This window comes from Siccirubricoccus sp. G192 (assembly GCF_019084075.1).
Classification (GTDB): domain Bacteria; phylum Pseudomonadota; class Alphaproteobacteria; order Acetobacterales; family Acetobacteraceae; genus G192.
This window is the reverse complement of the sequence record NZ_JAHREN010000001.1, coordinates 3035946-3090979: the sequence shown is the minus strand read 5'-3', so window position 1 is coordinate 3090979 and position 55034 is coordinate 3035946. Positions and strand designations below refer to the sequence as shown.

Annotated in this window: 53 protein-coding genes and 3 pseudogenes (1 of these 56 only partly in view); 25 read left to right on the top strand and 31 right to left on the bottom strand. The window is 70.5% G+C overall.

Features of this window, described 5'->3' with window-relative positions:
- Positions 1 to 21: 21 nt before the first annotated feature.
- Complete coding sequence (locus KSF81_RS14810; RefSeq protein WP_309139566.1) at positions 22 to 618, top strand: uracil-DNA glycosylase; 597 nt, start codon at positions 22 to 24, stop codon at positions 616 to 618.
- Here KSF81_RS14810 and KSF81_RS14805 read toward each other — a convergent pair.
- From KSF81_RS14805 to dapA, 3 genes are read right to left on the bottom strand one after another with little or no spacing between them, the layout of a single operon-like run.
- Positions 615 to 1286: a sulfite oxidase-like oxidoreductase gene (locus tag KSF81_RS14805; protein ID WP_217379651.1), complete on the bottom strand. Its 672-nt coding sequence runs from the start codon at positions 1284 to 1286 to the stop codon at positions 615 to 617. The genes KSF81_RS14810 and KSF81_RS14805 overlap by 4 nt on opposite strands.
- A gap of 41 nt (positions 1287 to 1327) precedes the next feature.
- Complete coding sequence (smpB, locus tag KSF81_RS14800) at positions 1328 to 1813, bottom strand: SsrA-binding protein SmpB (RefSeq protein ID WP_217379650.1); 486 nt, start codon at positions 1811 to 1813, stop codon at positions 1328 to 1330.
- A 4-nt stretch (positions 1814 to 1817) separates the two neighbouring features.
- Positions 1818 to 2696, bottom strand: a complete 879-nt coding sequence (dapA, locus tag KSF81_RS14795; RefSeq protein ID WP_217379649.1) for a 4-hydroxy-tetrahydrodipicolinate synthase — start codon at positions 2694 to 2696, stop codon at positions 1818 to 1820.
- A gap of 180 nt (positions 2697 to 2876) precedes the next feature.
- Between dapA and KSF81_RS14790 the strand changes: the two genes are divergently transcribed.
- The 5 genes from KSF81_RS14790 to KSF81_RS14770 all read left to right on the top strand — a co-directional run bounded on the left by KSF81_RS14790 (position 2877) and on the right by KSF81_RS14770 (position 7962).
- Positions 2877 to 4901, top strand: a complete 2025-nt coding sequence (locus tag KSF81_RS14790; protein WP_217379648.1) for a lytic transglycosylase domain-containing protein — start codon at positions 2877 to 2879, stop codon at positions 4899 to 4901.
- A gap of 3 nt (positions 4902 to 4904) precedes the next feature.
- Positions 4905 to 5708: an alpha/beta fold hydrolase gene (locus KSF81_RS32160; RefSeq protein WP_217379647.1), complete on the top strand. Its 804-nt coding sequence runs from the start codon at positions 4905 to 4907 to the stop codon at positions 5706 to 5708.
- 49 nt (positions 5709 to 5757) lie between these two features.
- The gene (locus tag KSF81_RS14780) at positions 5758 to 6210 is read left to right on the top strand and encodes a phosphatidylglycerophosphatase A (protein ID WP_217379646.1); all 453 of its coding nucleotides are present in this window, start codon (positions 5758 to 5760) and stop codon (positions 6208 to 6210) included.
- On the top strand, positions 6210 to 6716 hold the full coding sequence (locus KSF81_RS14775) for a CinA family protein (RefSeq protein ID WP_217379645.1): 507 nt from the start codon (positions 6210 to 6212) through the stop codon (positions 6714 to 6716). Before KSF81_RS14780 ends, KSF81_RS14775 begins: the two co-directional genes overlap by 1 nt.
- Positions 6717 to 6849: 133 nt before the next feature.
- Positions 6850 to 7962, top strand: a complete 1113-nt coding sequence (locus KSF81_RS14770; protein ID WP_217379644.1) for a DUF2252 family protein — start codon at positions 6850 to 6852, stop codon at positions 7960 to 7962.
- A 29-nt stretch (positions 7963 to 7991) separates the two neighbouring features.
- On the opposite strand, the gene KSF81_RS14765 is transcribed toward KSF81_RS14770, so the two are convergent.
- From KSF81_RS14765 to KSF81_RS14755, 3 genes are all read right to left on the bottom strand, one after another.
- Positions 7992 to 9596 carry a lipopolysaccharide assembly protein LapB gene (locus KSF81_RS14765; RefSeq protein ID WP_217379643.1) on the bottom strand — a complete coding sequence of 535 codons (1605 nt, stop codon included), beginning with the start codon at positions 9594 to 9596 and terminating at the stop codon, positions 7992 to 7994.
- A 127-nt stretch (positions 9597 to 9723) separates the two neighbouring features.
- A complete protein-coding gene (locus KSF81_RS14760; protein WP_309139565.1) occupies positions 9724 to 10065 on the bottom strand; it encodes a YraN family protein in 342 nt (113 codons plus the stop codon).
- A 53-nt stretch (positions 10066 to 10118) separates the two neighbouring features.
- A complete protein-coding gene (locus KSF81_RS14755; RefSeq protein WP_217379642.1) occupies positions 10119 to 11186 on the bottom strand; it encodes a low specificity L-threonine aldolase in 1068 nt (355 codons plus the stop codon).
- 237 nt (positions 11187 to 11423) lie between these two features.
- On the opposite strand from KSF81_RS14755, the gene KSF81_RS14750 reads away from it, so the two are divergent.
- From KSF81_RS14750 to KSF81_RS14740, 3 genes are all read left to right on the top strand, one after another.
- A complete protein-coding gene (locus tag KSF81_RS14750) occupies positions 11424 to 11783 on the top strand; it encodes a hypothetical protein (RefSeq protein ID WP_217379641.1) in 360 nt (119 codons plus the stop codon).
- A 92-nt stretch (positions 11784 to 11875) separates the two neighbouring features.
- Complete coding sequence (locus KSF81_RS14745) at positions 11876 to 12439, top strand: DUF4337 family protein (RefSeq protein ID WP_217379640.1); 564 nt, start codon at positions 11876 to 11878, stop codon at positions 12437 to 12439.
- A 22-nt stretch (positions 12440 to 12461) separates the two neighbouring features.
- On the top strand, positions 12462 to 13010 hold the full coding sequence (locus KSF81_RS14740) for an amino acid synthesis family protein (protein ID WP_217379639.1): 549 nt from the start codon (positions 12462 to 12464) through the stop codon (positions 13008 to 13010).
- An 18-nt stretch (positions 13011 to 13028) separates the two neighbouring features.
- Here KSF81_RS14740 and KSF81_RS14735 read toward each other — a convergent pair whose 3' ends face one another.
- From KSF81_RS14735 to KSF81_RS14650, 18 genes are all read right to left on the bottom strand, one after another.
- A complete protein-coding gene (locus KSF81_RS14735; protein WP_217379638.1) occupies positions 13029 to 13670 on the bottom strand; it encodes a glutathione S-transferase family protein in 642 nt (213 codons plus the stop codon).
- Between the two features lie 12 nt (positions 13671 to 13682).
- On the bottom strand, positions 13683 to 14159 hold the full coding sequence (locus tag KSF81_RS14730; RefSeq protein WP_217379637.1) for a type II toxin-antitoxin system RatA family toxin: 477 nt from the start codon (positions 14157 to 14159) through the stop codon (positions 13683 to 13685).
- A 4-nt stretch (positions 14160 to 14163) separates the two neighbouring features.
- Positions 14164 to 15156, bottom strand: coding sequence for a lipoyl synthase (gene lipA / locus KSF81_RS14725; protein ID WP_217379636.1), 993 nt, complete (start codon positions 15154 to 15156; stop codon positions 14164 to 14166).
- Between the two features lie 128 nt (positions 15157 to 15284).
- A complete protein-coding gene (gene lpdA / locus KSF81_RS14720; protein ID WP_217379635.1) occupies positions 15285 to 16688 on the bottom strand; it encodes a dihydrolipoyl dehydrogenase in 1404 nt (467 codons plus the stop codon).
- Between the two features lie 3 nt (positions 16689 to 16691).
- A complete protein-coding gene (locus tag KSF81_RS14715) occupies positions 16692 to 17189 on the bottom strand; it encodes a GNAT family N-acetyltransferase (protein WP_309139564.1) in 498 nt (165 codons plus the stop codon).
- The gene (locus KSF81_RS14710; RefSeq protein WP_217379634.1) at positions 17186 to 18565 is read right to left on the bottom strand and encodes a pyruvate dehydrogenase complex dihydrolipoamide acetyltransferase; all 1380 of its coding nucleotides are present in this window, start codon (positions 18563 to 18565) and stop codon (positions 17186 to 17188) included. Before KSF81_RS14710 ends, KSF81_RS14715 begins: the two co-directional genes overlap by 4 nt.
- Before the next feature lie 12 nt (positions 18566 to 18577).
- Complete coding sequence (locus KSF81_RS14705; protein WP_217379633.1) at positions 18578 to 20008, bottom strand: pyruvate dehydrogenase complex E1 component subunit beta; 1431 nt, start codon at positions 20006 to 20008, stop codon at positions 18578 to 18580.
- Between the two features lie 2 nt (positions 20009 to 20010).
- A complete protein-coding gene (gene pdhA, locus KSF81_RS14700) occupies positions 20011 to 20991 on the bottom strand; it encodes a pyruvate dehydrogenase (acetyl-transferring) E1 component subunit alpha (protein ID WP_217379632.1) in 981 nt (326 codons plus the stop codon).
- A gap of 346 nt (positions 20992 to 21337) precedes the next feature.
- Entirely contained in the window at positions 21338 to 21682 is a 345-nt protein-coding gene (locus tag KSF81_RS14695) for a septum formation initiator family protein (protein WP_217379631.1), read from the bottom strand.
- An 85-nt stretch (positions 21683 to 21767) separates the two neighbouring features.
- Positions 21768 to 23045: a phosphopyruvate hydratase gene (gene eno, locus KSF81_RS14690; RefSeq protein WP_217379630.1), complete on the bottom strand. Its 1278-nt coding sequence runs from the start codon at positions 23043 to 23045 to the stop codon at positions 21768 to 21770.
- 92 nt (positions 23046 to 23137) lie between these two features.
- Positions 23138 to 24088 carry a hypothetical protein gene (locus KSF81_RS14685; protein WP_217379629.1) on the bottom strand — a complete coding sequence of 317 codons (951 nt, stop codon included), beginning with the start codon at positions 24086 to 24088 and terminating at the stop codon, positions 23138 to 23140.
- 65 nt (positions 24089 to 24153) lie between these two features.
- On the bottom strand, positions 24154 to 24981 hold the full coding sequence (gene kdsA / locus KSF81_RS14680; RefSeq protein ID WP_217379628.1) for a 3-deoxy-8-phosphooctulonate synthase: 828 nt from the start codon (positions 24979 to 24981) through the stop codon (positions 24154 to 24156).
- The gene (locus tag KSF81_RS14675; RefSeq protein ID WP_217379627.1) at positions 24981 to 26615 is read right to left on the bottom strand and encodes a CTP synthase; all 1635 of its coding nucleotides are present in this window, start codon (positions 26613 to 26615) and stop codon (positions 24981 to 24983) included. The genes kdsA and KSF81_RS14675 overlap by 1 nt, the downstream gene beginning before the upstream one ends.
- Before the next feature lie 226 nt (positions 26616 to 26841).
- The gene (gene secG, locus KSF81_RS14670; RefSeq protein ID WP_217379626.1) at positions 26842 to 27162 is read right to left on the bottom strand and encodes a preprotein translocase subunit SecG; all 321 of its coding nucleotides are present in this window, start codon (positions 27160 to 27162) and stop codon (positions 26842 to 26844) included.
- Between the two features lie 393 nt (positions 27163 to 27555).
- A complete protein-coding gene (locus tag KSF81_RS14665) occupies positions 27556 to 28872 on the bottom strand; it encodes an NAD(P)H-dependent oxidoreductase (RefSeq protein WP_217379625.1) in 1317 nt (438 codons plus the stop codon).
- A 38-nt stretch (positions 28873 to 28910) separates the two neighbouring features.
- Positions 28911 to 29477, bottom strand: a complete 567-nt coding sequence (gene rfbC, locus KSF81_RS14660) for a dTDP-4-dehydrorhamnose 3,5-epimerase (protein ID WP_217379624.1) — start codon at positions 29475 to 29477, stop codon at positions 28911 to 28913.
- A gap of 174 nt (positions 29478 to 29651) precedes the next feature.
- Complete coding sequence (locus tag KSF81_RS14655; protein ID WP_217379623.1) at positions 29652 to 30065, bottom strand: Rieske (2Fe-2S) protein; 414 nt, start codon at positions 30063 to 30065, stop codon at positions 29652 to 29654.
- 3 nt (positions 30066 to 30068) lie between these two features.
- Complete coding sequence (locus KSF81_RS14650) at positions 30069 to 30803, bottom strand: amidohydrolase family protein (RefSeq protein WP_217379622.1); 735 nt, start codon at positions 30801 to 30803, stop codon at positions 30069 to 30071.
- Here KSF81_RS14650 and KSF81_RS14645 point away from each other — a divergent pair.
- A complete protein-coding gene (locus tag KSF81_RS14645; RefSeq protein ID WP_217379621.1) occupies positions 30802 to 31122 on the top strand; it encodes a hypothetical protein in 321 nt (106 codons plus the stop codon). The genes KSF81_RS14650 and KSF81_RS14645 overlap by 2 nt on opposite strands.
- A 56-nt stretch (positions 31123 to 31178) precedes the next feature.
- Here the strand turns inward: KSF81_RS14645 and KSF81_RS14640 are convergent, their stop codons facing one another.
- A complete protein-coding gene (locus KSF81_RS14640; RefSeq protein ID WP_217379620.1) occupies positions 31179 to 32246 on the bottom strand; it encodes an amidohydrolase family protein in 1068 nt (355 codons plus the stop codon).
- Between the two features lie 196 nt (positions 32247 to 32442).
- Here KSF81_RS14640 and KSF81_RS14635 point away from each other — a divergent pair, with 196 nt between their 5' ends.
- The 12 genes and pseudogenes from KSF81_RS14635 (at position 32443) to rpmG (ending at position 45430) form a co-directional block, all read left to right on the top strand.
- On the top strand, positions 32443 to 32802 hold the full coding sequence (locus KSF81_RS14635) for a hypothetical protein (RefSeq protein WP_217379619.1): 360 nt from the start codon (positions 32443 to 32445) through the stop codon (positions 32800 to 32802).
- Positions 32803 to 32828: 26 nt separating this feature from the next.
- On the top strand, positions 32829 to 34067 hold the full coding sequence (locus tag KSF81_RS14630; RefSeq protein ID WP_254453535.1) for an ABC transporter substrate-binding protein: 1239 nt from the start codon (positions 32829 to 32831) through the stop codon (positions 34065 to 34067).
- An 87-nt stretch (positions 34068 to 34154) separates the two neighbouring features.
- Positions 34155 to 35105: an aspartate carbamoyltransferase catalytic subunit gene (locus KSF81_RS14625; protein ID WP_217379617.1), complete on the top strand. Its 951-nt coding sequence runs from the start codon at positions 34155 to 34157 to the stop codon at positions 35103 to 35105.
- A 41-nt stretch (positions 35106 to 35146) separates the two neighbouring features.
- Positions 35147 to 35557: an N-acetyltransferase gene (locus tag KSF81_RS14620; RefSeq protein WP_254453534.1), complete on the top strand. Its 411-nt coding sequence runs from the start codon at positions 35147 to 35149 to the stop codon at positions 35555 to 35557.
- Positions 35558 to 35604: 47 nt separating this feature from the next.
- Positions 35605 to 36831, top strand: coding sequence for a dihydroorotase family protein (locus tag KSF81_RS14615; RefSeq protein ID WP_217381702.1), 1227 nt, complete (start codon positions 35605 to 35607; stop codon positions 36829 to 36831).
- Positions 36828 to 37414: pseudogene (plsY, locus tag KSF81_RS14610) on the top strand (glycerol-3-phosphate 1-O-acyltransferase PlsY). Before KSF81_RS14615 ends, plsY begins: the two are co-directional and overlap by 4 nt.
- Positions 37411 to 38535, top strand: coding sequence for a DNA-processing protein DprA (gene dprA / locus KSF81_RS14605; protein ID WP_217379615.1), 1125 nt, complete (start codon positions 37411 to 37413; stop codon positions 38533 to 38535). Before plsY ends, dprA begins: the two are co-directional and overlap by 4 nt.
- A 110-nt stretch (positions 38536 to 38645) precedes the next feature.
- Positions 38646 to 41403 (top strand): annotated as a pseudogene (gene topA, locus KSF81_RS14600) (type I DNA topoisomerase).
- A 1-nt stretch (position 41404) separates the two neighbouring features.
- Positions 41405 to 43621 carry a ribonuclease R gene (rnr, locus tag KSF81_RS14595; RefSeq protein WP_217379614.1) on the top strand — a complete coding sequence of 739 codons (2217 nt, stop codon included), beginning with the start codon at positions 41405 to 41407 and terminating at the stop codon, positions 43619 to 43621.
- 68 nt (positions 43622 to 43689) lie between these two features.
- Positions 43690 to 44298: a S41 family peptidase gene (locus tag KSF81_RS31490; protein ID WP_217379613.1), complete on the top strand. Its 609-nt coding sequence runs from the start codon at positions 43690 to 43692 to the stop codon at positions 44296 to 44298.
- Position 44299: 1 nt separating this feature from the next.
- The gene (locus KSF81_RS14585) at positions 44300 to 45121 is read left to right on the top strand and encodes a S41 family peptidase (protein ID WP_217379612.1); all 822 of its coding nucleotides are present in this window, start codon (positions 44300 to 44302) and stop codon (positions 45119 to 45121) included.
- Positions 45122 to 45262: 141 nt separating this feature from the next.
- On the top strand, positions 45263 to 45430 hold the full coding sequence (gene rpmG / locus KSF81_RS14580; RefSeq protein WP_217379611.1) for a 50S ribosomal protein L33: 168 nt from the start codon (positions 45263 to 45265) through the stop codon (positions 45428 to 45430).
- 41 nt (positions 45431 to 45471) lie between these two features.
- Here rpmG and KSF81_RS29730 read toward each other — a convergent pair whose 3' ends face one another.
- Both KSF81_RS29730 and KSF81_RS29725 read right to left on the bottom strand, forming a co-directional pair.
- Positions 45472 to 45996, bottom strand: coding sequence for a GGDEF domain-containing protein (locus KSF81_RS29730; protein ID WP_309139721.1), 525 nt, complete (start codon positions 45994 to 45996; stop codon positions 45472 to 45474).
- An 88-nt stretch (positions 45997 to 46084) separates the two neighbouring features.
- Positions 46085 to 46867, bottom strand: a complete 783-nt coding sequence (locus KSF81_RS29725) for a response regulator (protein ID WP_254453533.1) — start codon at positions 46865 to 46867, stop codon at positions 46085 to 46087.
- Between the two features lie 134 nt (positions 46868 to 47001).
- Between KSF81_RS29725 and KSF81_RS14570 the strand changes: the two genes are divergently transcribed.
- Positions 47002 to 47601, top strand: a complete 600-nt coding sequence (locus KSF81_RS14570; protein ID WP_217379610.1) for a class I SAM-dependent methyltransferase — start codon at positions 47002 to 47004, stop codon at positions 47599 to 47601.
- Positions 47602 to 47781: 180 nt separating this feature from the next.
- Here KSF81_RS14570 and KSF81_RS14565 read toward each other — a convergent pair whose 3' ends face one another.
- The 3 genes and pseudogenes from KSF81_RS14565 to KSF81_RS14555 form a co-directional block, all read right to left on the bottom strand.
- A complete protein-coding gene (locus tag KSF81_RS14565; protein WP_217379609.1) occupies positions 47782 to 48420 on the bottom strand; it encodes a VOC family protein in 639 nt (212 codons plus the stop codon).
- A 197-nt stretch (positions 48421 to 48617) separates the two neighbouring features.
- Positions 48618 to 49326, bottom strand: a pseudogene (locus KSF81_RS14560) (glutathione S-transferase family protein).
- Between the two features lie 99 nt (positions 49327 to 49425).
- On the bottom strand, positions 49426 to 50079 hold the full coding sequence (locus KSF81_RS14555; RefSeq protein WP_217379608.1) for a polysaccharide pyruvyl transferase family protein: 654 nt from the start codon (positions 50077 to 50079) through the stop codon (positions 49426 to 49428).
- Between the two features lie 475 nt (positions 50080 to 50554).
- Here KSF81_RS14555 and KSF81_RS14550 point away from each other — a divergent pair, with 475 nt between their 5' ends.
- A complete protein-coding gene (locus KSF81_RS14550) occupies positions 50555 to 51310 on the top strand; it encodes a glycosyltransferase family 25 protein (RefSeq protein ID WP_217379607.1) in 756 nt (251 codons plus the stop codon).
- On the opposite strand, the gene KSF81_RS14545 is transcribed toward KSF81_RS14550, so the two are convergent.
- Positions 51264 to 52520: an alanine--glyoxylate aminotransferase family protein gene (locus KSF81_RS14545; RefSeq protein WP_217379606.1), complete on the bottom strand. Its 1257-nt coding sequence runs from the start codon at positions 52518 to 52520 to the stop codon at positions 51264 to 51266. The genes KSF81_RS14550 and KSF81_RS14545 overlap by 47 nt on opposite strands.
- Positions 52521 to 52690: 170 nt before the next feature.
- Here KSF81_RS14545 and KSF81_RS14540 point away from each other — a divergent pair, with 170 nt between their 5' ends.
- On the top strand, positions 52691 to 55034 hold the 5' portion of the coding sequence (locus KSF81_RS14540) for an FAD-binding and (Fe-S)-binding domain-containing protein (protein ID WP_217379605.1). It continues 596 nt past the right edge of the window; 2344 of the gene's 2940 nt are visible here — the first part of the coding sequence; the start codon lies at positions 52691 to 52693; its stop codon lies off the right edge, out of view.

Genomic DNA, 55034 nt, shown 5'->3' with positions numbered 1-55034 from the left:
TGCCCGCTCTGCCCGCGCCTGGTGGCGCTGCGGCAGGCGAACCGCGCCGCCTTCCCGGACTGGCACAATGCCCCGGTGCCTTCCTGGGGGCCGCCCGATGCGCCGATCCTGGTGCTCGGCATGGCGCCGGGGCAGCGCGGCGCCAACCGCACCGGCCGGCCCTTCACCGGCGACCATGCAGGAAAGCTGCTCTATGCCACCCTGCTGAAATTCGGCCTGGCCCGCGGCACCTATGCGGAGCGGCCGGATGACGGGATGGAGCTGACCGGCTGCCGCGTCTCCAACGCGGTGCGCTGCGTGCCTCCCGCCAACCTGCCGGTGCCGGCGGAGATCAAGACCTGCAACCAGTTCCTGCGGGGCGAACTGATCGCCATGCCACGCCTGCGCCTGGTATTGGCGCTCGGCGTGCTGGCGCATGCGGCGCTGCTGCGCGCCGCCGGCCTGCCCGCCAGCCACCGCCGCTTCACGCATGGCGCGGTGCATGCGCTGCCGGACGGGTTGCTGCTGGCCGACAGCTATCATGTCAGCCGCTACAACACCTCGACGCGCCGCCTGACACCGGAAATGTTCGAGGCGGTGGTGGCCGAGGCGGTACGGCGCGTCGGCGCCCCGGCCTAGCCGTAGCGCTCCTCCGCCCAGGGATCGCCGTTGTTGTGGTAGCCGCGGACCTCCCAGAAGCCGGGGCGGTCGGCGCCCAGCAATTCGATCCGCGTCACCCATTTCGGGCTCTTCCAGAAATAGAGCCGCGGGATCACCACCCGCACCGGCCCGCCATGCTGGCGGGTCAGCGGCAGGCCCTCCCAGCTATGCGCCAGCAGCACCTCCTCGCGGGCGAATTCCTCCATCGGCACATTGGTGGTGTAGCCGTCATAGCTGGTGAAGCCGACGAAGCGCGCCGCCTGCCGGGGCCGTGCCAGGGCCAGCAGATCCACCGCGCGCACCCCTTGCCAGCGGTTGTCGTAGCGGCTCCATTGGGTGACGCAGTGGATGTCGCCCACCGCTTCGGTCTGCGGCAGCGCCATGAAGGCCTCCCAGTCGAGCCGGAGCGGCGCCTCCACCTGGCCTTCCAGCCGCAGCCGCCATTTCTCCCGGGAGACATCGGGTTGCACGCCGAGGTCGAGCACCGGCCAGTCCCGCACCAGGGTCTGGCCGGGCGGCAGGCGATCGCGCGCGGGGTCCAGCCTGGTGCCGGTCAGCAGCCGACCCTTCCGGGCCCAGTCCTGCTTGGCCTCGATCAGCTTGTCCTTCAGCCGCCCGGTCAGGGGCACCGCATCCTCGTCGCCCATGCGCATTTCCTCTCCGGCCCAGGTGCCAGCGGCGCAGGCCCCTACCCCCGGTCCCGCATCAGCCGCGCCTTGTCGCGCTGCCAGTCGCGCGCCGCGATCGCCGCCCGCTTGTCGTGCTTCTTCCGTCCCTCGGCCAGGCCGAGCAGCACCTTGGCGCGGCCGCGGTCGTTGAAGTGGATCTGCAGCGGCACCAGCGTGGTGCCGTCCCGCGCGACGGTGCCGGTGAGCTCCCGCACCTGCTTCCGGTGCAGCAGCAGCTTGCGCGGCCGCAGCGGCTCGAATTTCGCGACCGTGCTGCCGGCCTGCCATTCCGGGATATGCGCGTTGAACAGCCACAACTCGCCGTTCCGCTCGCCGGCCCAGGCCTCGCTCAGGCTGGCGCGGCCGGCGCGGAGCGACTTGACCTCGGGCCCCACCAGCATCAGCCCGGCCTCAATGGTGTCGCCGATCGTGTAGTCGTAGCGGGCCCGGCGGTTCTGCGCCGCGATGCCGTGCGAGATGAGCGTCTTCTTCTTTTTCTCTGCCATGATCTCAGTTCAGGAGGCCGGACGAGACCATCGCGTCCCGCACCCGCGCCTTGGTCGCATCGCTGGCGGGCGCCAGCGGCAGGCGGCAATGCTCGGTGCCCTTGCCGAGCAGAGAGGCGGCGTATTTCACCGGGCCGGGGGAGGTTTCGGCGAAGAGCGCGTCATGCAGCGGCAGCAGCCGGTCCTGGATCTCCATGGCCTCGGCCAGCCGGCCGCCGCGCCAGGCCCGCTGCATATCGGCGCAGAGCCGCGGCGCCACATTGGCCGTCACGCTGATGCAGCCATGCCCGCCCGCGGCATTGAAGGCGAGCGCGGTATGGTCCTCGCCCGACAATTGCGAGAAATCCTCGCCACAGGCACGGCGCGTGTGCAGAGGCCGCGCCAGGTTGGCGGTCGCGTCCTTCACGCCGACGATGTTCGGGTGCTTCGCCAGCCGCGCCATGGTCTCGACGCTCATGTCGATCACGCTGCGGGGCGGGATGTTGTAGATGATGACAGGCAGGTCCACCGCATCGGCGATGGCCTTGAAATGCAGGTACATCCCCTCCTGCGTCGGCTTGTTGTAATAGGGCGTCACCACCAGGCAGGCATCGGCACCCGCCTTGCGGGCATGGCGGGTGAAGTCGATCGCCTCGGCGGTGCTGTTGCTGCCGGTGCCGGCGATGACGGGCACCCGGCCGCGCGCCGCTTCGACGCACATCTCCACCACGCGCTTGTGCTCGGCATGCGTCAGCGTCGGGCTCTCGCCGGTGGTGCCGACCGGGACCAGCCCCTCGGTACCCTCGCCGATCTGCCACTCGACCAGGTCCTGGAATGCTTTCTCGTCCATGGACCCGTCGGCACGCATCGGCGTGATCAGCGCGACCATCGATCCCTTGAACATTGCCTGCGTTCCTCCGGCACCTGGATTGGCTGGCCCGGCGGGACGGATCTGCGCGGAAGGGCGCGGCATGCCAGCGGCCAGGGACCGCCAAGCTAGTGGCCGGAAGGGCCAGCGGCAAGGGTTGCGACAGCCTGAGCGCGGAACGGGACAGGCGGGGGCGGCATCGGCTACAACTCCCGGATGCGCCGCCGCTCCCTGTTCCGCCTTCCCCTGGCCATACTGCCGCCCCTTGGCCTGCTGGCCCCGGCCGCGCGGGCCCAGCCGCGCGCCTCGATGCCGGCCATCCCGACCACCGGGCAGCAGGCTGCCGGGCGCCAAGCCGTCGCCCTGGCCAATGCCGGGCGCTGGCCGGAGGCCATGGCCGTCGCTGAAGGCGCCGATCCGCTGATCTGCAAGCTGGTCGCCTGGATGCGCCTGCAATCCCGCGGCAGCGGCGCGACCGCGGCCGAAATCCTGGCCTTCGCCCTCGCCAATCCGGACTGGCCGGGCCAGATCGCCCTGACCCGCCGGGCCGAGGAGGCCCTGGCCACGGAGCCGGATGACGCCCTCGCCCTGGAATGGTTCGCCGCCCGCGCGCCCCGCTCCTTGGAGGGCTATCAGCGCCTGGCCGATGCCCTCGCGCGCGCCGGCCGCGACGCCAATGCCGCCACCGTCCTCCGCACCGGCTGGGCCGAGGCCCCTGCCGACGCCATTGCCGAGCCCGGCTTCCTGGAACGCAACCAGGCGTTGCTGACGCCGGAGGCGCATTGGCACCGCTTCGACCGGCTCGCTTTCGCGCGGGAGAATGCCGCGGCCGGCCGGGTGCTGGGCTTCCTCGACCCGGCCCGACAGGGCATCGCGGCGGCGCGGCTCGACTACGCCTCTGATCGGGCGGATGCGGATACCCCGGCCCGCGCCGCCGCCGCGCCGGGCGATCCCGGCCTCACCCTGGAACGCGCCCGCTGGCTGCGCCGGCGCGAACAGGATGCCGAAGCCGCCGCCGCCTGGGCCGCGCTCCGGGCGCCCCTGCCGCCGGAGGCGATCCGTAGGATCTGGGCCGAGCGCCAGATCCTGTCGCGCAAGCTGCTCCACCTGGGTGACGCCCGCACCGCCTATGCCCTGGCCGCCGGGCACGGCATCGCAGAGCCCGGCGAGCCGCGGCAGGAGGCCGAGTTCCTGGCCGGCTTCATCGCCCTGCGGCGGCTGGAGGACCCGGCCGCGGCGGAGCGGCATTTCCTGCGCCTGGCCGAGGGCAGCCGCAGCGTCATCACCCGCGCCCGCAGCCTCTACTGGCAGGGACGTGCCGCGGCGGCCCAAGGCGCCGAGGCCCGAGCGCGCGAGCGTTTCGCCGCCGCTGCCGCCTTTCCCCTCGCCTTCTATGGCCAGCTTGCCGCGCTGGCACTGGGCGAGGACGGCGCCGCGCTCTCCGCTCGCATCGCCCGCACGCCGCCGCCCGAAACCAGCGCCGCCGAGGCCCGGGCCCTGGCGAATACCGAACTGGCCCGCATGGTGCCGGCGCTGGACGCGATCGGCGAGGGCCGTCGCGCCCGGCAATTCCTGCTGCGGCTGGAGGAACTGGCGGAAGGGCCGGAGGAGAAGGCGCTGGTGGCCCGGCTCGCCGCCCGCAGCAGCCGGCCGGACCATGCGGTCTGGGTGGTGCGTCGCGCCGGCGCCGCCGGGCTGATGCTACTGCAGGAGGGCTGGCCCACCCCCTATGGGCAATCGCCGCTCGGCGCCGCCGCGCAGCCGGAGCCCGCGCTGATCCATGCCGTGACCCGGCAGGAAAGCAATTTCGACCCCGAGGCGGTCTCCTCCTCCAATGCCCGCGGATTGATGCAACTGCTGCCGGCCACCGCGCAATCGGTGGCGAAGCGGCTCGGGCTGCGGCACCAGACCGCCATGCTGACCAGCGACCCCGGCCACAACATGCGCCTCGGCGCCGGCTATCTGGAGCAGATGCTCGCGCGCTTCAGCGATGCGCTGCCGCTGGCCGTTGCCGCCTATAATGCCGGGCCGGGACGGGTGGAGGAATGGCTCGGCACCTATGGCGACCCGCGCGACGGCTCCATCGCCATGCTGGACTGGATGGAGATGATTCCCTTCGGCGAGACGCGCAATTACGTCCAGCGGGTGATCGAGAACATGGCCATCTACCGCGCCCGCGACGCCGAGGCGGCGGGGCGGGAACACCCGATGACCCGCTGGCTGCGCCCCCTGCCCGGCTGAACCATGCAACCCCGACAGCGCCGCTTCAGCGCCCGGGACGGGCTGGTCCTTGCCGCGCTCGACTGGGCGGGGCCGCCCGGCGGGGAGGGCCGCACGCCGCTGCTCTGCCTGCCCGGCATCGCCCGCACCGCGCTCGACTTCACCGGCGTCGCGCTGCGCCACCGCCACCATCGCCGGGTGGTGGCGCTGGACTATGCCGGGCACGGCGAGAGTGGCCGCGCCGCCGACCCCGCCCGCTACCGCACCGAGACGACGCTGCGCGACCTGCTGGATGCCATGGCGGCGCTGCACCTGCACCGGGTGGCACTGCTCGGCACCAGCTTCGGCGGGATGCTCGGCATGGCGCTCGGTGTGCTGCGGCCGGGCTGCCTGGCGGGGCTGGCGCTGAACGACACCGGGCCGCGGCTGGAGCCGGGGGGGGGCTCGAACTCGTGCGCGAATTCATCGGGCGCGACCCTGCCTTCGGCAGTATCGAGGAGGCCATTGCCTTCCTCCGCCGCACCCTGCCCTCGCTCGGCATCCCGGAGCCCGGCTGGCGGGCGGTGGCCGAGACCACCTATGCGCGCGGCGCGGATGGGCGCTGGCATCCCCGCTGGGACACCCGCATCATCCAGGGCATGGCGCCACCCGCCGCCGAACCTGCCGAATCCTGGCCCCTGTTCGGCGCGCTGGAGGCGGTGCCGCTGCTGCTGTTCTGGGGCCAGGAGAGCGCCCTGCTCTCGGCCGCGACGGTGGCCCGGATGCGCGCGGCGCGGCCGGACATGGCGGTGGTCCCGCTGCCCGGCATCGGCCATGCGCCGACACTGATGGAGCCGGCCTCGCTGCTCGCGCTCGACCGCTTCCTGGCGGCGCTGCCATGACTCTGGCGCGGGCGGTGGCGACGCTTGGCGGCATCGGGCTGATCCGGCCGGCGCCCGGCACCTGGGCCTCGGCCATGGTGCTGCCGGCGGCCTGGCTCGGACCGGCGGCCTGCCTCGGCCTCTCGGTGCTGCTGCTGCTGGCGGGGCTCTGGGCGGTGGCCTCCCTGGCGCGGGAGGGTGCAGCGCATGATCCCGGCTGGATCGTCATCGACGAGGGCGCAGGGCAATTGCTGGCGCTCAGCCTGGTGCCGGCCGGCGCACCCTGGCTCTGGGTGGTGGCAGGTTTCGCCCTGTTCCGCTTCTTCGATATCCTGAAGCTCGGCCCGGTGGGCTGGGCGGACCGGCGCAAGGGCACCGCCTGGGTGATGCTGGACGACCTGCTCGCCGGCGCCATGGCCGCCGCCGCCCTGCTGCTGCTGCGCCTGCTCTGGCCCGGAGGCACCCTCTGATGCTGCCGCAATCGACCCTCGATGCCGCCCGCGACCTGCTGGCCCGACTGGAAGCGCGCGGCCTGACGCTCACCACTGCGGAAAGCTGCACCGGCGGGCTGATCGCCGCGGCGCTCACCGCCATCCCCGGCTCCTCCGCCGTGGTGACGCGCGGCTATGTCACCTATTCCAACGAGGCGAAGCAGGAGATGCTCGGCGTGCCGGCGGAGGTGCTGGCGCATCTCGGCGCGGTGAGCGAGGCGGTGGCGCGCGCCATGGCGGAGGGCGCGCTGCGGGCCAGCGGTGCCGATCTCGCGCTGAGCTGCACCGGCATCGCCGGACCGGGCGGCGCGACGCCGGGCAAGCCGGTCGGGCTCGTCTTCATCGGCGCGGCCCGGCGCGGTGCCGAGCCGCATGTGCTCCGCCGTGTCTTCCCCGGCGACCGCGCGGCGGTGCGCGCGGCGACGGTAGCGGAGGCGCTGGCGCTGGCCCGCGACGCGATCGGGCCGCGGCACAAGGAGTCTTGATCTGCCGGGTCCGAGCCCGGCCCCGCCCCGGAAGCGGCGGTGATAGAATCGCCCCTCCCGCTGGAGGCCAGGGCGGCCATCGCTGGCGCCGCCAATTCCTGCCCGGGGACGGACATCCGGTCCGGGAGGGATCATGAGCGGCATTGTCGCGTCCACCCAGGCCTATGAGACCTGGCTCCGCGGGCAGCTTGGCGACGAGACCTCCTCGCCCGACCTGGCGCGCAAGCGCGCGAAGATGGCGAAGAATGCCTTCACCTTCCTCCGCGCAACCTATTGGCGCTGGGCCGAGACGGTCGGGACAGCCTGCCCGGCGGCACTCGGTGGCACGCCGGTGCTGGCCGTGGGGGACGTGCACCTGGAGAATTTCGGCACCTGGCGCGATGCCGAAGGACGTCTCGTCTGGGGCGTGAACGATTATGACGAAGCCGCCGTGATGCCATGGCCGCTCGACCTGCTGCGTCTGGCGACGAGCGCCCTGCTCGTGCCGAAGCGGCAGGCCGGCGCCTCGGTCGCCCGGGACGACGCGGTGGCCCTCATGGCCGGCTATGCCGAGGGCATCAGCGACCCCCGGCCCATCGTGCTGGACCACGATTTCGCCTGGCTGCGGTCCCAGGTCGCCATGGTGGAGGACGAGGAGCGCAGCGAGTTTTGGGCGAAGATGAGTCCGCCGGCGGGGCCTTTCGGCACGCCGCCGCCACGCATCCTGGCGGCATTGGCCGAGGCCCTGCCGCGAGACGCGGTGCCCGGCAGACCCTGGCCGCGCGTGGCGGGCGCCGGCAGCCTTGGCCGGCCGCGCTGGGTGGTCAAGGCGCTCTGGCAGGGCGGGCCCATCCTGCGCGAGGCGAAGGCCGTCCTGCCCTCGGCCTGGGCTCCTGCCGGTGCCCAGGGGCCGTCCGTCAGCCGGCTGGCGGAGGCGGCGCGCGGCCCCTATCGCGCGCCCGATCCGCATCTCCTGGTGCGTGACGCGGTGGCCGTGCGCCGCCTCTCGCCGAACAACCGCAAGATCGAGGCGAAGAAGGCCGGCGTGCTGGTCGCGCCCGAAATGCTGCATGCGATGGGCCGCGACCTCGCGGCCGTGCATGCGGGAACGGCGGGCGCGCAGGGTGCCATCCTGCAGGAAATCCGGGCCGGCGCGCCCTTCGATGCGGCCGGCGGCTGGTTGGCCAGAAACGCCCAGACCATGGCGGGCTTCGTGGCGCGGGATCAAGGCGATGTGCCGGGAGACTGGGCAGCACCAGATAGCTGATGCTGCTCCGCCCCTGGATCCGCCGCCCCTCAGTTCCGGTCCAGCCAGTTCCGTGCGGCGGTGAGGTCCGCCCGCGGCATCTCGGCCTTTGCCGCGATCTCCAGCAGGTTCGCATAGTAGCGGCGCGCCGCCTCCCGGTCGCCGGCGAGTTCGGCGCTGCGGCCGGCGCCGTAGACGGCCCGGAAGCGCCGCGGCTCGGTCTGCTGCACCGCCTCGAATTCGCGCTGCGCCTCGGCAGGGCGGTCCATGAGCAGCAGCATCTCCGCCACCTGCTCCCGCGCCGGGGCGAGCGGGCCCGGAGTGACGGGGTGCTTCTCGGTGCGGCCCTCGCGCTCCGCCGCCTCGCGCAGCAGGGTGAGGCCCTGGTCGCGCTCGCCGCGGGCGAAGGCGACCCAGCCCTCGGCGGCGATCCGCTGGATCTCGACCTGTTCCTGCCAATAGGCATCGCGGCCCTGCAAAGCCGCGGCCGCCGCGCGCAGCGCCTCGATATCGGCCGCCGCCGCATCCGGCCGGCCGGCGCGCGCGGCGCCCATGGCGCGGGCGAAATGCGTGATCGCGTCAACCTGGAGCGCGTTGAACAGCCGGGTATCAAGTGCCGCCGCCTCCTCCCAGGCACCGCGCTCCAGCACGTAGCGCGCCTGCATCGCGGCCAGCCCATAAGCGGCGGGGATGGGCGCGGGAGGCGACCAATTGGCGAAGCGCGCGAGATCGTCGAGCACGCGCCTGGCCGCTCCGGGCTGGCCGGTCTGGAGATAGGCGTAGACGAGGTAGTCGAGCGCGTGGATCTCGTCGCGGAACTCTTCCCTCGCGCGTGCCGTCGCGGCGGAGCGGCTGTTCGCCTCGATCGATTCCTCCCAGCGGCCTACCCGGGTGTAGATATGTGAGGGCATGTGGAGGGCATGCGGCGCATCGGCCGCAATGCGCGAATACCGCTCGGCGGCAGGCAGGCCGCGCTCGGCCAGGGCGGGAAGGTCGTAGGCGTGGATGAGGTAGTGCGCCACGCCGGGATGCTGCGGCTGCCGCTCGAACTCCCTCTCCAGGATCGCCGCGGCGCGGAGCTGGCGGGCGTAGGTCTTGTCGGCGGGCGAGGCCGCGACGGCGAGCGCCAGGGCGGTATAGATGGCCACCTCCGGGTCGTCCGGGAAGCGGGCATGCAGCCGCTCCATCGCCTCAGCATACTGTACGCGCCGGGCCGGGTGGCCGGCGGGATCGTCGCCGGCGTGAAGCAGCGAGAGTGCCTCGATGAAGCCGGCCTCGCGCTCGGTCTTCGGGCCGATGCGCCTAGCCTCCTCCAGGAAGGCGCGGGCCTGGCGCAGCAGCGGCATGCCCGGCACGATGAAGGGATTGTCCTGCACCGCGAGCGCCCGCCCCCAGAGGGCCATGGCGCAACCCGGGTCCCGCTCCAGCACCTGGCGGAAGACCTCGTCGGCCGCCTGGTACCAGAAGGAATGCTGCAGCTTCATTCCCTCGTCGAAGGCGGCCTGGGCCTCGGGCGTGCAGCTTACGGGAAAATGCACCTCCCCGAGCACCGGCCCGTGGCCGGCATGGTCATGTTGCTGCTGCGCGCCCGTTGGCATCGGCACGAGGGAGAGGCCCGCCGCCAGGGCGAGCCCGGTCAGGACAGGATGGGTCATCGTCTCGGCCTCCCGGCGCCCGCCGGCTCTCGTGGCCGGCTGGGCACCAGGGGCAGCATGCGCCCACCAGGCCGCGGGACGGCATGCTGCCCATCATGCCTCGCCGAGTCGTGAAAGGGGTCGGCGCTCAGCCATCCCCAAGCCGGAACGCATCGGCGATCCGCCGCACCGCACCACCCGCCGCCACCAGCAGCACATCGAAGCGAATCCCCGCCGCCCCATGCCCGGGATTCTCCGCGAGCCAGCATTCGGCCGCGGCGAGCAGCCGCACCCGCTGCCGCTGGCCAAGTGCGAAGGCTGCCTCCGCTAGGCTCGGCCGCGCCTTGACCTCAATGAAGGCCAGCAGCCCTTCCCGCTCCGCCACCAGGTCGAGTTCGCCGGCCGGGGTGCGGGCGCGGCGGGCGAGTACCGTCCAACCCTCCCGCACCAGCGCCGCGGCGGCCGCATCCTCGCCACCGCGGCCCGCCACCTCCGCCCGCGCGCCGCGCAGCCGGCGCCGGGTGGTGGCGGGGGGCGGCGTGCTCAGGCGGCGGCCAGGGTGGCGCGGATGGCGGCCACCGCCTCCTCCACCATCGGCGCGCTCACATCGAGGTGCAGGCAGGCGCGCACCCGGCCGCCGAGGCCGCTTATCATGATGCCTTGCATCCGCAGCCGCTCCTGCAGCCGCGCCACGTCCAGGCCGGTGCCGCGGATATCGAAGAAGACCAGGTTGGTCTCCGGTTCCTCCACCACCACGCCCGGGATCTGCCTCAGCCCGCGGGCCAGGGCCTTGGCATTGGCGTGGTCCTCCGCCAGCCGGTCCACATGGTGGTCCAAGGCGTAAAGGCAGGCGGCGGCGCAGATCCCGGCCTGGCGCATGGAGCCGCCCAGCCGCTGCTTCCAGCGCCAGGCTTGGCCGATGAATTCCGAGGATCCCGCCAGCACCGCGCCGAGCGGCGCACCCAGCCCCTTGGTGAAGTCGAGCCAGACGCTGTCATAACCCGCCACCATCTCGGCGGGAGGGATCGCGGCGGCGACGCAGGCATTCATCAGCCGGGCGCCGTCCATATGCGTGCCCCAGCCCTGGCCATGGGCGATCTCCGCCACCGCGTTGAGCTGCGCCAGCGGCCAGACCGCGCCGCCGCCGATATTGGCGGTCTGCTCCACCTCCAGCAGCCGTTGCGGCGGGGTGTAGCGGGTGCGCGGGCGGATGGCGGCGCGGAGGTCCTCGGCCGTGAACATGCCCTTGGCGCCTTTGAGCGGCATGATCTGCACGCCGGTGAAGGCGGCATGCGCGCCGCCCTCGCTGTGCAGGATATGGCTGGTCTCATGCGCCACCACCTCATCGCCGCTGCGGCAATGCGTCAGGATGGCCACCACGTTGCACATGGTGCCGGACGGCAGGAACACCGCCGCCTCCTTGCCGAGCAGCGCCGCCATGCGGTCGCAGAGCGCATGCACGGTGGGATCGTCGCCATGCTGCTCGTCGCCGACCTCGGCCCGCATCATCGCCTCCTTCATGGCGGCGGTCGGGCGGGTCTGGGTATCGGAATAGAGGTTGATGCGCACCGGGGGCGCGTTCTCCGGCGGGCGGGCGGGGGCGTGGACCATGCGTGACGACACCTTGAATGGCTGGGCTGCGAGCGGAGCCGAGCCTGCCAGGGAAGCGGCGGCGGGACCAGACCGGCGCCGCCAATCTCATCCGCGTGACCTCCCTTACAAAGCCTGCGGGGCGCCTGGAAGGGGCTGGCCCGGCTCCCCACACTGCCGGCCGCCGGCGATTTCCCCTGCCGCGCATCGCGGCCGACCGCCGGCTTCCGGAAGCAGCACAGTTCGGGAGGAAAGTTAGTGAGCAAGATCGTATCCACCCTGCCGGGCTTTCGGCCCGGCCAGGCGGCGCAGCCCGTCAGCGGCTCATCCGGCTCCGACGTCGCCCTGGCCGAGCAGTTCTTCGTGACCCAGCGGCAGGTCTCCGACGTGACCTTGATGCTGGCCGAGGAGCTGGTCGGCTTCGGGACCAGGCGGTGGCAGGCGCAGATCTCCCTGATGGAGGGGCTCCGGCGCTGCTCCGACCTGCAGGAGGCGATGGAATTGCAGATGCGCTTCATCGCCGAGACCAGCACCGCCTATGCCGACGAGGCGGAGCAGGTGCTGAGATCGGTGCGCGCCAGGGCCATGGCCGAAGGCCCGGCCCGCCAGGCGGCCTGACCGGCAAGCGGCGCACCCCCGCGAGCATCGGGGGTGCGAATCGCGGCGCGCTCTGGCATCTCTCCCTGGGATTGCAGCATCGGGGGAGAGGAATGGCCGGGCATGCCCATCTGGACCACAATGGCGACAAGCGCATCGCGCTGCTGATCGCCATCCTGGCGCTGTTCCTGGCCCTGGCCGAGACGGGCGCGAAAAGCGCCCAGACCGAGGCGATCTCCCGCAATATCGAGGCCGCCAATCTCTGGGCCTTCTTCCAGGCCCGCAGCATCCGCCAGACCACCGTCCGCACCGCCGCCGAGGAAGCGGACCTGGCCCGCCAGGCCGCCACCGACGCCACGCTCCGCACCGCCATCGAGCAGCAGCAGCAGGCCTGGCGGGCGACCGCCCAGCGCTGGGAGAGCGAGCCCGAGACCGGCGAGGGCCGCCGCGAATTATCGGCCCGCGCCCGCGCCGCGGAGGCGAAGCGGGACCTGTCCTTCGCGGCCTATCACCACTACGAATACGGCTCCGCCGCCTTCCAGGTAGCGATCGTGCTGGCCTCCGCCTCCATCGTCACGGCGGTGCCGGCGCTGGCGGCGGGCGCGGTAGTGGTGGGGCTTGGCGGGCTGGTGCTGACCGGCCTCGGCTTCTTCGCGCCGGAAGCCGTGCATTTCTGATCGCCTGCCAAGGGAGGGGACCATGCTTTCCATCCGCAAGATCGTGACGCTGCGCGAGCAGGTGCTGGGGGAAATGGGCCAGGCGGCCGCCACGCCGGTGCAGCGCGCCGTGGCGCTGGCGGTGATCGCCAATCCCTTCGCCGGGCGGCGGGAGGCGGATCTTTCGCCGCTCTTCGGGCTTGGCGCCGAACTCGGGGAACGGCTGATGCCGGAGCTGGTCCGGCTGCTGGGCGGCCGGCCCGCCGTGTCCTATGGCAAGGGCGCCATCGTCGGCGTCGCGGGCGAGATGGAGCATGGCGGTGCCTGCATCCACCCCATGCTCGGCCGGCCGATGCGGGCGGCGATCGGCGGCGGGCAGGCGGTGATCCCCTCCAATGTGAAACTCGCGGCGGCGGGGGCGATGCTCGACCTGCCGCTCGGCCACAAGGACGATCCCTGGTCCTTCGCGCATTTCGATACGATCACCGTGATGGTGGCGGATGCGCCGCGGCCGGAGGAGATCGTGGTGGTGCTGGGCATCGCCGATGGCGGCCGGCTCGACAACCGCTGCGGCAGCAGCCCGGCGCGGTAGCTGGCCGCCCGGCCCAGGTCAGGGCGCCGGCGGGTCGGCGAAATGCCGGCGCCAGGCTGGCCCGCTGGCCGGCCGCGCCGCCACTGCCCGGGCCAGGGCCTCGATCCGCGGGCAATGGGCGGGCATCCAGGCCTCGCCACCCATCCAGCGGGACAGGACCGCGAGGTAGGGGTCGGCCACCGAGAAGCGCGCGCCCAGCAGGAAGGGCGATGGCGCGGCGCTTTCCTCGATGATCCGCCAGATCTCCTGTCCCATCTCCACCGCGCGGGTGCGGATGGCGGGGGCATGGGCGGGATCGGCGCTGAAGCGCTCCGGGTAGTCCGCACGGGTGACGCAGGGATAGATCTCGCCGGCGGCCAGGGCCATCCAGCGCAGCGCTACCGCCCGGGAGGGGTCGCCGGCCGGCGGCAGCAGCCCCGCCTCCGGGTGCCGGTCGCAGAGCGCGAGCAGGATGGCCAGGGATTCCGTCACCACCGTGCCATCCGGCAGCAGCAGCACCGGCACCCGGCCCATCGGGTTGAGCCGGCGGTGCTCCGCGGCCAGTTGCGCATCGCGATCGAGCGGCACCGGTCGAAGCTCCACCGCGGCGCCGATCTCCGCCAGGACCATCTCGACCGCGGCGGAGCCGGAGCGGCGGTCCCCATGGAGGACATATCCCATGCCGCCAGCCTTTCAGGCCGAGGTCGCGGAAGGGGCCGAGGCCTGGGCCGGCGCCGCCGGGCGGCCGTAGAGCTGCATTGCCCGGCGCTCGAAGGCACGGACCATCAGCCGCACCGCCTCATTGAAGACGGTGCCGATCACCGCCTGGAGCAGGCGGGAGCGGAACTCGAAATCCACGAAGAAATTGACCTCGGTGCCCTGGGCATGCGGGGTGAAGCGCCAGTGGTTGTTGAGGTAGCGAAAGGGACCGTTCAGGTAGCGCACATGCACATGCTGCGGCCGCTCCAGCGTCACCTGGCTGCGGAAGGTCTCCCGGAACATCTTGAAGCCGATGGTGAGATCCGCGACCAGTTCCGTTTCGGTATGCGAGACAACCCGGGCGGCGACGCACCAGGGCAGGAATTCGGGATAGCGGCGGACATCGGCCACCATGTCGAAAAGCTGTTCCGGCGTGTAGCGCAGGATGCGCTTCTCGGCATGGGTTGGCATCAGGCTAGGCCGAACGCGGCCCGGGGGCCGCCAGTTGCGTGACTGCCAGTTGCGTCTCCCGCGCCGCCCTGAGCGCGGCGAAGTCGCGGTCGGCATGATAGGAGCTGCGCGTCAGCGGGGTCGCCGAGACCAGCAGGAAGCCCTTGCCGCGGGCCATCCGGGCGTAATCCTCGAACTCCGCCGGTTCCACGAAACGGTCCACTGCAGCGTGCTTCACCGTGGGTTGCAGGTATTGGCCGATGGTCAGGAAATCCACCTCGGCGCAGCGCAGGTCGTCCATCACCTGCAATACCTCGATCCGCTGCTCGCCGAGCCCTACCATCAGGCCGGATTTGGTGAAGATGGAAGGGTCGAGCGCCTTCACCCGGTCCAGCAGCCGGAGCGAATGGTAGTAGCGGGCGCCAGGCCGGATCGCGGGGTAGAGTTTCGGCACCGTCTCCAGGTTGTGGTTGAAGACGTCCGGCCGGGCCTCCACCACCACCTCCAGCGCACCGTCCTTGCGCAGGAAGTCGGGGGTCAGCACCTCGATCGTGGTCTCGGGCGCGGTGGCGCGCAGTGCCCGGATGGTGGCGGCGAAATGCGCCGCGCCGCCATCCGCCAGGTCGTCCCGGTCCACGCTGGTGACGACCACATGGCGGAGGCCGAGCTTGGCCACCGCCTCGGCCACGCGGCGCGGCTCATCGGCATCGAGCGCCCCGGGCAGGCCGGTCGCCACGTTGCAGAAGCTGCAGGCCCGGGTGCAGGTATCGCCCATGATCATCATGGTGGCGTGGCGCTGCGACCAGCACTCGCCGATATTCGGGCACGCGGCCTCCTCGCAGACCGTGACCAGGCGGTTGTCGCGCATCAGTGCCCGGGTCTCGTGGTAGACCGGGTGGGTCGGCGCCTTGACGCGGATCCAGGCGGGTTTCCGTTGGATCGGGTTGTCCGGCCGGTGGGCCTTTTCCGGATGGCGGGGCGTAGCGGCCCGGTGATCCACCAGGATGCGGGTGGTCATGCTGCGAATCCTGTCTCGCGGCCGCCAGGGCCTTTTCCCTTCGCATTGGCTCACGGAAAAGGCCCTGGCTGTTTGTTTCAACGAGCAAATTACGCCATTCGCGTGATTCCACGCGAAGGGCGTTTGCTCTAGATGTGGATCACTCGGCCATAGGCATCAAGCACCGCCTCATGCATAGCCTCGGAGATGGTGGGGTGCGGGAAGACGGTGTGCATGAGTTCCACCTCCGTCGTCTCCATGGTGCGGGCGATGGTATAGCCCTGGATCATCTCGGTCACTTCCGGCCCGGCCATATGGGCCCCCAGAAGCTCGCCCGTCTTCGCATCGAAGACAGTCTTCACCATTCCCTCCGGCTCGCCCATGGCGATGGCCTTGCCATTGCCGATGAAGGGAAAGCGGCCGACCCGGACCTCGTGCCCGGCCTCCTTGGCCGCCGCCTCGGTCAGGCCGACGCTGGCCACCTGCGGCCGGCAATAGGTGCAGCCCGGGATATTGCCGGCATCGAGCGGATGCACGCCCTCCACCCCGGCGATCTTCTCGACGCAGATCACCCCCTCATGGCTGGCCTTGTGCGCCAGCCAGGGCGGGCCGACCAGGTCGCCGATGGCATAGACCCCGGGCTCCCCGGTGCGGCACCACTCGTCGATCAGGACATGGGTGCGATCCACCTTCACGCCCGTGCCCTCCAGGCCGATATCCTCGACATTGCCGACGATGCCGACCGCGGAGATCACCCGGTCCGCCACGATCTCCTGCACCTTGCCATTCGCCTCGACCACGGCGGTGACCTCGTCGGCGCCCTTCCGCAGCCCCTGCACCCTGGCGCCGACCAGGATCTTCATCCCCTGCTTCTCGAAGGATTTGCGGACGAAGGCGCCGATCTCCGCATCCTCCACCGGCAGGATGCGGTCCAGCACCTCGATCAGCGTCACCTCGGCGCCCATGTTGAGGTAGAAGCTGGCGAATTCCGCGCCGATGGCGCCGGAGCCGATGACGATCAGGCGCTTCGGCATGGCGGGCGGCACCATCGCCTCGCGGTAGGTCCAGATCAGCTTGCCATCCGGCTCGATCCCCGGCAGCACCCGGGCGCGGGCGCCGGTGGCCAGGATAATGTGCTTCGCGGCCAGTTCCGCCACCGGCTTGCCGTCCTTGGCGACGGAAACCTTGCCCTTGCCGGCCAGCTTTCCGTGCCCGTCAAACACCGTGACCTTGTTCTTCCGCAGCAGGTGCTTCACGCCGCCCGAGAGCTGCCCGGCGATGGCGCGGGAGCGCTTCACCACCTTGGCAATATCGAAGCGGATATTGTCGGCGGCAAAGCCATAGGCATCCAGCGTGTGCAGCAGGTGGTTGATCTCGCTGGAACGGAGCAGCGCCTTGGTCGGGATGCAGCCCCAGTTCAGGCAGATGCCGCCGAGATGCTCACGCTCCACCACCGCGGTCTTCATGCCGAGCTGCGCGGCGCGGATCGCCGCCACATAGCCGCCGGGGCCGCCGCCCAGCACGATCAGGTCGAATTGCTGTTCGTCGGCCATGGCTCACCTCCCCTGGGCGGCGGCCAACGCATTGAGCGCAGGCCCGGTCAGTTGTTGCAGCGTCCAACCCTCGCGTGGCCTTGCGCCGAGCGAGCGGTAGAAGGCGATGGAGGGCGCATTCCAGTCGAGCACGGACCACTCCATCCGACCGCATCCCGCAGCCACCGCGCGCCGCGCCAGTTCGGCGAAGATCGCCCGGCCTATGCCCCTGCCGCGCCGGGCCGGCTCCACGAAGACATCTTCCAGATACAGCGTGGGCCGCGCGGCAAAGGTGCTCACGCCAAAATACCAAAGCGCGAAGCCGATGGGCGCCGCATCCCATTCCGCGATCAGGGCCTCGGCGCGCCGCGGCGTGCCAAAGAGCAGGCGGCCGAAATCGGCCTCCGTCCCGACCACGAGATGGCCCAGCCTCTCGTATTCGGCCAGCGTGGCCACGAAGTGGACCACCAGCGGCAGGTCCTCCGCCACCGCATCGCGCAGCGTCAATCCGGCCGCTGTCACAGCATCAGGCTCAGCGGATCCTCGATCACGCCCTTCAGCGCCTGCATGAACTCGGCCGCGAGCGCGCCATCGATGACGCGGTGATCGACCGAGAGGGTGCAGGTCATCACCGTGGCGATGGCCAGGGCGCCCGCCTTCACCACCGGCCGCGGCTCGCCCGCCGCCACCGCCAGGATGCCGGCCTGGGGCGGGTTGATGATGGCCGAGAATTCCCGCACGCCATACATCCCCATATTGGAGATGCTGAAGCCGCCGCCCTGGAATTCCTCGGGCTTCAGCTTGTTGGCCTTGGCCCGCGCCGCCAGGTCCTTCATCTCGTTGCTGATCGTCGAAAGCCCCTTCTGGTCGGCCTTGCGGATGATCGGCGTGATGAGGCCGGTCGGCGTTGCGACGGCGATCGACACATCGACATCGTTGAACTGGAGGATCGCCTCCTCGGTCCACATCGCATTGACCGCAGGGAAGCGCCGAAGCGTCGCGGCCGCCGCCTTGATGACCAGGTCATTGACCGAGAGCCTGAAGGCGCCCGGACCCTCCTTCGGCGACTTGGCATTGAGGTCCGCCCGCAGCTTCAGGGCCGCATCCAGCTCGAAATCCATCGAGACGTAGAAATGCGGGATGGTCTGCTTGGATTCCGAAAGGCGCCGGGCGATGACCTTGCGGATGGTGCTGTTCGGCACCGCAGTATGCGGCGCGGCAACCACCGGCGCCGGTGCCTTCGGTGCGGCGGCGGGCGCGGCCGCCGGCTGGGCAGCAGGCGCCGCCGCGGGCTGCGCCACCGGACCCTTGGCCAGCGCCGCCTCGATATCCGATTTCACGATCCGCCCGGCCGGCCCGCTGCCCCGCAGCCGCGCCAGGTCGAGCCCCGCCTGCTGCGCCATGCGCCGCGCCAGCGGCGAGACGAAGATGCGGTCGCCCCCGGCATGGCCATCCCCCTTGGGCGGCAGGGGCTGCGGGTTCAGCGATTCCTTCTCGCCCGGCTTCGGCATCGCCACCGGCTGCTCCGCCGCGCCGGCCACCTTGCCACCGGAAGCCGCCACGGCCTCCATCGCCGGGGCCTGGCTGGCCGATTGCGCCGGCTCGGTCTTGCCATTGCCGGAACCGGGGCCCGGGGCCGCATCCGGCACCGCCTCGCCCGCTTCCACCAGCACCGCGATCGGGTCGTTCACCTTCACGCCCTGGGTGCCATCGGCCACCAGGATGCGGCCGAGCACGCCCTCGTCCACGGCCTCCACTTCCATGGTGGCCTTGTCGGTCTCGATCTCGGCGATGATGTCGCCGGCCTTGACCTGCTCGCCTTCCTTCTTCAGCCAGCGCGCCAGCGTGCCCTCCGTCATGGTGGGCGAGAGCGCCGGCATCAGGATGTTGGTCGCCATGCTCCCCTCCCCCTACTTGTAGGTCACGCGCTTGACGGCATCGACGATCTGGGCCGGCGATGGCAGCGCCAGCTTCTCCAGATTGGCGGCATAGGGCATCGGCACATCGAGCCCGGCCACCCGCACCGGCGGTGCATCCAGGTAGTCGAAGGCGGATTCGATCACCCCCATGGCCACCTCGGCGCCGATGCCGGCAAAGGGCCAGCCCTCCTCCACCGTCACCAGCCGGTTGGTCTTGCGGACGGAGGCGGCGATGGTCTCGGTATCCAGCGGGCGGATGCTGCGCAGGTTGATGACCTCCGCCTCGATCCCCTGCTTCGCCAGTTCCTCGGCCGCCTGCATCGCCCAGGTCACGGCGATGGAGAAGGCGGTGATGGTGACATCATTGCCCGCGCGCTCGATCTTGGCGCGGCCGATCGGCAGCACGAAATCCTCCGCCACCGGGCATTCGAAGCTGTGGCCGTAGAGGATCTCGTTCTCGAGGAAGATCACCGGATTGGGGTCGCGGATCGCCGCCCGCAGCAAACCCTTCGCGTCTGCCGAGGACCAGGGCGCCAGCACCTTCAGCCCCGGCACATGGGCATACCAGCTCGCGTAGCACTGGCTGTGCTGCGCCGCCACGCGCGCCGCGGCGCCGTTCGGGCCGCGGAAGACGATCGGGCAGCCAAGCTGGCCGCCGGACATGTAGAGCGTCTTGGCGGCGCTGTTCACGATCTGGTCGATCGCCTGCATGGAGAAGTTGAAGGTCATGAACTCGACGATCGGCTTCAGCCCGGTGAAGCCGGCGCCCACCGCCATGCCGGTGAAGCCGTGCTCGGTGATCGGCGTGTCGATCACTCGCCTCGGGCCGAACTCGTCCAGCAGCCCCTGGGAGATCTTGTAGGCGCCCTGATATTGCGCCACCTCCTCGCCAAGCAGGAAAACCTTGTCGTCGGCGCGCATCTCCGCCGCCATGGCGTCGCGCAGCGCCTCCCGCACCGTGATCGGCTTGGTCGGGCCCCAGTCCTTCTCGGGCGCGGCCTGCGCCTCGCCGGCCTTGGCCGCGCCTTCCCGGCGCTCCGTGCCGCGCGCGGCCACCGCGGCATGGTCCTCGGCCTGCTTTGCTACCTGACCGGTCTGGCCGGGTGCCGCGGCGGCGGGCGGGGCCGGCTGCTGCGGCATGTTGGTGTCGTGGCCCGGCGCCTTCGGCGTCACCGCCTCGCCGCCGCCATTCAGCTCGGCGATCGGGCTGTTCACCGCCACGCCTTCGGTGCCTTCGGGCACCAGGATGCGGGTCAGCTTGCCTTCATCGACCGCCTCGACCTCCATGGTGGCCTTGTCGGTCTCGATCTCGGCGATGACGTCGCCGGCCTTCACCTCGTCGCCCTCCTGCTTCAGCCAGCGGGCGAGCTTGCCCTCCGTCATGGTGGGGGAGAGGGCCGGCATCAGGATCTGGACACCCATGATCAGCGCGCTCCTTCGGCAGCGTCGCTGGGCAGCAGGATATCGGTCCAGAGCTCGCTTTCCGGCGGTTCCGGGCTGGCCTGGGCGAAATCGGCGGCCTCCTGCACGATACCCTTCACCTCGTCGTCGATCTTCTTGAGGTCGGCCTCGGCCATGCCCTGCTCCAGCAGCGCCTTGCGGGCGGTCTCGATCGGGTCGGACTGCTCGCGCATGCGCTGCACCTCCTCCCGCGTGCGGTATTTCGCCGGGTCGGACATGGAGTGGCCGCGGTAGCGGTAGGTTTCCACCTCCAGCAGATAGGGGCCATGGCCGGCCCGGCAGTGGGCGACGGCGCGCTCGCCCGCCTCCTTCACCGCCTGCACATCCATGCCGTTCACCTGCTCGCCCGGGATGCCCCAGGGGGCACCGTTCTTCGAGAGATCCTTGGAGGCGCTGGCGCGCTCCACGCTGGTGCCCATGCCGTATTTGTTGTTCTCGATAATGTAGACCACGGGCAGCTTCATCAGCGCCGCCAGGTTGAAGCTCTCATAGACCTGGCCCTGGTTGGAGGCGCCCTCGCCGAAATAGGTCAGGGAGACGTTGCGGTTCTCCCGGTACCAATTGGCGAAGGCCAGGCCGGTGCCGAGCGAGACCTGCGCGCCGACGATGCCATGCCCGCCGAAGAAGCCCTTCTCCCGCGAGAACATGTGCATCGAGCCGCCCTTGCCCTTGGAGTAGCCGCCGATGCGCCCGGTCAGCTCCGCCATGACGCCACGCGCCTCCATGCCCGTGGCGAGCATATGGCCGTGGTCGCGGTAGGAGGTGATGACCTGGTCGCCGGGCTCCAGGCAGGCCTGCATGCCCACCACCACCGCTTCCTGGCCGATATAGAGGTGGCAGAAGCCGCCGATCAGGCCCATGCCATAGAGTTGGCCGGCCTTCTCCTCGAAGCGGCGGATCAGCAGCATGTCGCGGTAGGCCCGCTGCAACTGTTCGCGCGTCATCGACGCTTCCTTGGCGCCGCGCGCGCGGCGTTTCCCGGTGGCGGTGTCCGCTGCTGCCTGGGCCATTGCCGCCCCTCCCCATCCGTCTCCGACCGTCCCGACTTACGCGCGACCCTGCAACTCTGCAAGCGAACGGCAGCGGAAAAAAGCCTGATGGTGCAATGCAATAAGGCAGTTAACCGATTTTCGGTTAACTGCCTTGAACCAAGCCATTCATGCCGGGACACAGGTGAACGTGCCGATGCATCGCCACGCAAGAAAACAGAAGCCCGGTGGCGGAAAGGCGCAGCTTTCGCCTGGGGCGGCGGGATTCGACCCTGCCGCGACTTCGGGCGTGGCGCCGGCCTCAGTAGAGCCGCCGGCCCGCCTCATAGGGAATCACGACCTCGTCCTTGCCGACCAGGTTCAGCAGGGTCCGCGCCCGCTCGTCCAACTGGTCGCGGTCGATCCGGTCACCGCGCAACCCGTTCACGCGCCGCTCCATGGCATCGCGCTCGGCCTCCGCGCGCACCAGCATGGCCCTGGCGGTGGCGATCTCCTCCAGCCGCCGGTCGCGCGCGATCAGACCGAAATCGCCATGCACCGCATGCCAGGCGAAATAGCCGCAGAGGGCGATGAAGCCCAGCGGCGGCAGCGCATCCCGCACCCGCCGCTTCAGCACGCGGCCCCAGCTTTCCCGATCGACCGCCATGCGCCACAGCCCCCCAGCCGCGCGTGCCCCAACCACAAAATGCCTGCTACACCCCCCGCCATGCAAGCGGGGATTGCGCAGCCGCTCAGCGCCGCAGGATGGTCCGCCCGGCATAGCGCGCCGCCGGGCCCAGCCCCTGCTCGATGCGGATGAGCTGATTGTACTTCGCCAGCCGGTCCGAGCGGCTGAGCGAGCCGGTCTTGATCTGCCCGCAATTGGTGGCGACAGCCAGATCGGCGATGGTCGAATCCTCGGTCTCGCCGCTGCGGTGGCTCATCACCGCCTTGAAGCCGGCGCGATGCGCCATCTCCACCGCCTCCAGCGTCTCGGTCAGGGTGCCGATCTGGTTCACCTTCACCAGGATCGCATTGCCGACACCCTGCTCGATGCCACGGGCCAGACGCTCGGGATTGGTCACGAAGAGGTCGTCGCCAACCAGTTGCACCTTGCCGCCGAGCCGCTCGGTCAGCAGCTTCCAGCCGGCCCAGTCATCCTCGGCGCAGCCATCCTCGATGGAGAGAATCGGCCATTTCGCCGCGAGCGCCGCCAGGTAGTCCACCATCCCGCCGGCATCCAGCGTCTTGCCCTCGCCCTCCATCGCGTATTTGCCGTCATGGAAGAATTCGGTGGCGGCGCAGTCGAGGGCGAAGACCACATCCTCGCCGACCCGGTGCCCCGCCGCCTCGCAGGCCCGGGCAATGAAGGACAGTGCCTCGTCGGCGGATTTCAGGTTGGGCGCGAAGCCGCCCTCGTCGCCGACATTGGTGTTGTGGCCGGCATCGCGCAGCGCCTTCTTGAGCGCCGCGAAGATCTCGGCACCGATCCGCACGGCATCGGCGATGGTTCCGGCCGCCACCGGCATCACCATGAATTCCTGGATGTCGATCGGGTTGTCGGCATGCTGGCCGCCATTGATGATGTTCATCATCGGCACCGGCAGGGTGCGGGCAAAGACGCCGCCGACATAGCGGTAGAGCGGCTGGCCCAGATCCTCCGCCGCGGCGCGGGCGGTGGCCAGGCTCACCGCCAGGATGGCATTGGCGCCGAGCCGCGCCTTGTTCGGCGTGCCGTCGAGGTCGATCAGGATCTCGTCGATCTTCACCTGCTCGGTCGGGTCCAGGCCGGAGAGGGCGTCGAAGATCTCGCCCTCCACATTGCCCACGGCCCTGGTCACGCCCTTGCCGCCGAAGCGCGCCTTGTCGCCGTCGCGCAGCTCCACCGCCTCATGCGCGCCGGTCGAGGCGCCCGAGGGCACCGCGGCGCGGCCCATGGCGCCGCTGTCCAGCAGCACCTCCGCCTCGATCGTGGGGTTGCCCCGGCTATCCAGGATCTCGCGGGCGATGATATCGACGATGGCGGACATGCGGGCCTCCGGCTGCGGGCTGCGGCGAGTCCTGGCCGCATAGGGCGGTGGCGTCCCGGCGGCAAGGGGGGGGCGGCAGGGAGCGGCGCGGCTCAGCCCCGCCGGCTGGCCTCGCTCAGCGCACCGAGCCGTGCCACCGCCGCCTCGAAAGCCGCGACCTTCGCCGCCGCGTCCGGCCCCTCGGCGCCGAGCGCGGCATGCGCCTGCTCCATGGCGGCCAGAAGGTCGATCAGGCCGGCGAAGCTGCCCTGGGCGGGGTCGCTGTCGCGCAGTTCCGCGGCGCCCCGGAAGATGCTGTAGCGCTCGCCGGGGCCGAGCCGGCGATCATTGCGGATCGAGGCCAGGAAGCGCGCCTGGCTGGCATCCAGCCCCTCCCGCCGGGCGCGCAGCGCGCCCCTGGTGCCCTGGCCGGGCTCCGGCCCGATCACCGCGCGCAGCATGGCGGCGACGGCGGCAAGATGCGGCTGCGCCTCCGCCACCAGGCTGGCCGGGGCCGGGCTGCCGCCGCGCCCGGCGAGCACCTCCGGCAGATCGGCCAGCGCGGCGATGCCGGCCAGGCCGGCGGCGCGCACCGGCGCCGCCACCGGCGTGCCGCTGGTGGCCCGCACCGTCTCCAGCCCCGCGGCGGCGGCGCGGGCCAGCGTCTCGCCGCTCGGACCCGGCTCCGGCTCGATGGGCTGCCCGGCCGCGGCCTGGGACAGCGCATGGGCATAGTCGCCGAGGGCGGCGAAGGCGGGTTCCAGCACCCGGCCGGCCGCCTCCGCGGCGCCGGCGGGGGCGGTGTTGAAGCGCGCGGCGCCGGAACGCCTGCCGCCGGCCGCGAAGGCGATGGCGGCATCCTCGCGCAGCGCCATGCGCTCGAAGGCGTCCATGCGCAGGATCGCGCCATCCACCGACTGCTCGGCCCCCTCCAGAGCGGTGGCGAAGCGCAGCGCGGCGGGCGCGGGTGGCGCTTCGGCGCCGATCGGCGCGCAACCGGCGAAGGCCAGCAGCGCCAGGACGGGAGCGAAGGCAGCAGGCTGGGCGATGCGGCGCTGGGCCATGGCAGGTATCTCCGGTGCAGGCTGCAGAAGGGGCGCGCGCCGATTCGGGGGACCGGGCCTGGTGTTCAGCCGGCCAGACCCTTCGCCAGCGCGTCGAAGGCCTTGAGCCGGGCCAGCAGCGCCGGCATCTCGCGCAGCGGGATCATGTTCGGCCCGTCGGACGGCGCCCGGTCCGGGTCCGCATGGGCCTCAATGAAGACCGCCGCCACCCCCACCGCCACTGCGGCGCGGGCCAGGACCGGCGCGAATTCCCGCTGCCCGCCGCTGCTGCCGCCAAGCCCGCCCGGCTGCTGCACCGAATGGGTGGCATCGAAGACCACGGGATAGCCGGTCGCGGCCATGATCGGCAGGCCGCGCAGGTCGCTGACCAGGGTATTGTAACCGAAGCTGGTGCCTCGCTCGCAGAGCAGCACATCGGCATTGCCAGTGCTGGCGATCTTCTCGGCGACGTTTTGCATGTCCCAGGGCGCCAGGAACTGGCCCTTCTTGACGTTCACCGGCTTGCCGGTGGCGCCGGCGGCCAGCAGCAGGTCAGTCTGGCGGCAGAGGAAGGCGGGAATTTGCAGGCAATCCACCGCCTGGCCCGCCGCGGCGCATTGCGCTTCGTTGTGGACATCGGTCAGCACCGGCAGGCCGGTGGCCTCGCGCACCTCCGCCAGGATCTCCAGGCCTTCCCGCAGCCCGATGCCGCGCGCAGCCGTGACGCTGGTGCGGTTGGCCTTGTCGAAGCTGGATTTGTAGATCAGCGGCACCCCGGCCGCCGCCGCCATCTCCCGCAGGGCATGCGCCGTCTCCAGCGCATGCGCCCGGCTCTCGATCTGGCAGGGGCCGGAGATGAAGGCGAGCGGCAGGTGGTTGCCGACCGCGACCGGCCCGATCCGGACAGTGCGCATCACACCAGCCTCGCCTGCCGCACCGCCGCGCCGATGAAGCCACGGAACAGCGGATGCGGCTCGAAGGGCTTGGATTTCAGTTCCGGGTGGAACTGCACGCCGATGAACCAGGGGTGGTCCGGGTATTCCACGATCTCCGGCAATTCGCCATCCGGCGACATGCCGGAGAAGCGCAGCCCCGCCTCCTCCAGCCGCGGCTTATAGTTGACGTTCACCTCGTAGCGATGGCGGTGGCGCTCACGGATCTCGGCTTCCCCGCCATAGACCTCGCGCACCAGCGACCCCTCCACCAGCTTCGCCGGATAGGCGCCGAGCCGCATGGTGCCGCCGAGGTCGCTGCCGAGGCTGCGCCGCTCCACCTCATTGCCGCGCAGCCATTCGGTGAGCAGCCCCACCACGGGATGCTCGCAGGCGCCGAATTCGGTGGAGGAGGCGCCGGGCAGGCCGACCAGGTTCCGCGCCGCCTCGATCACCGCCATCTGCATGCCGAAGCAGATGCCGAAGAAGGGTACCTTGCGTTCCCTGGCGAAGCGCACCGCCTGGATCTTGCCCGGCGTGCCACGCTCACCGAAGCCGCCGGGGACCAGGATGCCGTTCACGCCTTCCAGGCGCTGCACCGCCTCCTCGTCGTTCTCGAAGATCTCGCTATCCACCCAGTCCAGCTTGACCTTCACGTTATGAGCGATGCCGCCATGCGCCAGCGCCTCGGCGAGCGATTTGTAGCTGTCGAGCAGGTTCGTGTACTTGCCGACGACGGCGATGGTGACCTCGCCCTCCGGCTGCTGGATCGCATTGGTGATCCGCTCCCAGCGCTCCAATCCCGGATCGCCGTAGATGGAAAGGTTGAAGTGCCGCAGCACTTCCCGGTCCAGCCCCTCCGAATGGTATTGCAGCGGCACGCCGTAGATCGTCTTGGCGTCCAGCGCCGGGATCACGCTTTCCGGCCGCACGTTGCAGAACAGCGCGATCTTGCGCCGCTCATTCTCCGGGATCGGCCGGTCGCAGCGGCAGAGCAGGATCTGCGGCTGGATGCCGACACTGAGCAATTCCTTCACCGAATGCTGGGTCGGCTTGGTCTTCAGCTCCCCGGCGCTGCCGATGAATGGCACCAGGGTCAGGTGCATGAAGAGGCTGCGGGTCGGGCCCAGCTCATTCGCCAATTGGCGGAGCGCCTCCAGGAAGGGCAGGCTCTCGATGTCGCCGACCGTGCCGCCGACCTCGACCAGGACGAAGTCGTAGGGGTCGGTCTCCGCCTCGACCACCTCCTTGATCTTGTCGGTGATATGCGGAATCACCTGGACGGTGCCACCGAGATAGTCGCCGCGGCGCTCCGCCGCGATGACGTCGGAATAGATCCGCCCCGTCGTCCAGTTGTCGGCCTTCGAGGCATGCACGCCGGTGAAGCGTTCATAGTGGCCGAGATCGAGATCGGTCTCCGCACCGTCATCGGTGACGAAGACCTCCCCATGCTGATAGGGCGACATGGTCCCCGGATCCACGTTCAGATAGGGGTCGAGCTTGCGGATCCGGACCTTGTATCCGCGCGCCTGCAACAGGGCGCCGAGAGACGCCGCTGCGATGCCCTTGCCGAGGGAGGAAACCACGCCGCCGGTGATGAATACGAACCGCGCCATGGGCGCCCCTTCTACTGCGGCCGGCCCGGCACGGCTACCCGCGACGCAGCAGGGCGGCCATGCAAGGGCGGGTATTGTGATGAATCGGCCGCAACCAGGGGGGGGCCATGGCCCGCCCGGCCGGCCGTGGGCAGGCGGGTGGATCGCCCCGGGCATGGCCCGGAGCGGCTTGTCTCTTGCCGACCGGTTCACGCCCTCCGGCTTCGCCTCCGGACGACCGGACGGCTCAATTGGTCGGAACGGCCGGGGCGGCGGGCAGCGCCGGCAGGGCGGGCGCGGTCGCGGCCGGCGGCGTATCCAGGATGGAGCGCGGCTGGCCGGTGCCGCGGCCGAGCAGGGCCAGGGTCAGGGACAGGGCGAAGAAGACGGTGCCCAGCACGGCCGTGGCGCGGGTCAGCAGATTGGCCGTGCCCCGCCCGGTCATGAAGGCGCCCATGCCCTGGGAGGAGCCGATGCCCAGCCCGCCGCCTTCGCTGCGCTGCAGCAGCACAACCCCGATCAGCGCCAGGGTGACGAAAAGATGGATGATAAGGAGAACGGTTGCCATGGCGGGCGGGTGCGGGTCCGTAGCGGGAAGCAGGCTTCCTAGCCGCCTTCGGCGCCGGAGGCTACCCCGGCGCCACCACCACCGCCCAATCCGATACCATTCCGAGGTCGCTTCGGACCCGGTATCCGAACCGGACGCGTTCTGATGGCCCAACGGCCGCCCCCGCCGGCATGCCGCGACCCGGCCACCCCGGGGGCTCGCCGGGCGGATATGCCAGCCCTTGCTGCGGCGGCAGCGATTCGCGGCATTACCCGATTCGCATCGGGGCGCTTGGTTGGCCTCCGCCCCTCAGTCAGCACCGCAGAGGCACCGTGTGGCGGGGCCTGGGTGCCTGCCTGCCGTTCTCCCCTGCGATCCGAAGCCCCGGGCTGAAAGGGAGTCCGGCCGGGCAAGCTAGGCCGCGGCGCGCGAGGCGGGCGCCCCGGCCGGGAACATCGCATCCTGCTCGGCCCGCAGCCGGTCGATCAGCCGGCCCGCCGGGATCTCGACATCGGCATAGGTGAGCGCCGCGTCCTTCGCCACGTCGCGCCGCAGCCGGCAGCCCTCGGCCAGGCCCATCGGCAGCAGGCTCTCGGCCCGCGCGACGGCGTAATTCTCGCATTGCCCATAGGTGGCATAGCCGCCCAGCGTGTCGATCACCGTGCCGGCTGTGAGGTCGATCTTGGCCAGCGTCACCACCTCGACGCGCGGCCCGGCGAGGGGCTGCAGCACCGGGTCGCCCGCCAGGACCACGCGGGCGATCGAGAGCGGCACCTCGAAATGGCAGAGGTGATAGGGCGTATAGAAGCTGTAGAGCGGCCCCTCCCCCAATTTGTACAGGTTGAGGTAGTGCCGCTGCTTCGGGTCGTCATGGGTGGCCAGCACATAGACGCCGGGGCCTGGCCTGGCGCCCACCACATAATCCACGATGCCGCCGCGGGCGCGCAGCATGTCGATGTCATACACCTTGGTCAGCTCATCGACATGGCCGGCATGGTCCAGGCCCAGCATGCCGCGCTGCGCCACCGCCATGCCGGTGGCATTGGCGACGATCGCCTGCTCGAAGCTGATCTTGGTGCCATCCGCGAAGCTGGTGACCATATACGGGTTCTGCCCCCAGCGCGCCGCGAAGCTCGCCTGGGTGGTGGGGTTGCGGTAGGGGTCCTGCAGCCCCTTGATATTGCCGCAGACCAGCGGCGTCAGCCCGATGGAGCGGACGAAGCGGAACAGGTTCATCTGCACGCCGGGCTGGTCACCGTCGCTGCCCGAGAGGATCACCCCTGCCTTGTCGGCGTAATGCTTGAGCAGCGGTCCCACCGTGCCGTCCAGCTCGGCATTCATCGTCACCACATGCCGGCCATGCTCGATCGCCCGCAGGATCACCTGCGCCCCGTGCTCGACGGCGCCGGTGACCTCCAGCAGGCAGTCGATTCCCGCCGCGGAGGCGAGCAGCATCGCATCCTCGGTCACGGCCGGGATGCCGGCCCGGATGCACTCCTCCAGCGCCGCCTGGCTGGCGACCTCCCGCACTTCCGCGACCCCCGCCTCGGCATAGGCACCGACCGCGCGCGGCAGGGTGCGGTTGGCGATGGCGACGAGCCGCATGCCGGGCACGGAATTCACGATCTGGTTGGCGATGCCGCGCGCCATGAAGCCGGCGCCCACCATGCCGACCCGAACCGGATTGCCCTCGGCCTCGCGTTGCGCCAGCAGCCTGTCCACGATGATCATGCGGTGGTTCTCAGTCCCTTGGTCATTGGCGGGGGCCGTCAGCGCAGCCCGCGGAAACTCTCGGTGCCATGGAAGCCGGGATCGAAGGCCGGCCAGGCGGCGTCCTTGGCGGAGACCTCGCTCGGCGTGACCGGCCATTCGATGCCCATCCAGGGATCGTCGTAGCGCAGCCCCCGCTCCTGCTGCGGCGCATAGGCGTCGCTCACGAAGTAGAAGGCTTCCGCATCCTCGGTGAGGGTGACGAAGCCATGCGCGAAGCCGCGCGGCACATACATCATCATGCGGTTCTCGGCGCTGAGTTCGGCGCCGAACCAGCGCCCGAAGCTCGGGCTGTCCGGCCGGAGATCGACGATCACGTCATGGATGGCACCGCCGATGCAGCGCACCAGCTTCACCTCCGCCGCCGGCGGCAATTGGTAATGCATGCCGCGGAGCGTGCCACGGCGGCCGGTGAGCGAGTTGTTGGCCTGGGTGAAGCGCGTCTCCAGCCCGGCCCTGGCGAATTCCTCCTCGCAGAAGATCCGGGCGAAGAAGCCGCGCGCATCGCCGCGCCGCTCGGGCTCGATGAGAAAGGCGCCGGCCAGGGGGGTCGGGTGGAAGATCATGCGGCGGCCGCACGCTGCCGCGCGTGACGGTGCCCGCCCTGCTCAACCTCATTCCGCCCCGAAACAATGACCATTGCCCGCTGCCGCCTTCCTGGTGCTGCCGGGGCAATCTGGAGGCGGGCGGTGCAGGGTGGAAATAAACTCGGATTGACTGCGGTGGAGGAAGGCCGCGCGTCAGGCCTCCACCACCACGTAATCATCCTCGACCCGCACCGGGAAGGTTTCCGCGAGATAGGGCCCCTCGACCAGCGTGGCGCCCTTCTCGACCTGCGCCGGGTATTGCCGGACCTGCACGCGCTTCGGATCGAACCAGGACTTGCCGGTGCGGATGTCGAATTCCCAGTAGTGCCAGGGGCAGCGGATCATTTCGCCGCGACGGGAATAGCGGTACTCGCCCGGCTCGCTCGACTCGACATGGCCGCTGAGCGTCCCGGCGCAGAGGCTGCCGCCCTGATGCGGGCAGCGGTCCGAGAGGGCGAAGAATTCCCCGCCGAGGTTGAAGACGACGATGCGCCGCCCCTCGGCCTCCAGCACCTTCCGCCCGCCCGGCGGGATCTCCGCGACAGCGCCCACGACATGTCTGGCCATGCCCTAGAACCCGTAGACCGCCCGCGCATTGCCACCATAGATGTCGCGCCGCCGCTCGGCCGGCAGGAAGCCGGGCAGCGCCGCGCGCGGGTCGTCGAAATCCCAATGCGGGTAGTCGCTGGCGAAAAGGATCTTGTCCCAGCCGACCCACTCCATGATGTCCGCCAGATGCTTGCCGCGTTCCGGCTCATCCATGGGTTGGGTAGAAACCCAGATATGATCCCGAATATAGTCGCTCGGCGCGCGCTTCAGATGCGGCACCTCGGATTTCAACTGCTTCCAGTGCTTGTCGAGCCGCCAGCCCACCGAGGGCAGCCAGGCCATGCCGCATTCGATCAGGATGATCTTCAGCCCGGGGAAGCGCTCGAACACCCCCTCGGTCACCAGGCTGATGACCTGGTTCTGGCAGGAGGTGGCGTGCTCGCTGACCTCCTCGATGTAGAAGCTCGGCCAGCCGCCATTGGTCATGGCCCAGCCGGAATAGCCGAAGGCGTGAAAGGCCACCGGCAGCCCGGCCTCCACCGCCGCCTCGTAGATCGGCCAGTAGCGCGGGTTGCCGGCAGGTTCCGCGGTGCGGCTCATCAGCAGCACCTGGCAGAAATTCGGGTCGCCGGCGCGCTTGCGGATCTCAGCGACGGAGGCGGCGGCATCCTCATAGGGCACCACCACGCTGCCGCGCAGCCGGGGCTCCTTGCGCAGCCAGACCTCCAACTGCCATTCGTTCACCGCATGCGCCATGGCGACGGAGAAGCCGTTGTTGCGGTCCCCCCTGGCCGGAGGGCTGCAAGGGGTTCAGCACCCCGATATCGATACCGTAATTGTCCAGGTGCTGGTGCCGCAGGAATTCGACGTCCGAGGCCGGCGTGCCGCCGCCCGGCGGCCAGGCATCGCGGCGCGAGGCCAGCGGCTGGGCCTTGGGGAAAGGCGGCTGGCCGCCCGTGAAGCCGTGCCGGGCGCGCATTCCATAGGTTTGGGCATGTTCCCACCAGCGCTGGCTCAACCAGGGCTTGAGGTCGGCGATGCCATTCGCCCGCGGATGGATGTCCACATCGATTAGGCCGAGCGTCGCGGCGGCTGGCTTGCCCGGATTTCCGAGCGGCTGGATGACGTTCATCACGCGATTCCTTCCCTCAACCGAGCATAGGTCGCCAGCGGGTTGTCCCGCATCAATTTCGGCAGCAGCGTGGCCGGGATTCCCGGCGGCACCGCCGCATCGCCGTCGAATTGCCAATGCGGCCAGTCGGAGGCCCAGAGCAGCATATCCTCGGAACGCAGATGGTCCAGGAAACGCTGCACCACCCCGGCATCCTCCGGCGCATCCAGCGGCTGCACCGTGAGCCGCACCTGGTCCCGCACCAACTCCACCGGCGGGCGATCGACCCAGGGCACCTCGAAGCGCACGCCCTTCCAGGTCTTCTGCAACCGCCAGAGGAAGGCGGGCAGCCAGGTGACGCCGGATTCCAGCAGCACCACCTTCAGCGCCGGGAATTTGCTCAGCACGCCCTCGGTGATGAGGCTGGCGAGCTGGCTCTGGAAGGCCTGCTGGTTCGCCGCATATTCCTCCAGGTACCAGGACGTCCAGCCCACCGAGGTCTGCGGGTGCCTGTAGGCACTGCCGGCATGGATGCCGAAGGCCAGCCCATGCCGGATGCAGGCTTCGTAGACCGGCCAGAATTGCCGCCTGCCCAGCGGCACCTCCCCCATCACCAGTGCCAATACCTGCACGAAGCGCCGGTCCCCGGCCAGCCGCTCGATCTCCGCCACTGCCTCGGCCGGGTCGTGCATCGGCAGGACGATGGAGGCGCGGAGCCGGTCGTCACGGTCCAGCCATTCCGCCCGCACCCAATCGTTGAGCGCCCGGGTGAAGGCCAGCGCCATGTCCTGGTTCAGCACCAGTTGCACGCCATAGAGCGGGTTCAGGATGCCGGCGCCGGTGCCGAAGCGGTCCAGCACCTGGGACTGCAGCAGGTCGACGCTCTCCGCGCCGCGCCCCTTGGCGTTGCGCCAGTCCGGCCGGATGGTCTTGGGGGCCAGGATCGGCCAGCTCTGGCTGTCGAGCTGGGTGATGCCGCGCTCCCGCACCTGGTCGCGCCAGAATTCATCGAGATAGGGCGCGAGGGCCGCCATGCCCGGCACCATGGGATGCAGGTCGCAATCGATGGGGCTGAGCCCGTTGAACATGCCCGGTTTCCTACCCTTCCCCGCCTCCCGGCCCCGGCAGGGCAGCGGCGAGCCCCCCCATGCATGGCATGTTCGGCCTGGATTGTGCAGCCCCAGCCCTGGTGACGCGCGATTGGCTTTCCCTGCGCCCGGTCCGGCCCCTATCCTGCCCGGCATCGATGCGCGGGGGACACCGCGCCGCCCTGGGAGGGGACGCATGCCGATCACCGAGGAATTCCGCCCCGTCGCGCGGCGCGACCTGCTGCAACTGCTCGGCCTCGGCGCCGCCGGCGCGGCGCTGCTGCCGCGGGGCCAAGCCTGGGCCCAGGCCCGGCGGGACACGCTGGTGATCGGCATCGACATCAGCGACACCGTCACCCTCGATCCGGTGCGGCAGGCGCAATACACGCCGCCCATGACGCTCGCCGCGGTCTATGACCCGCTGATGACCCTGGAGCCGGGCGACTACATCACCCCGAAACCGGCGCTCGCGACCGCATGGCGCCGCACCCCGGATGGCCGCGGCTGGCGCTTCACCCTGCGGGAAGGCGTGAAATCGCCAGCGGCGCCGCGCTGACCGCCGAGGACGTGCAGTTCAGCTTCATGCGGCTGCTTCACATGAAGGACCAGACCCAGCAATACCTGAAGATGGTCGATCGCTGCGAGGTGGTGGATCCCCGCACCATCGACCTGGTGATGAACGACCCCGCCGCGCCGCTGCTGAACATCCTCTGCGCCCCGGCCTTCGGCGTGCTGGAGAAGAAGCTTGTGGAACAGCATGGCGGCACCGCCGCCGCCGATGCCAAGGAGCGCGACAAGGCCACCGACTGGCTGAACCAGAACAGCGCCGGCACCGGCCCCTATCGCCTGGTCCGCTGGGAGCGGAACCAGCAGATCCAGCTGGTCCGCAACCCGCACCACTGGCGCGGCGCGCCGGCCTATGAGCGGGTGGTGATCCGGCATTTCAGCGACAGCGCGGCGCAGTTGCTCGCGGTGCGGCGCGGCGACATCCAGGCCGCCTTCAACCTGATCCCCGAGCAGGTGGCGACGCTCCGCGATGAGCGGGACATCCGCACCGAACGCCTGCCGAGCCTCGATTTCGTCTATATGGCCGTGACCCAGAACCCGGAATTCAACCGGGCGCTCGCCCAGAAGCCCTGCCGCCAGGCAATCGGCCATGCCATCGACTATGACGGCATCCTGGGCAGCATGCTCGGCGGCGCCGCGCTGCGGCCGGCGACCTTCCTGCCGATCGGCGTGAATGGCAGCACCGAGCAGGTGGCGCGGGAGATCGGCTTCCGCCAGGACCTCGACCGCGCCCGCGCGCTGCTGCAGGAAGGCGGCTTCCCGGAGGGCTTCGAATTCGAGATCGCCTATGGCAATGCCGCGGTGGCCGGCGTCTCCTATCAATTGCTGGCGCAGAAGATCCAGGCGGATCTCGGCCGCGTCGGCATCCGCGCCAGGCTGGCGCCGATGGACCAGGTCAATCTCCGCACCGCCTATACCACCGGCCGCAGCCAGGGCGGGGTGCTGACCTTCTGGAACCCGCCGGCGGTCGAGAACGAGCTCTGGGCCGCCGCCACGGTGGAGCGTGTCGCCCGCCGCGTCCATTGGACCCCGCCGGCCCCGCTGGTGCAACTGGTGCGGCAGGCGGCGGAGGAGCCGGACAGCGCGAAGGCGGCCGCCCTCTGGGTGGAATACCAGAAGCAGATGGTGGATGCGGCGCACCACTTCATCCTGTTCCAGCCGATCTACCAGATCGCGGTGCGGAACAGCGTGAAGGCCTTTCCCCTGACCGCGGCCGGGTGGCAATTGGAGATGGGGCAGGTGACGCCGGCATAGGCCGGCCCGCAGGGCCGAACACCTCAAGGCTTCCGTTGGCCGGCGTGGCGGCGCTACACCTTCGCCGCCCCCTCCGGACGAGTCCCCATGTCCTTCTCCTTCCCCATCCTCCCCGAAGGCCACCTCCTGGCCATCGAGGGCCTGGAGCCGCCACATATCGGGGCGCTGCTCGAATTGGCCGAGAGCTATGCCCTGCTGAACCGCTCCGGGAAGACCCAGCGGGACCTGCTGCGCGGCCAGACCCTCATCAACCTGTTCTTCGAGGACAGCACCCGCACCCGCACCAGCTTCGAGCTGGCCGGCAAGCGGCTCGGCGCCGATGTCATCAACATGGCCGTCTCCACCTCCAGCGTGAACAAGGGGGAGACGCTGCTGGATACCGCCTCCACGCTGAACGCCATGCATTGCGACCTGCTGGTGATCCGCCACGCCCAATCCGGTGCCCCGGCGCTGCTCTCCCAGAAGGTCTCGGCGGCGGTGATCAATGCCGGGGACGGCACCCATGAGCACCCGACCCAGGCCCTGCTGGACGCGCTCACCATCCGCCGCCGCAAGGGCAGGCTGGAGGGGCTGGTGGTGGCCATCTGCGGCGATGTGCTGCATAGCCGGGTGGCGCGCAGCAACATCCACCTGCTCACCACCATGGGCTGCCGCGTGCGGGTGATCGGCCCGCCGACGCTGATCCCGGCGGAGGCGGCGCGGCTCGGCGTGGAGGTATTCCACGACATGCGGGCGGGGCTCACGGGCGCCGATGTGGTGATGATGCTGCGCCTGCAAAGGGAGCGCATGACCGGCGGCCTGGTGCCCTCCTCCCGCGAATTCTTCCGCTTCTGGGGGCTGGATGCGGAGAAGCTGGCCTGGGCCAGGCCGGATGCCATCGTCATGCATCCCGGTCCGATGAACCGCGGCATCGAGATCGACAGCGCCATTGCCGACGACCCGGAGCGCAGCGTCATCGGCGAGCAGGTGGAGATGGGCGTCGCCGTACGCATGGCGGTGCTGGACGTGCTGGCCCGCGACCTCCGGCGGAACGCCTGATGCCCCGGGTCCGCCCGGCGCGGCCCGGGGAGGACGGGGCCATGCTCGCCCTCGTCCGCACCGCCTATGCGCGCTGGGTGCCGCTGATCGGCCGTGAGCCGGCACCCATGACCGACGACTACGCCGCCCGCATTGCGGCCGGCCAGGGCTTCGTGCTGGAGGCGCCGGACGGCCGCATTCTCGGCCTGGTGGTACTCGAGGAGGAGCCGGAGGCCCTGCTGCTGGACAACATCGCCATCGCGCCCGAGGCGCAGGGCCAGGGCCTCGGCCATGGGCTGATGGATTTCATCGAGGCCGAGGCGCGCCGGCGCGGGCACCGGCTGATCCGCATCTTCATCAACGCCGCGATGGAGGCGAATATCCGCCTCTACGAAAGCCTCGGCTTCGTCGAGACGCACCGCGCCATGCAAGGCGCCTTCCGCCGCGTCAACATGGAGAAGCGCCTGCCGTGAATGAAACGCTCTTTCTCGGCGCGCGGCTGCTCGACCCGGCCAGCGGCATGGACGTGACCGGCGACCTGCTGGTGCGGGAGGGCGCCATCGCCGATCTCGGCCAGGCTATCGGCAGCCCCGAAGGGGTGGAGACGGTGGACGCCTCGGGCCTCTGCCTCGCCCCTGGCCTGGTCGATCTCCGCGCCGCCATCGGCGAGCCGGGCGCCGAGCACCGCGAGACCATCGCCTCCGCCGCCCAGGCCGCCGCCGCCGGCGGCATCACCACCCTCTGCGCCCTGCCCGATACCCACCCGGCGCTGGACGACCCCGCTTTGGTGCAATTCGTGCTGCGCCGGGGCGAGGCGACGGGTTCCATCACCCTGCTGCCCTATGGCGCCGCCACCAAGGGCTGCGCCGGCCAGGAGATCGCCGAATACGGGCTGCTGCAACAGGCCGGGGCCATCGCCTTCACCGATGGCCGCCGCGCCATCGGCAGCGCCCGCACCATGCGGCTCGCCCTCTCCTATGCCCGCACCTTCGGCAGTTTCGTGGTGCAGCACCCGGAGGACCCCTCGCTCGCCGCCGGCGGCGCCGCGACGGAGGGGGAATTGGCCACCCGCCTCGGCCTGCCCGGTATCCCGGCCGCGGCGGAGGTCATCCTGGTCGCCCGCGACATCGCGCTGGCCCGCCTCACCCGTGGCCAGGTGCATTTCGCGCATGTCTCCACCGCCGCCGCGCTGGATCTCATCCGGGCCGCAAAGGCCGAGGGCCTGGCCGTCACCTGCGACACCGCGCCGCCCTATTTCGACCTGAACGAGACCGCCATTGGCGACTGGCGCAGTTATGCCAAGCTCTCGCCGCCGCTGCGGCCGGAGGCGGACCGGCTGGCCGTGGTGGCGGCGCTCCGCGACGGCACCATCGACGCCATCGCCTCCGACCACCAGCCGCATGACGCCGATGACAAGCGCCTGCCCTTCGCCCAGGCCGAGGCGGGCGGCGCTGGCCTCGCCACGCTGCTCGGCGTGACCCTGGCCCGGGTGCATGGCGGCGACCTGACCCTGCTGGCGGCGCTCGATCTGCTCACCGCCCGGCCGGCCCGGCTGCTGGGCCTGCCCGTGGGGCGGCTGGCCAAGGGGGCGCCGGCCGACCTGGTGCTTTTCGCACCCGACCGGGCCTGGCAGGTGAAGGCCGGGCAATTGCCGGGCAAGGCGCAGAACTCGCCCTTCGACGGCCGGGCCCTGGAGGGGCGGGTGGTCGGCACCTGGAAGGTCGGCCGCCGGGTCTTCGGCGCATGACCGCGGTGCTGGCATTGGCGCTGGGCTACCTGCTCGGCTCCATCCCCTGGGGACTGCTGCTCACCCGGGCGGCGGGGCTCGGGGATATCCGCAGCATCGGCTCCGGCAATATCGGCGCGACCAATGTGCTGCGGACCGGCAACAAGGGCCTGGCCGCGGCCACCATGCTGCTCGATGCCGCCAAGGGGGGTGGTGGCGCTGCTGCTCGCGCGCTGGCTCTGGGGGGGAGGAGGCGGGGCTGCTGGCCGGTTTCGGGGCGATGCTCGGCCATGCCTTCCCGGTCTGGCTCGGCTTCAAGGGCGGCAAGGGCGTGGCCACCGGCGGCGGCGTGCTGCTGGCGGCTGCTTGGTGGCTCGGCCTCGCCGCCGGGCTGGTCTGGCTGGCCACCGCCCTCCTCACCCGCATCTCCTCGGCCGCCGCGCTGGCGGCCTGCGGCGCGGCGCCGGTCATTGCCCTGTTGGCCGGAAGGCCCGATCTGGCGCTGTTTGCGGCCGGCACCGCGGCGCTGGTGGCGATCCGCCACCGCGCCAATATCGCCCGCCTGCTGGCCGGCACCGAGCCGCGGATCGGCCGCAAGGCATGACCCGGGAGCCATCGCCGGCGGAGGCGCTGGCCCGGCTGCGGCTGGCCCGCACCGAGGGCGTCGGGCCGCAGACCTATCGCCGCGTCATGGCGCGCTTCGGCAGCGCGGCGGCGGCGCTGGCGGAACTGCCGCGCTACGGCCGCGGCACCCTCCTGCCCCCGGCCGGAGGCACGGTGCGGCGGGAGGCAGAGGCGGTGGCCCGGCTCGGCGGCCGCTTCCTCTTCACCGGCACCCCCGGCTATCCGCCCCTGCTCGAATTGCTGGAGGATGCGCCGCCGGTCCTGGCCCTGCTCGGCGACCCGGCGGCCCTCGCGGCGCCCCGCAGCGTCGCCCTGGTCGGCGCCCGCAACGCCTCCGCGGCCGGGCGGCGCATCGCCGAGGAACTGGCGGAGGCGCTGGCCGGCGCGGGCTTCCCGGTGGTCTCCGGCCTGGCGCGGGGGATCGATGCGGCGGCGCATCTCGGCGCGCTCCGGGCCGGCCGCACCGTGGCGGCCGTGGCCGGCGGGCTCGACCAGCCCTATCCGCCGGAACATGCCGCGCTCCAGGCCCGGATCGCCGCGGAGGGCGGCGCGGTGCTAGCCGAGGCGCCGCTCGGCACCGCGCCCCTGGCCCGGCACTTCCCGCGCCGCAACCGGATCGTCGCCGGGCTGGCGCTCGGGGTCGTGGTGGTGGAGGCGGCGCTGCGCTCGGGCAGCCTCATCACCGCGCGGCTGGCGCTGGAATCCGGGCGGGAGTTGTTCGCCATCCCCGGCAGCCCGCTCGACCCGCGTTGCCGCGGCTCCAACGACCTGATCCGCCAGGGCGCCCATCTGACGGAGGGGCTGGACGACGTGCTGGAACACCTCCCGGAAGCGCCCCGCAGCACCCGCCTCTTCGACCCGCCCGCCGCCCGGACGGCGCCGGAACCGGCCCCGGCCAGCCTCCCCAACCCGGCCGAAACCCAGGAGGGCGCCGGCCAAGTGTTTGAATTGCTTGGAACCACACCGGTCCCGGTTGACGAGGTGGTGCGGCGCTGCCACCTCTCGCCCTCCGTCGTCCAGGCGATCCTTCTCGATCTCGAACTGGCCGGCCAGGTTGAGATGCTGCCGGGCAACCGGGTGGCGCTGACCGGGCGGGCATAGGCGGGCGCGCGGAGCGGACGACGGGGCATTGCGTCGAATCCGCCGGATGCGTTCTTCTCGATACGCCGTTTTCGCTTGGCCGGGATGCGGCCGCAAGGATCTACAGTTCCATGCCGGATGTCGTCGTCGTTGAATCGCCCGCCAAGGCCAAGACGATCAACAAGTATCTCGGCGGCGGCTATACCGTGCTGGCGAGTTTCGGCCATGTCCGCGACCTGCCCCCGAAGGACGGCTCCGTCCGCCCGGAGGAGGATTTCGCCATGGACTGGGAATCCGAGGACCGCGGCGAGCGCCAGGTCAACGAGATCGCCCGGGCGCTGCGCGGCGCCAACCGCCTGTTCCTCGCCACCGACCCGGACCGGGAGGGCGAGGCGATCTCCTGGCATGTGCGGGAGATGCTGGCACGGAAGGGCGCGCTTAAGGGCCTCAAGGTCCATCGCATCACCTTCAACGAGATCACGAAGCGGGCGGTGCAGCACGCCATCGACCATCCGCGCGACCTCGACACCCCGCTGATCGACGCCTATCTGGCGCGGCGCGCGCTGGACTACCTGGTGGGCTTCACCCTCTCCCCCGTGCTCTGGCGGAAGCTGCCGGGGAGCCGCAGCGCCGGGCGCGTGCAATCCGTGGCGCTGCGGCTGATCTGCGAGCGCGAGGCGGAGATCGAGGCCTTCAAGGCCCGCGAATACTGGACCGTCGAGGGCCGCTTCGCCACGCCCCAGGGCGCGCCCTTCACCGCCCGGCTGACGCATCTTGAGGGGAAGAAGCTCGAACAATTCGACCTGCCGGACGAGGCGGCCGCGCTCCGCGCCAAGGCGGCGGTCGTGGCGGGTGAATTCGCGGTTGCCTCGATCGAGAAGCGGCGCGTCCGGCGCAACCCGCCCGCCCCCTTCACCACCAGCACCCTGCAGCAGGAGGCCTCCCGCAAGCTCGGCTTCGGCGCGCAGCAGACCATGCGCACGGCGCAACAGCTCTATGAAGGCGTCGAGATCGGCGGCGAGACGGTCGGCCTGATTACCTACATGCGGACCGATGGCGTGCAGATGGCGCGCGAGGCCATCACCGCCATCCGCGACCATGTGCGCCAGGATTTCGGCGCCGACTACCTGCCCGGCGCGCCGCGCGAATACAGCAGCAAGGCCAAGAACGCGCAGGAAGCGCATGAGGCGATCCGCCCGACCGATGTGGCCAATACGCCGGAGCGGGTCGCCCGCTACCTCGATGAGCGGCAGCGCCGGCTCTATGAACTCGTCTGGAAGCGTGCCGTCGCCAGCCAGATGCAGTCGGCCGAGCTCGACCAGACCACGGTGGACCTGGCCACGGCGGATGGCCGCACCCGGTTGCGCGCCACCGGCTCGGTCATCGCCTTCGATGGCTTCCTCAAGCTCTACCGCGAGGATGTCGATGACGCGGTGGGCGACGAGGAGGAAGGCCGCACCCTGCCGCCGATGCGCGAGCGCGATCCGCTGAAACGCGGCGAGGTCACGGCCAGCCAGCACTTCACCCAGCCGCCGCCGCGCTATTCGGAAGCCTCGCTGGTGAAGCGGATGGAGGAACTGGGCATCGGCCGGCCCTCCACCTATGCCTCCATCCTGCAGACCCTGCAGGACCGCCAGTATGTCCGCATCGACAAGCGCCGCTTCATCCCGGAGGACCGCGGCAGGCTGGTGACGGCCTTCCTGGTTTCCTTCTTCACCCGCTACGTGGACAGCGGCTTCACCGCCTCGCTCGAAGAACAGCTCGACGAGATCTCCGGCGGCAGGATCGACTGGCGGGCGGTGATGCGGGCCTTCTGGGAGGAATTCAGCAAGGCCATCGCCGCCACCAAGGACCTCAAGATCAGCGATGTCATCGATGCGCTGGACGAGGAGCTTGGCCCGCATTTCTTCCGGGCGCCGGCGGATGGCGGCGACCCCCGGCTCTGCCCGGCCTGCGCCAATGGCAGGCTGGGGCTGCGGCTTGGCCGCTCGGGCGCCTTCATCGGCTGCTCCAACTACCCGGAATGCCGCTACACCCGCCCGCTGGCGGTGCCGGGGGCGGAGGGGGAGAATGCCACCGGCCTGGCGGAAGGCCCGCGCGAACTCGGCACCGACCCCGCCACCGGCCAGAATGTCAGCATCCGGCGCGGCCCCTACGGGGTCTATGTCCAGCTCGGCGAGGGCGGCACGGATGAGAAGGGCAAGCCCACCAAGCCGCGCCGCGCCAGCCTGACCCGCGACATGGACCCCGAGACGCTGGATCTGGAACGGGCACTCGCGCTGCTCTCCCTGCCCCGCCCGATCGGCCGCGATCCCGAGACGGGGGGGCGAGATCACCGCCGGCATCGGCCGCTTCGGCCCCTATATCCGCCTTGGCACCACCTACCAGTCCCTGGAGCCGGGTGATGATGTGCTGACGCTCGGCATGAACCGCGCCATGGACCTGCTGGCCAAGGCGCGGGCGAAGGTGCGGCTGGTGGGGATGCACCCGGCGGATGGCGCCCCGGTCGAGATCCGCAAGGGGCGTTTCGGCCCCTATGCCCAGCACGGCAAGCGCGTGGCCAACCTGCCGCGCGGCCTCGAGATGGAAGAGGCGACGCTGGACCAGGTGGTGCAGCTCCTGGCCGAGAAGGGCAAGGAGCTGAAGCCGCTGGTCAAGGGCCGCGGCAAGGGCAAGGCGACGGCCCCTGCCCGGCGCGGCAAGCCGAATGGCGAGGCGGAGGCCGAGACACCGGCGCGGCCGGCAAAGGCCGCTGCACGCAAGCCCGCCGGCACGAAACCGGCCGGCGCGGCGAAGAAGCCCGCCACCGCCAAGCCCGTGGCCCGAAAATCCGCAGCCAAGGCGAAACCGGCCGCCCGGCCCGCCGCACGACGCAAGAGCGAAGCCTGATATGCCCCGCCGCCCGCCCGCCCCCGCCCCGCGTCGCGCGCGCGGCCAGGGTCGGCCGGGTAGCGGGGAAGCGCCGCCGCTGCCCTCGAAGGAAGCATTGCGGCGCTTCCTGCGGGAGGCGCCGGGCCGGGTCGGCAAGACCGAGATCGCCCGGCATTTCGGCCTCACCTCCGACCAGCGCCCGGCGCTCCGCGCGCTGCTGCAATCGCTGAAGGGGGATGGCTCCGCCGCCCCCGCAGGCCGCCGCGGCCTCAGCGCGCCCGGCCGGCTGCCGGAGATGGTGGCGGTCGAAGTCACGGGTACTGACCCGGATGGCGACCCCATCGCCCGCCCCCTCGGCTGGCGCAGCGAACAGGGCCGCCCGCCGGTGATCTTCATGCAGCCGGAACGCGCCGGCCAGGCGGCGCTGGCGCCGGGGGAGCGGGTGCTGGCCCGGCTCAAGCCGATCGGCGCCGGCAAATACGAGGGCCGCACGGTCAAGCGCATCGCCGCCCCCTCGGCGGCCCGGGTGCTCGGTGTCTATGAGGAAGGCCGGATCATCCCGACCGACCGCCGCCACAAGGCGGAATGGGCGGTGCCGCCGGGCGAGAATGCCGGCGCCGAACCTGGCGAAATCGTGCTGGCGGAGCCCCTGCCGGGACGCGCCCTCGGCCTCCGCCCCGCCCGCATCGTCGAACGCCTGGGCCGCGTGGGGGAGCCACGCTCCGTCTCGCTGATCTGCATCCATGCCCATGGCATCCCCGACATCTTCCCGGCCGAGGCGGTGCAGGAGGCCGAGCATGCCCGCGCCGTCACCGCCCGCGGCCGGGAGGATCTGCGCGGGATCCCCCTCGTCACCATCGATGGCGAGGATGCACGCGATTTCGACGATGCGGTCTGGGCCGAGCCGGAGGGCACCGGCTGGCGGGTGATCGTCGCCATCGCCGATGTCGCGCATTACGTCCGCCCCGATACCCCGCTCGACCGCGAGGCCTGGGCGCGCGGCAACAGCGTCTATTTCCCGGACCGGGTGGTGCCGATGCTGCCGGAGGCGCTGTCCAATGGCTGGTGCAGCCTGCGGCCGGGGGAGAATCGCGGCTGCCTCTTCGTCGAGATGCGCTTCGATGCCGGCGGCGGCAAGACCGGCCACCGCTTCGGCCGCGGCATCATGCGGAGCGCCGCGCGCCTCACCTATGAGCAGGTCCAGGCCGCGGTGGATGCGGGTGGCGAGTTGCCCGGCCTCCCCACTGGCCACCTGCCTGCCCTGCATGGCGCCTTCCGGGCGCTGCTGGCGGCGCGGGAGCGGCGCGGCACGCTCGACCTCGAGGTGCCGGAACGCCGCGTGCTGCTCGATCCGCAGGGCAAGGTCACGGCGGTGGTGCCGCGGGCGCGCCTCGATTCGCACCGCCTGATCGAGGAATTCATGGTCGCCGCCAATGTCTGCGCGGCGGAGGAGCTGGAGCGGCTGCGGCAGCCCTGCATGTACCGCATCCATGACCGGCCCTCGGACCAGAAGCTGGAGGGGCTCAGGCAGTTCCTGGCCAGCCTCGACATCAGCCTGCCGCCCGGCGACCGCATCCAGCCGCGCGACTTCGCGCATGTGCTGGAGCGGGCAGCGGGCCGGCCGGAGGAGCTGCTGGTGCATGAGACGGTGCTGCGCGGCCAGTCCCAGGCGGCCTATAGCCCCGACAATATCGGCCATTTCGGCCTGGCGCTCCGCCGCTACGCGCATTTCACCAGCCCGATCCGCCGCTACGCCGACCTGCTGGTGCATCGCGCCCTGGTCCGTGGCCTCGGACTCGGCGCCGGTGGCCTGGAGGAGACGGAGGCCGCCCGCTTCCCGGATACAGCCGAACACATCACCGAAACCGAGCGTCGCGCCGCCATGGCCGAACGCGGCGCGGTGGAACGCTACCTTGCTGCCTATATGGCACAGCATATCGGAGAGGTGTTCGAGGCACGCATTTCCGGGGTGACACGTTTCGGCCTGTTCGTCACCGTGCAGGCGAATGGCGCGAGCGGAATCGTTCCCCTTGCGTCGCTGCCGGACGACCGATGGGCGCAGGACGAGGCCAGGCATATGCTGGTGGGCCAGAGGACGGGGTTGGCCTTCACGCTCGGCCAGGCGGTGGAGGCCCGCCTGGTCGAGGCGACCCCGCGCACCGGCGGCATGGTCTTCCACCTGATGCAGGGCGCCCCCGCCGGACGGCCGGCGCGCCGCGGTGGCCGGCGCGGCTGATCCTGCTGCTGCTCTGCCTGGCGCCGCCGGGTGCGCGCGGCCAGCCGGAGCATTTCCCGCGGGAACAGGTGCAGGCGGTCTTCACCGTGGCGCTGGAGGCGGTGCTGGAACGCCACCTGGAGGGCGCCGCCCCCGGCGAGATCGCGCTCTGGAGCCTGCGCGGGCTGGAGGTGCTGGAACCGCTGCTGCAACCCGAATTGCGGGCCGGCACCCTGCTGCTTTCCGGCCCCGAGCGGTTGCTGGCGGCGCGCCCGGTGCCGACCCCGCCGCCGGGTGCGCCGCCCGAGGCGGCCGCCATGCCGCTGGCGGTGGCCCTGGCGGCGATGTTCGAGGCCGCCTGGCGGACCTCGCCGCCGCTGCGCCGGGCCGGCGCGGAAGGGATGCTGCGCAGCGCCTTCGAGGAGCTGTTCAACCACCTCGACCCCTACAGCCGCTACATGACGCCGGAGGAAGCCCAGGCGGCGCGGGCGCGGCGGGTCGGCCAGGCCGGGCTCGGCCTGCGGCTGGCGGCCGGGCGCGGCCATGAGGTGGTGCTCGCCGCGGTGATGCCGGACGGGCCGGCGGCGCGGGCCGGGCTGCAGCCGGGCGACCGCCTGCTGGCGGTGGACGGGGTGCCGGTCTCGGCCCGTGACCTCGGCCTGGCGGCGACGCTGCTGGAGGGGCCGGCGGGGGGGTGACGTGGCGCTCCGCCTGCAGCGGGGCCGCCGGCGCTTCGACACCCTGCTGCGGCGCAGCCTGGTGCCGCCGGATTCGGTGCATGCGGAGCAGCGCGGCGGCATCCTGTGGCTCCGCATCGACGGCTTCTCCAATGCCACCGACCGCAAGCTGTCCGGCGCGCTGCTGGAGGGTGTCCGGCCGGGCAGCACGCGCGGCGTGGTGCTGGATCTCCGCGGCAACCGGGGCGGGTTGCTCGGCCAGGCGGTGGCGGTGGCCAGTGCCTTCCTGGATGGCGGCCTCGTGGCGCAGACCGCCGGGCGCCACCCGGATGCGGCCCGGATCTGGCAGGCGGGCGGGCCGGACCTCGCCGATGGCGTGCCGGTGGTGGTGCTGGTGGACGGCCGCTCCGCCTCGGCGGCGGAGATCGTGGCGGCGGCGCTGTCCGACCGCGGGCGGGCGGTGGTGGTGGGCAGCGCCACCATGGGCAAGGGCCTGATCCAGGTGGTGGTGCCCCTGCCCAATGGCGGCGACCTGCTGGTGACCTGGTCCCGCGTGCTGGCGCCGCTCGGCTGGCCGATCCAGGGGCTCGGCGTGCTGCCGGCGCTCTGCACCAGCCTCGGCGCCGAGGCGACGGAGGTTGGGCTGGCCCGGCTGCGCCGGGGCGACCCGCCAATGGCGCTGGCCCTAGCCCGGCTGCGGGCCGCCCGCGCGCCCGTGCCGCCGGCCGAGGTGGCAGCGCTCCGCAGCACCTGCCCCCCGGCCGAGGGGCGGGACTCGGATGTGGCGGCGGCCCAGGCGCTGATCGATACGCCGGAGGCCTATTCGGCCGCGCTGGCACGCTGATGCCGCCCGAAGGGCAGCGGGCCGCCTGAATCGAGCGGTTCCGCCCGTCCCGGCGCCGGTTTGGCTTGACGCGGCGGCGCTGGCCGCTAGTGTCCCGCCCCTTCCGCCTCGCCGCCATCACAGGAATCAGAAGGCTTCGTCATGGCCAAGTCGAATACAATCCAGATCAAACTCGTCAGCAGCGCCGAGACCGGCTATTTCTACGTGACGAAGAAGAACGTCCGGAACAGCACCGGCAAGCTCGAACTGAAGAAGTACGACCCGGTCGCCCGGAAGCATGTCGTCTTCCGCGAGGCGAAGATCAAATAGACCGGCTCCGGCAAGGCGGTTGGCGGCCGAGCAGGCCGCCTTCAGGCTGAATCCGCCGCCCCTGGAGTGCCGCCATCGGGCGGGTCGAAATCCTCTGCCTCGGCCGCTTCCACCCGATTCCGGCCGCGTGCCTTGGCGCGGTAGAGCGCCGCATCGGCGGCCGCGATGGCCTTGGCCGCATCGGTTCCGGGCGCCGCGACCGCCAGGCCGATGCTGGCGGTGATGGGCAGATGCGCATGGCCGACCGCGATCGGCTCCGCCCCCAGCGCCGCCCGCAGCCGGTCGGCAACGCCCAGCGCGTAGTCCGCCTGGGCCCCGGCCAGCACCACCATGAATTCCTCGCCGCCATAGCGCGCCACGACATCCGCGGCGCGGACATGGGCCCGCAGCCGCTCCGCCACCTCCCGCAAGGCGGCGTCGCCGGCGGCATGGCCGTAACTGTCGTTGATCGCCTTGAAGCGATCGACATCAAGCATCAGGATCGCCGCCTCGGTGCCGCGCAGCACGCCTTCCAGGTGGCGGCGGACATAGCGGCGGTTGCGCAGCCCGGTCAGCGGGTCCGTCACCGCCAGTTCCAGCGATCGGTCGAGATCCGCCCGCAGCCTTTCCTCATAGCGCCTGCGGCGGATCTGGTTGCGGACCCGGGCACGCAGCTCATTGGGGTCGGTCGGGCGCAGCACATGGTCGTTGGCGCCGAGGTCGAAGCCGCGCAGCACCAGGCCGCGCTGGCTCGGGTCCGCCACCAGCAGCACCGGCAGGTCGCGCGTCGAGCCCTGCGCCCGCAGCCTCGAAGCCAGGCGGAGCGATTCGCCGCCCTGCGCGGGCAGGCAGAGCACGGCCAGGTCGATGCCCCCCCGCGGCTAGGGCCGCCATCGCCGCATCGCCCTCGGCATGGCGCACCGTCACGCCGTCCGGCCCCAGCATCTCGGTGATCCCGGCGCGTTCCTCCGCCGCCTCGGCCACCACGAAGACGGTGGCGCCCTGGATGCCCGGCGCAGGCTCGGGCGGCGGCTCGAACCCCAGTTCGCGGGCGGTTTCGGCGCGTAGCCGCCAGGCGTCCTGCACCTGCTTCACCCGCAGCAGGGCGCGCATCCGGGAAAAGAGCGTGGTGTCGTCCACCGGCTTCGACAGGAAGTCGTCCGCCCCCGCCTCCAGCCCCCGGACCCGCTCGGCCGGATCGGCCAGGGCGGTGATCATCACCACCGGGATATGCGAGGTGGCGGGGTTGCCCTTCAGGCGGCCGCAGACCTCGTAGCCATCCATGCCCGGCATCATCACGTCGAGCAGGATCACATCCGGCGACCAGCGCGCCGCGAGGGCAAGCGCCTCCGGCCCGTTCGGGGCCAGCGCGACCTCGTAATACTCGGCCATCAGCTTGGCTTCGAGCAGCCGCAGGTTGGCCGGGATGTCGTCGACCACCAGGATCCGCGCCGTCATATGACAGACCCGTGAAGAGACGCACCGAAGGGCCGCAGGGAACCACGACCTGCCTTGGCCGCCTTTGCCACGGAGCTTAAACGGGATTCGGGCCCGGCGTAGCTGGTCATGGCGTGGCAGGAATGGAGGTCGACATGTCGGGCTCGACGATAAGCGATGCGGGCAAGCCGCGGCAGGGGGCGAATGCGGGGCTGTTCTTCCGCCGGTGGCTGGCGAACCCGTTGCAGATGGGCTCGGTGATCCCCTCCTCCCCCAGCCTCTGCCGCCGGATCGCGGCATTGGTGAGTCGCCAGCCCGATGAGGTGGTGGTGGAGCTTGGCGCCGGCACCGGGGTGGTCTCCCGCGCCCTGCTCGGCGCCGGCCTGCCGCCGGAGCGGCTGGTGGTGCTGGAGATCGTGCCCGAGATGGCGGACCACCTGCGGCAGGTCCTTCCAGGGGTGAACGTGATCTGCGGCGATGCCTTCGAACTCGGCCATGCCCTGCCGGAACGCTGGCACGGCAAGGTCGGCACCGCGATCTGCGGGATTCCGCTGGTCATGCTGCCGCTGGAACAGCAGCGCCGCTTCGTGGCGGCGGTGGAGGGCGTGGCACCCGGGCGCGGCTTCCTGCTCTATACCTACTGCATCACCTCGCCCCTGCCCCATGGCAAACTGGGGCTGACGGCGCGGCGCGAGGCCTGGACGCCGCTCAACTTCCCGCCCGCCAGCGTCTGGCGGTACCAGCCTGCACGCTAGCGGCCACATCGGTTTCGCCCCAGGATTGGCAAGGCCGGCTTATCTTCCACCATTGCTGTTCGGTTTGCACTAGCACGGAACCGGCAGTGGCGTGAAATTACGCGTAATCCATCGTGTGCGGCCTGGTCCATGGCGAACTGCAAGCGATGCGGGTGCCGGGGCCCATGCCGCTGCCGTCCCTCAGGCGCTCGACAAGGCGACCTCGGCGCCGTCCGGGCGGCGGAGCCTCGCCACCAGGCGGGCATGCGGGCTCTGGCGAATCCGCACCGCGGCCTCCAGCCCGCGTTCGGCCAGGGCCGCGCGGATTGCCTCGGCCTCCGGGTGTTCGGCCTCCAGCGCCACCAGGCGGCAATGGCTGTCCGGGATGCGGCTGGAGGCGCCCTCCCCCTGCCACTGGATCAGGGCCGGGATCAGGTTGTCCATGTCCTGCCGCTGCGGCGGGAAGGCCATGCGCCAGCGCAGGTCGCCGCGCTGCATCTCCTGCACCTCGCCGCCGCGGGGACCGAGGCGGGAGACCACGGCCTCCAGCACCGGGGTGCGGGCCACCCAGGTGAGCAGCCGCGGCTCCGCCTCCAGCATCATGCGCGTGCCGGGGTCGTCGAGGTCGAAGGGGCGGGGATGCGCGGGTTCGGGCTGGCCGGGATCGGGCGCGATGATCTCCAGGTAGCAGCCGCGGCCGAGGCCGAGCAGCATGTTGTGGGTGCCGAAGCCGGCATGCACGCCGCCCTTCTGCGGCTTCACGCCGAGATGCTGCTCGATGAAAGCCGCGCCCTCCGCCAGGGTGCGGGCGCCGAGGACGAGGTGGTCTATCTCAGCCATGGTGGTTCCCTTGTTGGGCCGCCCGGCCCTCGGGCGGCCGGGCGGCATGGAGCATGGGCCGGATGCGCCGCTTCGGCCAATGTTCCTGCGCGGGCGGCGGGCGGGCTGGTGGCCCTACCCCGGCGCCGGGTGAAGCGGCCCGCCGGGCCTGGGCCGGTGATGCCAGGCCAAGGGTCCCTGCCGTTGGGTGGGCGCCGTCAGCGGGGGGTGAACTGGGTCTTGCCGAACATCACCTCGCGCTCCGCATCGGTGATCTGGCCACGGCGCTGGTTTTCGGCAAGCACCTGCACGCCGCGCTGCACCGCCGGGCGGGCGGCGATGGCATCGTGCCAGCGGCGGAGGCTGGGGTAGTCATCCAGGTTGATGCCGCGGCGGTCGGCGTTGCGGATCCAGGGGAAGGTGCAGATATCGGCGATGCTGTAGTCCGGCCCGGCAAGGAAGGGGCTGGCGGCCAGGCGCTTTTCCAGCACGCGGTGCAGGCGCGCGACCTCGTTCGTGTAGCGTTCGATGGCGTAGGGGAGCTTCTCGGGCGCGTAATTGGCGAAGTGGTTGTACTGGCCGAACATCGGGCCGACGCCGCCCATCTGGAACATGGTCCATTCCAGGCAGCGGTAGCGGGTGGCGGGATCCTTGGGCAGCAGGGGGGCTGCCGGTCTTTTCCGCCAAGTAGATCAGGATGGCGGCGGATTCGAAGAGGGTGAAGCGCTGCCCGCCCGGCCCTTCGGGGTCCACGATGGCGGGGATGCGGTGGTTGGGGGTGATGGCCAGGAATTCCGGGCGGAACTGGTCGCCGGCGCCGATATTGATGGGCACCACCTCATAGGGGAGGCCGAGCTCCTCCAGCATGATGTGGACCTTGTGGCCGTTGGGGGTGGGCCAGGACCAGACTTGGATGGGTGCGGGCATTGGGGGCGTCCTCCCATGGGTATCGCTGGCAGGACAATGGGCGGAGAGAAGCCTGGCTGGCAATCTCGCTGCCCTGCAGGAGATGTTCTTGCGGAGACGCTACAAAGCAAACTCGGCGGCGCGGTGCAGCGGACCCCGAGTTTCCTCGTATGCGGATACGGAGGGAAAGAATTCCACACAGTCGAAGCGTTCCTGCAACGAGAGGCGGTAGATGGCGGCATTCTTTCCATAGTCGTTATCGAACATGACAACGCTACGGCCGAGAAGCGCGCCAGCGATGGCGACGTGCAGTCGATCCGTGAAGATGCGGTCAAATTGGGCGACCTGCGTTAGGAAGGCCGCTGCTTGCACCAGGAAGGAAGCCCTGTCGTCCCCGACCGTGCGTGCGGTGACGGAGAGGTCCACGTTATTGCTTGGCAGCGCCCAGTGTTGCCGCGCCTGCGCCTCGGAGTCACGGCGGAACGCATACAGTGTGCGGCTTTCCGAGGCGGCCCTCACAGCGGCTGGCATATCCAATGCGGTCCAAAGTCCATAGCGCGTGGTGTCAATCGAGAACGCCATGTCATGGGCAAGGAGTGCCGGCCGGCCGCAAACCGACGAAACGAAGTGCTGGCTTTCCTGATCACGACAGAAGATCAGGCCGTTTTCGAGTGAGGCTATCGTTTCTACGTGGCCCCGGATGGTGTGGGGCAGGATTACGACCGGCTTACCTGACTTGATTGCACGATCTAAGAAGCGCGCGGCCCCCCTCATAGCGAGGCACAAGGGCGCCGCCCCCGCCATAGACAAGGACATCGTAGTCATTGTCAGCCAAGTTTCGCCCGTGGTGCATTGTCCAGGGAAGCCCGGACTTATCGAGTGCGGAGACGCAACCGGCAGAAATCAATATGTCGCCCAGGTTGCCGCCGTTCGGTTGAAAGCGCACTCGCGCCCGCTTTCCAAAGCGTGCAATGATTTCCGATATTGGTTCCACAATCGACACAGAATGCATCGCGAATTCCCCAGTGGCGCACTAAAAATTCTACCTGTAGGATAACAGCGCTTGGTGCGAACGGTAAAGCACCATTCTATGGCTGCCCCCGAGGAATTCACAATAGCAGCAAGATCTACAAGAAATCCGCAATGGCGCTGGCGATGACACAAAGTACACTGGCGTCTAGTTGATGTCCTGAAGCGGATTTTTGCAAAATTGTTGCGATCTCCGACTTATAATCAGAGGAAGCCGACTATGGCTTTTAATGAATCTACTCCTGTATTCATCATCAGCCTCGATAGAGATGCCGAACGGCGCAAATCAATATTGAGGCAATTTGAAATAATTTCTCAGTTCGAGCCAGAAATTATCCGCGGTGTGGCCGGAGGTACTCTGCCTGACGCCGTTTGTATGGCCCTAACTCAAAGCAGGAATTGGTCGGTACAGAAGGGTGCGATTGGCTGCTTCCTATCGCATGTCAAAGCTTGGGAGAATATTGCAAAACTTGCTCATCCTTACGCTATAGTGCTGGAGGATGATGCCATCGTTCGCCGTCTGTCCAGGCTCTCCGAACTGAAAATTCCTGCTGATGCCGAATTGGTATTTCTGAACGACCGAACGTCGCCGCAGCAGGAAATATCGACAGGCAAGGTGGAAGCAGTGCCCATGTTACAGGTTCTGCAACATTTGAATAATATCAGGGGTGGAGCGGGTACGGACGGTTACCTGCTCACGCCCGGGGCCGCGCAAAAACTGTTAAGGGCTTGTGAGAAAGACCTCTACTTTGGCCATATTGACGGAAGGCTGCTGCGCTACACCACCCAAGAGTCAGATCTTGTGGAACTACCGGAAGGTAGCTGGATCTCAAACGTCTTAAGGAACCATCACGACCAACGCCGGCCACCCACCTTCGGGTTGCTACGTGGCTACAGTGTTTCGCCGTCCCTGGTTTCCCATGGTGCGTTCAATCAGAGCAGCCGCGAGGCGGAAGACATGGTTGCATCGAGTTGAGGCTTGGAAGCGAGTAGCCCCCCTCACCCATTCCCCCCCCAAATACCCCATCGCCGCCTGCACACCCCCCCGCCTGATGCGGCACCCCCGCCGCCCGCAGCCCCATCTCCACCCCGCCCAGCGTCCCCACCAGTTGCAGGTCGCCGAAATCGCCGAGGTGCCCAATCCGGAACACCCGGTCGTTCAACTGGCCGAGCCCATTGCCCAGGCTCATGTTGTGCCGCTCCAGGATCACCTGGCGCAGCGCATTGGCGCTGTGCCCCTCCGGCAGCCGCACCGCCGTCAGGCTGCTGGAATAGTGCCGGGGATCGGCGCATTGCACCTCCAGCCCCCAGGCGCGCACGGCGCGGCGGGTGGCCTCGGCATGGCGGTCGTGGCGGGCGAACACGTTGTCCAGCCCCTCCTCCAGCAGCATGTCCGCCGCGGCGTCCAGGCCATAGAGAAGGTTGGTCGCCGGCGTATAGGGGAAGTAGCCGGTGGCATTGGCCGCCAGCATCGGCCGCCAGTCCCAGAAGCTGCGGGGCAGCTTCGCGCCCTCCGCCGCCCGCAGCGCCTTCTCGCTGATGGCGTTGAAGGAAAGCCCCGGCGGCAGCATCAGCCCCTTCTGGCTGCCCGCCACCGTCACGTCCACGCCCCATTCGTCATGCCGGTAGTCGATGCTGCCGAGCGAGGAGATGGTATCCACCAGCAGCAGCGCCGGGTGGCCGGCGGCGTCGATCGCCCGCCGCACCTCCTCGATGCGGGAAGTGCAGCCGGTGCTGGTCTCGTTGTGCACCACCGCCACGGCCTTGATCTCATGCGCCTTGTCGGCGCGCAGCCGTGCCTCGATCCCCGGCGCATCGGCGCCGCGGCGCCAGTCGGTGGTGATGAATTCCGGGCGCAGCGAAAGCCGCTCCGCCATTTCGCGCCAGAGATGCGCGAACCAGCCCGTCTCGCACATCAGCACCCGGTCGCCGGGCGAGAGGGTATTCACCAGCGCCGCCTCCCAGGCCCCGGTGCCGGAGGCCGGGTAGATCACCACCGGCCCCGCGGTCTTGAAGATGGGCCGCAGCTTCGCCAGCAGTTCCAGGCCGAGCTTGCCGAAATCCGGGCCGCGATGGTCCATGGTCGGGTTGTCGATCGCCCGCAGCACCCGGTCCGGCACGTTGGTCGGGCCGGGGATCTGCAGGAAATGCCGGCCGGCGGCGGGCTTGGACTGGAAATAGGCCATGGGCTGGGCTCCCTCTTCTGCCGGCGTTATGGCGCCGATCCATGCGGCGGCGCCAATGAGAACGGCTTGTCGGATTGATGAGCATTATAGATCAGACAGCGGCCGGCCCCGCGGCTAGGGTGCCGGCCGCAGCATTTGCGCGGCCGGGCCAGGCCGCGAGGGACCGTGCCATGAACGCCTTCACCATCCCCAAGGACCGCATCGGCGACAGCCGCCTGGCCGAGCGGCTGCGGCGCGAGACCGAGGGCCAGGTGCTGTTCGGCCCCGCCGACCGCGGCCGCTACGCCACCGATGCCAGCATCTACCAGGTCGAGCCGGTGGGCGTGCTGGTGCCGAAGCGCCTGGCGGATGTGGAGGCGGCGCTTTCCATCTGCCGGGAGGCAGGCATCCCCGTCCTGCCCCGCGGCGGCGGCACCAGCCAATGCGGCCAGACCGTGAACCGGGCCCTGGTCATCGACTGCACCCGGCACCTGAAGCGCGTGCTCTCGGTGGATGCCGCGGCCGGGGTGGCGCGGGTGGAGCCGGGCATCACCCTCGGCGCGCTGAACGAGGCGTTGAAGGGCGAAGGGAAGTTCTTTCCGGTCGATCCCTCCACCTGGCAGCGCTGCACCATCGGCGGCATGGCGGGCAATAATTCCTGCGGCGGCAAATCCATCCGCTACGGGCTGATGGCGGACAACGTGCTCGGCATCGATGCGCTGCTGGCGGATGGCGCGCGCTTCCACTTCGGGGACCTGCCGGATAACCTTGGCGCCGGGATCCCCACCGGCATCGCCGACCTCATCCAGCGGCTGCGTGCCCTGGGCGCCCGCGAGGCGGAGGAGATCGCCGCCCGCTTCCCGAAGCAGCTCCGCCGCGTCGGCGGCTACAATATCGATGCGCTGACCCCCGCTGCCCGCGCCGCGGGCCGCGGCAACCTGGCGCGGCTGCTGGTGGGCAGCGAGGGGACGCTGGCCTTCTCCGCCGCGCTCGACCTGAAGCTCTGGCCGATCAAGCCGCGCAAGATGCTCGGCATCTGCCAATTCCCGACCTTTCGCGCCGCCATGGAAGCCTCGAAGCACCTGGTGACGCTGGGGCCGGAGGCGGTGGAGCTGGTGGATCGCACCATGATCGACCTCGGCCGCTCCATCCCCCTCTACCGCGCCACCATCGACCGCATGGTGAAGGGCGAGCCGGACAGCCTGCTGATCGTGGAATTCCACGGTGATGAGGATGCGGGCCTGCTGCGGAGCCTGGAAAGCCTCGATGGGATGATGGGTGATCTCGGCTATCCCGGCGCCGTGGTGCGCGCCACCGAACCCGGCTTCCAGGCCGCCATCGCGGAGGTGCGGGAGGCCGGGCTCAATATCATGATGTCGATGAAGGGGGACGGGAAGCCGGTCTCCTTCATCGAGGATTGCGCCGTCTCCCTCGACGACCTGGCCGACTATACGGAACGGTTGAACGAGGTCTTCGCCCGGCACGGCACCAAGGGCACCTGGTACGCCCATGCCAGCGTCGGCTGCCTGCATGTGCGGCCGGTGCTGAACATGAAGGACCCCGCCGATATCCGCCGGATGCGGGAAATCGCCGAGGAATGCTTCGCCCTGGTGCGCGAATACAAGGGCAGCCATTCCGGCGAGCATGGCGACGGAATTGTCCGCAGCGAATTCCACGAATCCATGTTCGGCCCGCGCATCGTCCGCGCCTTCGAGGCGGTGAAGGACGCCTTCGACCCCGCCGGCCTGCTGAACCCCGGCCGCGTCGTCCGCGCGCCGCGCATGGATGACCGCAGCCTGTTCCGCTACGGCCCGGACTATGCCGCCGATGCGCAGGTGGTGCCGGCGCTGGACTGGTCGGCCTGGCCCGGCGCGCAGGGCGGTTTCCTCGGTGCCGTGGAGATGTGCAACAACAACGGCACCTGCCGCAAATCCGACGCCAATGTCATGTGCCCGAGCTTCCGCGCCACCGGCGAGGAGCAGCACCTGACGCGCGGCCGCGCCAATACCCTGCGCCTGGCGCTCACCGGCCAGCTCGGCCCGGATGCGCTGGCCGGCGAGGAGGTCGCGGCGGCCATGGCGCTTTGCGTGTCGTGCAAGGGCTGCCGGCGGGAATGCCCGACCGGCGTCGACATGGCCAAGATGAAGATCGAGGTGCAGGCAGCCCGCGCCCGCCGCCACGGCCTCTCGGCCAAGGACCGGCTGATCGCCACCATGCCGCGCTGGGCGCCCTTCGCCGCCCGGGCGCCCTTCCTGGCCAATGCGCGGGACCGGTTGCCGGGCCTGGCGGCGCTGTCGGAACGCCTGCTTGGCTTCGCCGCCACCCGCAGCCTGCCGCGCTTCCGCCGCGATGCCTTCCGCGATGCCGAACTCCCCGCGCCCACCGGCCGGGAGGGCGAGGTCATTCTCTTCCCCGACCTCTTCAACCGCTATTTCGAGCCGGAGAACCTTCGCGCCGCCGCCCGCGTGCTCACCGCCGCGGGCTACCGCCCGGTGGTGGCGCGCGCGCCGCGCGGCGAACGGCCGCTGGACGAGG

Coding starts and splice junctions, on each gene's coding strand:
- KSF81_RS14805 (WP_217379651.1), bottom strand. CDS start 1,286: ATGGGCGACGAGGATGCGGTGCCCCTGACCGGGCGGCTGAAGGACAAG.
- smpB (WP_217379650.1), bottom strand. CDS start 1,813: ATGGCAGAGAAAAAGAAGAAGACGCTCATCTCGCACGGCATCGCGGCG.
- dapA (WP_217379649.1), bottom strand. CDS start 2,696: ATGTTCAAGGGATCGATGGTCGCGCTGATCACGCCGATGCGTGCCGAC.
- KSF81_RS14790 (WP_217379648.1), top strand. CDS start 2,877: ATGCGCCGCCGCTCCCTGTTCCGCCTTCCCCTGGCCATACTGCCGCCC.
- KSF81_RS32160 (WP_217379647.1), top strand. CDS start 4,905: ATGCAACCCCGACAGCGCCGCTTCAGCGCCCGGGACGGGCTGGTCCTT.
- KSF81_RS14780 (WP_217379646.1), top strand. CDS start 5,758: ATGACTCTGGCGCGGGCGGTGGCGACGCTTGGCGGCATCGGGCTGATC.
- KSF81_RS14775 (WP_217379645.1), top strand. CDS start 6,210: ATGCTGCCGCAATCGACCCTCGATGCCGCCCGCGACCTGCTGGCCCGA.
- KSF81_RS14770 (WP_217379644.1), top strand. CDS start 6,850: ATGAGCGGCATTGTCGCGTCCACCCAGGCCTATGAGACCTGGCTCCGC.
- KSF81_RS14765 (WP_217379643.1), bottom strand. CDS start 9,596: ATGACCCATCCTGTCCTGACCGGGCTCGCCCTGGCGGCGGGCCTCTCC.
- KSF81_RS14755 (WP_217379642.1), bottom strand. CDS start 11,186: ATGGTCCACGCCCCCGCCCGCCCGCCGGAGAACGCGCCCCCGGTGCGC.
- KSF81_RS14745 (WP_217379640.1), top strand. CDS start 11,876: ATGGCCGGGCATGCCCATCTGGACCACAATGGCGACAAGCGCATCGCG.
- KSF81_RS14740 (WP_217379639.1), top strand. CDS start 12,462: ATGCTTTCCATCCGCAAGATCGTGACGCTGCGCGAGCAGGTGCTGGGG.
- KSF81_RS14735 (WP_217379638.1), bottom strand. CDS start 13,670: ATGGGATATGTCCTCCATGGGGACCGCCGCTCCGGCTCCGCCGCGGTC.
- KSF81_RS14730 (WP_217379637.1), bottom strand. CDS start 14,159: ATGCCAACCCATGCCGAGAAGCGCATCCTGCGCTACACGCCGGAACAG.
- lipA (WP_217379636.1), bottom strand. CDS start 15,156: ATGACCACCCGCATCCTGGTGGATCACCGGGCCGCTACGCCCCGCCAT.
- lpdA (WP_217379635.1), bottom strand. CDS start 16,688: ATGGCCGACGAACAGCAATTCGACCTGATCGTGCTGGGCGGCGGCCCC.
- KSF81_RS14710 (WP_217379634.1), bottom strand. CDS start 18,565: ATGGCGACCAACATCCTGATGCCGGCGCTCTCGCCCACCATGACGGAG.
- KSF81_RS14705 (WP_217379633.1), bottom strand. CDS start 20,008: ATGGGTGTCCAGATCCTGATGCCGGCCCTCTCCCCCACCATGACGGAG.
- pdhA (WP_217379632.1), bottom strand. CDS start 20,991: ATGACGCGCGAACAGTTGCAGCGGGCCTACCGCGACATGCTGCTGATC.
- KSF81_RS14695 (WP_217379631.1), bottom strand. CDS start 21,682: ATGGCGGTCGATCGGGAAAGCTGGGGCCGCGTGCTGAAGCGGCGGGTG.
- eno (WP_217379630.1), bottom strand. CDS start 23,045: ATGTCCGCCATCGTCGATATCATCGCCCGCGAGATCCTGGATAGCCGG.
- KSF81_RS14685 (WP_217379629.1), bottom strand. CDS start 24,088: ATGGCCCAGCGCCGCATCGCCCAGCCTGCTGCCTTCGCTCCCGTCCTG.
- kdsA (WP_217379628.1), bottom strand. CDS start 24,981: ATGCGCACTGTCCGGATCGGGCCGGTCGCGGTCGGCAACCACCTGCCG.
- KSF81_RS14675 (WP_217379627.1), bottom strand. CDS start 26,615: ATGGCGCGGTTCGTATTCATCACCGGCGGCGTGGTTTCCTCCCTCGGC.
- secG (WP_217379626.1), bottom strand. CDS start 27,162: ATGGCAACCGTTCTCCTTATCATCCATCTTTTCGTCACCCTGGCGCTG.
- KSF81_RS14665 (WP_217379625.1), bottom strand. CDS start 28,872: ATGATCATCGTGGACAGGCTGCTGGCGCAACGCGAGGCCGAGGGCAAT.
- rfbC (WP_217379624.1), bottom strand. CDS start 29,477: ATGATCTTCCACCCGACCCCCCTGGCCGGCGCCTTTCTCATCGAGCCC.
- KSF81_RS14655 (WP_217379623.1), bottom strand. CDS start 30,065: ATGGCCAGACATGTCGTGGGCGCTGTCGCGGAGATCCCGCCGGGCGGG.
- KSF81_RS14645 (WP_217379621.1), top strand. CDS start 30,802: ATGGCGACGGAGAAGCCGTTGTTGCGGTCCCCCCTGGCCGGAGGGCTG.
- KSF81_RS14650 (WP_217379622.1), bottom strand. CDS start 30,803: ATGGCGCATGCGGTGAACGAATGGCAGTTGGAGGTCTGGCTGCGCAAG.
- KSF81_RS14640 (WP_217379620.1), bottom strand. CDS start 32,246: ATGTTCAACGGGCTCAGCCCCATCGATTGCGACCTGCATCCCATGGTG.
- KSF81_RS14635 (WP_217379619.1), top strand. CDS start 32,443: ATGCCGATCACCGAGGAATTCCGCCCCGTCGCGCGGCGCGACCTGCTG.
- KSF81_RS14630 (WP_254453535.1), top strand. CDS start 32,829: ATGCGGCTGCTTCACATGAAGGACCAGACCCAGCAATACCTGAAGATG.
- KSF81_RS14625 (WP_217379617.1), top strand. CDS start 34,155: ATGTCCTTCTCCTTCCCCATCCTCCCCGAAGGCCACCTCCTGGCCATC.
- KSF81_RS14620 (WP_254453534.1), top strand. CDS start 35,147: ATGCTCGCCCTCGTCCGCACCGCCTATGCGCGCTGGGTGCCGCTGATC.
- KSF81_RS14615 (WP_217381702.1), top strand. CDS start 35,605: ATGGACGTGACCGGCGACCTGCTGGTGCGGGAGGGCGCCATCGCCGAT.
- dprA (WP_217379615.1), top strand. CDS start 37,411: ATGACCCGGGAGCCATCGCCGGCGGAGGCGCTGGCCCGGCTGCGGCTG.
- rnr (WP_217379614.1), top strand. CDS start 41,405: ATGCCCCGCCGCCCGCCCGCCCCCGCCCCGCGTCGCGCGCGCGGCCAG.
- rpmG (WP_217379611.1), top strand. CDS start 45,263: ATGGCCAAGTCGAATACAATCCAGATCAAACTCGTCAGCAGCGCCGAG.
- KSF81_RS29725 (WP_254453533.1), bottom strand. CDS start 46,867: ATGACGGCGCGGATCCTGGTGGTCGACGACATCCCGGCCAACCTGCGG.
- KSF81_RS14570 (WP_217379610.1), top strand. CDS start 47,002: ATGTCGGGCTCGACGATAAGCGATGCGGGCAAGCCGCGGCAGGGGGCG.
- KSF81_RS14565 (WP_217379609.1), bottom strand. CDS start 48,420: ATGGCTGAGATAGACCACCTCGTCCTCGGCGCCCGCACCCTGGCGGAG.
- KSF81_RS14555 (WP_217379608.1), bottom strand. CDS start 50,079: ATGAGGGGGGCCGCGCGCTTCTTAGATCGTGCAATCAAGTCAGGTAAG.
- KSF81_RS14550 (WP_217379607.1), top strand. CDS start 50,555: ATGGCTTTTAATGAATCTACTCCTGTATTCATCATCAGCCTCGATAGA.
- KSF81_RS14545 (WP_217379606.1), bottom strand. CDS start 52,520: ATGGCCTATTTCCAGTCCAAGCCCGCCGCCGGCCGGCATTTCCTGCAG.